General features: G+C 42.0%; 47 protein-coding genes and 1 pseudogene (2 of these 48 cut by a window edge). 26 read left to right on the plus strand and 22 right to left on the minus strand.

Annotated elements, in window-relative coordinates:
* Together hrpA and ACT3QR_RS07780 are read left to right on the plus strand one after the other, a co-directional pair.
* A protein-coding gene (gene hrpA, locus ACT3QR_RS07775) for an ATP-dependent RNA helicase HrpA (protein WP_444520776.1) crosses the window boundary here: on the plus strand, nt 1-8 show its end. 4225 nt of this gene lie to the left of the window's left edge; 8 of the gene's 4233 nt are visible here — the last part of the coding sequence; the start codon falls outside the window, past its left edge; it ends in the stop codon at nt 6-8.
* Nucleotides 9-133: 125 nt separating this feature from the next.
* Entirely contained in the window at nt 134-739 is a 606-nt protein-coding gene (locus ACT3QR_RS07780; protein ID WP_444520777.1) for a class I SAM-dependent methyltransferase, read from the plus strand.
* Between the two features lie 127 nt (nt 740-866).
* On the opposite strand, the gene ACT3QR_RS07785 is transcribed toward ACT3QR_RS07780, so the two are convergent.
* Complete coding sequence (locus ACT3QR_RS07785) at nt 867-1196, minus strand: hypothetical protein (protein WP_444520778.1); 330 nt, start codon at nt 1194-1196, stop codon at nt 867-869.
* A gap of 249 nt (nt 1197-1445) precedes the next feature.
* On the minus strand, nt 1446-2300 hold the full coding sequence (locus ACT3QR_RS07790; RefSeq protein ID WP_444520779.1) for an AraC family transcriptional regulator N-terminal domain-containing protein: 855 nt from the start codon (nt 2298-2300) through the stop codon (nt 1446-1448).
* Nucleotides 2301-2463: 163 nt separating this feature from the next.
* On the opposite strand from ACT3QR_RS07790, the gene ACT3QR_RS07795 reads away from it, so the two are divergent.
* Nucleotides 2464-2877: an organic hydroperoxide resistance protein gene (locus ACT3QR_RS07795; protein ID WP_444520780.1), complete on the plus strand. Its 414-nt coding sequence runs from the start codon at nt 2464-2466 to the stop codon at nt 2875-2877.
* 451 nt (nt 2878-3328) lie between these two features.
* On the opposite strand, the gene ACT3QR_RS07800 is transcribed toward ACT3QR_RS07795, so the two are convergent.
* A complete protein-coding gene (locus ACT3QR_RS07800) occupies nt 3329-4246 on the minus strand; it encodes a DMT family transporter (protein WP_444520781.1) in 918 nt (305 codons plus the stop codon).
* Nucleotides 4247-4568: 322 nt separating this feature from the next.
* Between ACT3QR_RS07800 and ACT3QR_RS07805 the strand changes: the two genes are divergently transcribed.
* Nucleotides 4569-5252, plus strand: coding sequence for a DUF421 domain-containing protein (locus ACT3QR_RS07805; protein WP_444520782.1), 684 nt, complete (start codon nt 4569-4571; stop codon nt 5250-5252).
* Nucleotides 5253-5400: 148 nt separating this feature from the next.
* Here ACT3QR_RS07805 and creD read toward each other — a convergent pair whose 3' ends face one another.
* From creD to pnuC, 4 genes are all read right to left on the minus strand, one after another.
* Nucleotides 5401-7023 carry a cell envelope integrity protein CreD gene (gene creD, locus ACT3QR_RS07810; RefSeq protein WP_444520783.1) on the minus strand — a complete coding sequence of 541 codons (1623 nt, stop codon included), beginning with the start codon at nt 7021-7023 and terminating at the stop codon, nt 5401-5403.
* A gap of 160 nt (nt 7024-7183) precedes the next feature.
* Nucleotides 7184-7708, minus strand: a complete 525-nt coding sequence (locus ACT3QR_RS07815) for a TIGR00645 family protein (RefSeq protein ID WP_444520784.1) — start codon at nt 7706-7708, stop codon at nt 7184-7186.
* An 87-nt stretch (nt 7709-7795) separates the two neighbouring features.
* Nucleotides 7796-8383 (minus strand): AAA family ATPase, encoded by a 588-nt coding sequence (locus tag ACT3QR_RS07820; RefSeq protein WP_444520785.1) that lies wholly within the window; start codon nt 8381-8383, stop codon nt 7796-7798.
* Entirely contained in the window at nt 8355-9068 is a 714-nt protein-coding gene (gene pnuC, locus ACT3QR_RS07825; RefSeq protein WP_444520786.1) for a nicotinamide riboside transporter PnuC, read from the minus strand. The genes ACT3QR_RS07820 and pnuC overlap by 29 nt, the downstream gene beginning before the upstream one ends.
* A 318-nt stretch (nt 9069-9386) precedes the next feature.
* Here pnuC and ACT3QR_RS07830 point away from each other — a divergent pair, with 318 nt between their 5' ends.
* The 7 genes from ACT3QR_RS07830 to ACT3QR_RS07860 all read left to right on the plus strand — a co-directional run bounded on the left by ACT3QR_RS07830 (nt 9387) and on the right by ACT3QR_RS07860 (nt 18551).
* A complete protein-coding gene (locus ACT3QR_RS07830) occupies nt 9387-10532 on the plus strand; it encodes a beta-ketoacyl-ACP synthase III (protein WP_444520787.1) in 1146 nt (381 codons plus the stop codon).
* Nucleotides 10533-10770: 238 nt separating this feature from the next.
* A complete protein-coding gene (gene prfA / locus ACT3QR_RS07835) occupies nt 10771-11859 on the plus strand; it encodes a peptide chain release factor 1 (protein WP_444520788.1) in 1089 nt (362 codons plus the stop codon).
* A 158-nt stretch (nt 11860-12017) separates the two neighbouring features.
* Nucleotides 12018-12410 carry a hypothetical protein gene (locus tag ACT3QR_RS07840; RefSeq protein ID WP_444520789.1) on the plus strand — a complete coding sequence of 131 codons (393 nt, stop codon included), beginning with the start codon at nt 12018-12020 and terminating at the stop codon, nt 12408-12410.
* A gap of 97 nt (nt 12411-12507) precedes the next feature.
* Complete coding sequence (gene lysS / locus ACT3QR_RS07845) at nt 12508-14046, plus strand: lysine--tRNA ligase (protein WP_444520790.1); 1539 nt, start codon at nt 12508-12510, stop codon at nt 14044-14046.
* Between the two features lie 115 nt (nt 14047-14161).
* A complete protein-coding gene (locus ACT3QR_RS07850) occupies nt 14162-15424 on the plus strand; it encodes a hypothetical protein (protein ID WP_444520791.1) in 1263 nt (420 codons plus the stop codon).
* Nucleotides 15425-15493: 69 nt separating this feature from the next.
* On the plus strand, nt 15494-17419 hold the full coding sequence (dnaX, locus tag ACT3QR_RS07855; protein ID WP_444520792.1) for a DNA polymerase III subunit gamma/tau: 1926 nt from the start codon (nt 15494-15496) through the stop codon (nt 17417-17419).
* A gap of 232 nt (nt 17420-17651) precedes the next feature.
* Complete coding sequence (locus tag ACT3QR_RS07860; protein ID WP_444520793.1) at nt 17652-18551, plus strand: LysR family transcriptional regulator; 900 nt, start codon at nt 17652-17654, stop codon at nt 18549-18551.
* Nucleotides 18552-18822: 271 nt separating this feature from the next.
* On the opposite strand, the gene ACT3QR_RS07865 is transcribed toward ACT3QR_RS07860, so the two are convergent.
* A complete protein-coding gene (locus ACT3QR_RS07865) occupies nt 18823-19041 on the minus strand; it encodes a hypothetical protein (RefSeq protein ID WP_444520794.1) in 219 nt (72 codons plus the stop codon).
* Between the two features lie 113 nt (nt 19042-19154).
* Nucleotides 19155-19232, minus strand: a pseudogene (locus tag ACT3QR_RS07870) (phosphoribosyl-AMP cyclohydrolase); the annotation flags it as partial.
* A gap of 385 nt (nt 19233-19617) precedes the next feature.
* Between ACT3QR_RS07870 and zigA the strand changes: the two are divergent.
* Both zigA and ACT3QR_RS07880 read left to right on the plus strand, forming a co-directional pair.
* Nucleotides 19618-20838 (plus strand): zinc metallochaperone GTPase ZigA, encoded by a 1221-nt coding sequence (gene zigA / locus ACT3QR_RS07875; protein ID WP_444520795.1) that lies wholly within the window; start codon nt 19618-19620, stop codon nt 20836-20838.
* Nucleotides 20839-21032: 194 nt separating this feature from the next.
* Nucleotides 21033-22184, plus strand: coding sequence for an iron-containing alcohol dehydrogenase (locus tag ACT3QR_RS07880; protein WP_444520796.1), 1152 nt, complete (start codon nt 21033-21035; stop codon nt 22182-22184).
* 116 nt (nt 22185-22300) lie between these two features.
* On the opposite strand, the gene ACT3QR_RS07885 is transcribed toward ACT3QR_RS07880, so the two are convergent.
* Together ACT3QR_RS07885 and ACT3QR_RS07890 are read right to left on the minus strand one after the other, a co-directional pair.
* A complete protein-coding gene (locus tag ACT3QR_RS07885) occupies nt 22301-23482 on the minus strand; it encodes an aspartate aminotransferase family protein (RefSeq protein ID WP_444520797.1) in 1182 nt (393 codons plus the stop codon).
* Between the two features lie 39 nt (nt 23483-23521).
* Complete coding sequence (locus ACT3QR_RS07890; protein WP_444520798.1) at nt 23522-23713, minus strand: DNA gyrase inhibitor YacG; 192 nt, start codon at nt 23711-23713, stop codon at nt 23522-23524.
* Nucleotides 23714-23901: 188 nt separating this feature from the next.
* Here ACT3QR_RS07890 and ACT3QR_RS07895 point away from each other — a divergent pair, with 188 nt between their 5' ends.
* Nucleotides 23902-24576 carry an SAM-dependent methyltransferase gene (locus ACT3QR_RS07895; RefSeq protein ID WP_444520799.1) on the plus strand — a complete coding sequence of 225 codons (675 nt, stop codon included), beginning with the start codon at nt 23902-23904 and terminating at the stop codon, nt 24574-24576.
* Nucleotides 24577-24711: 135 nt separating this feature from the next.
* Here the strand turns inward: ACT3QR_RS07895 and ACT3QR_RS07900 are convergent, their stop codons facing one another.
* Both ACT3QR_RS07900 and purD read right to left on the minus strand, forming a co-directional pair.
* Nucleotides 24712-26106, minus strand: coding sequence for an ABC1 kinase family protein (locus ACT3QR_RS07900; RefSeq protein WP_444520800.1), 1395 nt, complete (start codon nt 26104-26106; stop codon nt 24712-24714).
* Nucleotides 26107-26553: 447 nt separating this feature from the next.
* A complete protein-coding gene (gene purD, locus ACT3QR_RS07905) occupies nt 26554-27870 on the minus strand; it encodes a phosphoribosylamine--glycine ligase (RefSeq protein ID WP_444520840.1) in 1317 nt (438 codons plus the stop codon).
* 459 nt (nt 27871-28329) lie between these two features.
* Here purD and ACT3QR_RS07910 point away from each other — a divergent pair, with 459 nt between their 5' ends.
* Nucleotides 28330-33177: an NAD-glutamate dehydrogenase gene (locus ACT3QR_RS07910; RefSeq protein WP_444520801.1), complete on the plus strand. Its 4848-nt coding sequence runs from the start codon at nt 28330-28332 to the stop codon at nt 33175-33177.
* A 133-nt stretch (nt 33178-33310) separates the two neighbouring features.
* Here ACT3QR_RS07910 and ACT3QR_RS07915 read toward each other — a convergent pair whose 3' ends face one another.
* The 3 genes from ACT3QR_RS07915 to cysG all read right to left on the minus strand — a co-directional run bounded on the left by ACT3QR_RS07915 (nt 33311) and on the right by cysG (nt 40806).
* Nucleotides 33311-37237 carry an AAA family ATPase gene (locus ACT3QR_RS07915; protein ID WP_444520802.1) on the minus strand — a complete coding sequence of 1309 codons (3927 nt, stop codon included), beginning with the start codon at nt 37235-37237 and terminating at the stop codon, nt 33311-33313.
* 79 nt (nt 37238-37316) lie between these two features.
* The gene (locus tag ACT3QR_RS07920) at nt 37317-38999 is read right to left on the minus strand and encodes an exonuclease SbcCD subunit D C-terminal domain-containing protein (protein ID WP_444520803.1); all 1683 of its coding nucleotides are present in this window, start codon (nt 38997-38999) and stop codon (nt 37317-37319) included.
* Between the two features lie 166 nt (nt 39000-39165).
* Nucleotides 39166-40806, minus strand: a complete 1641-nt coding sequence (gene cysG / locus ACT3QR_RS07925; RefSeq protein ID WP_444520804.1) for a siroheme synthase CysG — start codon at nt 40804-40806, stop codon at nt 39166-39168.
* A gap of 293 nt (nt 40807-41099) precedes the next feature.
* On the opposite strand from cysG, the gene ACT3QR_RS07930 reads away from it, so the two are divergent.
* Entirely contained in the window at nt 41100-41840 is a 741-nt protein-coding gene (locus ACT3QR_RS07930; RefSeq protein ID WP_444520805.1) for an SDR family NAD(P)-dependent oxidoreductase, read from the plus strand.
* A 131-nt stretch (nt 41841-41971) separates the two neighbouring features.
* Here the strand turns inward: ACT3QR_RS07930 and ACT3QR_RS07935 are convergent, their stop codons facing one another.
* The 3 genes from ACT3QR_RS07935 to ACT3QR_RS07945 form a co-directional block, all read right to left on the minus strand.
* Nucleotides 41972-42610 (minus strand): phosphoadenosine phosphosulfate reductase domain-containing protein, encoded by a 639-nt coding sequence (locus ACT3QR_RS07935; protein ID WP_444520806.1) that lies wholly within the window; start codon nt 42608-42610, stop codon nt 41972-41974.
* A gap of 84 nt (nt 42611-42694) precedes the next feature.
* Nucleotides 42695-43315 (minus strand): DUF934 domain-containing protein, encoded by a 621-nt coding sequence (locus ACT3QR_RS07940; RefSeq protein WP_444520807.1) that lies wholly within the window; start codon nt 43313-43315, stop codon nt 42695-42697.
* Nucleotides 43308-44999 (minus strand): nitrite/sulfite reductase, encoded by a 1692-nt coding sequence (locus ACT3QR_RS07945; protein ID WP_444520808.1) that lies wholly within the window; start codon nt 44997-44999, stop codon nt 43308-43310. The genes ACT3QR_RS07940 and ACT3QR_RS07945 overlap by 8 nt, the downstream gene beginning before the upstream one ends.
* A gap of 341 nt (nt 45000-45340) precedes the next feature.
* Here ACT3QR_RS07945 and sat point away from each other — a divergent pair, with 341 nt between their 5' ends.
* Nucleotides 45341-46597, plus strand: a complete 1257-nt coding sequence (sat, locus tag ACT3QR_RS07950; RefSeq protein ID WP_444520809.1) for a sulfate adenylyltransferase — start codon at nt 45341-45343, stop codon at nt 46595-46597.
* A gap of 136 nt (nt 46598-46733) precedes the next feature.
* Here sat and ACT3QR_RS07955 read toward each other — a convergent pair whose 3' ends face one another.
* Entirely contained in the window at nt 46734-47261 is a 528-nt protein-coding gene (locus tag ACT3QR_RS07955; protein ID WP_444520810.1) for a hypothetical protein, read from the minus strand.
* A gap of 529 nt (nt 47262-47790) precedes the next feature.
* On the opposite strand from ACT3QR_RS07955, the gene ACT3QR_RS07960 reads away from it, so the two are divergent.
* From ACT3QR_RS07960 to ACT3QR_RS07980, 5 genes are all read left to right on the plus strand, one after another.
* Nucleotides 47791-48828 carry a sulfate ABC transporter substrate-binding protein gene (locus ACT3QR_RS07960; RefSeq protein ID WP_444520841.1) on the plus strand — a complete coding sequence of 346 codons (1038 nt, stop codon included), beginning with the start codon at nt 47791-47793 and terminating at the stop codon, nt 48826-48828.
* A gap of 279 nt (nt 48829-49107) precedes the next feature.
* Nucleotides 49108-50199, plus strand: a complete 1092-nt coding sequence (locus ACT3QR_RS07965; RefSeq protein ID WP_444520811.1) for a sulfate ABC transporter substrate-binding protein — start codon at nt 49108-49110, stop codon at nt 50197-50199.
* Between the two features lie 213 nt (nt 50200-50412).
* A complete protein-coding gene (gene cysT / locus ACT3QR_RS07970) occupies nt 50413-51297 on the plus strand; it encodes a sulfate ABC transporter permease subunit CysT (protein ID WP_101205902.1) in 885 nt (294 codons plus the stop codon).
* A 1-nt stretch (nt 51298) separates the two neighbouring features.
* Nucleotides 51299-52249, plus strand: coding sequence for a sulfate ABC transporter permease subunit CysW (cysW, locus tag ACT3QR_RS07975; protein WP_444520812.1), 951 nt, complete (start codon nt 51299-51301; stop codon nt 52247-52249).
* A 97-nt stretch (nt 52250-52346) separates the two neighbouring features.
* Nucleotides 52347-53069, plus strand: coding sequence for a sulfate/molybdate ABC transporter ATP-binding protein (locus ACT3QR_RS07980; RefSeq protein ID WP_444520813.1), 723 nt, complete (start codon nt 52347-52349; stop codon nt 53067-53069).
* Nucleotides 53070-53226: 157 nt separating this feature from the next.
* On the opposite strand, the gene ACT3QR_RS07985 is transcribed toward ACT3QR_RS07980, so the two are convergent.
* Entirely contained in the window at nt 53227-53556 is a 330-nt protein-coding gene (locus ACT3QR_RS07985) for an ArsR/SmtB family transcription factor (protein WP_444520814.1), read from the minus strand.
* Between the two features lie 388 nt (nt 53557-53944).
* Here ACT3QR_RS07985 and ACT3QR_RS07990 point away from each other — a divergent pair, with 388 nt between their 5' ends.
* From ACT3QR_RS07990 to bfr (ACT3QR_RS08000), 3 genes are all read left to right on the plus strand, one after another.
* Complete coding sequence (locus ACT3QR_RS07990; RefSeq protein ID WP_444520815.1) at nt 53945-54136, plus strand: (2Fe-2S)-binding protein; 192 nt, start codon at nt 53945-53947, stop codon at nt 54134-54136.
* Nucleotides 54137-54517: 381 nt separating this feature from the next.
* Complete coding sequence (gene bfr, locus ACT3QR_RS07995) at nt 54518-55006, plus strand: bacterioferritin (RefSeq protein ID WP_444520816.1); 489 nt, start codon at nt 54518-54520, stop codon at nt 55004-55006.
* Nucleotides 55007-55074: 68 nt separating this feature from the next.
* Nucleotides 55075-55554: a bacterioferritin gene (gene bfr, locus ACT3QR_RS08000; RefSeq protein ID WP_444520817.1), complete on the plus strand. Its 480-nt coding sequence runs from the start codon at nt 55075-55077 to the stop codon at nt 55552-55554.
* A gap of 153 nt (nt 55555-55707) precedes the next feature.
* Here bfr (ACT3QR_RS08000) and ACT3QR_RS08005 read toward each other — a convergent pair whose 3' ends face one another.
* Nucleotides 55708-57084: a DHA2 family efflux MFS transporter permease subunit gene (locus tag ACT3QR_RS08005; protein WP_444520818.1), complete on the minus strand. Its 1377-nt coding sequence runs from the start codon at nt 57082-57084 to the stop codon at nt 55708-55710.
* Nucleotides 57085-57412: 328 nt separating this feature from the next.
* Between ACT3QR_RS08005 and yghU the strand changes: the two genes are divergently transcribed.
* Nucleotides 57413-57671 carry the beginning of a glutathione-dependent disulfide-bond oxidoreductase gene (gene yghU, locus ACT3QR_RS08010; RefSeq protein WP_444520819.1) on the plus strand. 563 nt of this gene lie beyond the right edge of the window, so the window shows 259 of its 822 coding nt (coding positions 1-259); the start codon lies at nt 57413-57415; the stop codon falls past the right edge of the window.

The raw sequence follows: 57671 nt of genomic DNA on the forward strand, positions 1-57671 counted from the left end.
TGAGTTAGGCTAAGTTTTAGTTTCGTATGGTACGTTATGTTCGTGAGCACACATTAGTTTTATGATGTGTGCTTTATAGGCCATATACTAGCTACTTGATTAGATATCAATCTCAAATAAAAGGATGATTAAAATGTGGGATGAACGCTACAGCGGCCCAGAGTTCGCATTTGGCACCGAACCGAATGATTTTTTGAGAGAGACGTTTGAGCAGATACCTGTAGGTGGACACGTACTATGTCTAGCAGAAGGCGAGGGTAGAAATGCAGTATTTCTAGCTGAGCAAGGCTTCAATGTGACTGCGATGGATATGTCCGAAGTAGGTCTAAACAAAGCGGAAAGGCTGGCCAAAGACAGAGAGGTAGCTATTACCACCCAAGTAGCTGATTTAGCAAACTACGATTTTGGTCAGGATAAATGGGATGCCATAGTTTCTATCTGGGCACACGTGCCTAAAACGGTCCGTCAACATATACATGCACAAGTTGTCACTGCTCTTAAGCCAAATGGAGTATTTATCGTTGAGGCCTATACAGAACAACAGCTTGAAACAGAGGCAGTCGGTGGACCACCGGCCAGTCAAAGGGAGCGTTTTGGCTCTTTGCAGAACTTTCAAAATGAGCTTGTGGGACTGAAGGAAGTTATTGGTGTAGAGAAGTTGCGTGTGGTATCAGAAGGAAAGCGACATCAAGGGCTCAGTGCAGTCGTACAGTTCATTGGCAAGCAAACTATCAACTAAAGATGATAAGTTAAAGCTATTATTGGTTATATACTTAGATAGAGAAGATAGCTTGTAAACCATCTTCTCTATGAGCTATTGAGACTTAATGTCTAATAATTAGTGACTGGTATCTAATAGCTGTTATCTAATGACCAATCTTTTCTGTCAGTACACCCATGCTATAAAGCACATAAGCGATCACTGTTATTGCGACGATAAATGGGGTGAATATCCAAATCACAATATTAGTTAAAAGTGATGGCAGTAATCCATTAAATAACTCAATATCTGGTGCGAAAAAATCAGTGATGACATCGACTGCACGCTTAGAAATAGGGAGTAGCAAGGTGCTAAAAGCTAACATATAAATGTACTTGCTAAAGCCAGGGTCGCTCATGACTACCATGAAGTAAAACACTGTAAAAAAAGTGATGCCAAGCGCCCAGCATTTGAGAGTGTAGCTTAGACGAATCATGTTATCTCCTCCCTAAGCTTTTTATTGATCGACAACAGCGTAACGCTGCCCCTATATATTTATTATTTTGAATATATTGTATATGTTATAATACGAATATATATGCAGGTCAACCAGTTTTTCTATTTATTTAACATATTCCATGAATCATTTAATTTAAAAATGATGTTTCCCTAAGGAAGAGTTTGATAGGTATAATAAAAAATAGCCTAAGCAAAGTAAATTATTTTACCAAAACTAAAACTACGACTAGAAATCGTTACTCGGACTCACACCAAACAATCGCTTATATTCTCGGCTAAACTGACTAGGACTTTCATAGCCTACTTGCATTGCTATTTGTGATATTTGCACTCCGTGCATTTTTATTAAGCGTCTAGCCTCCATCAACCGTAAGCTTTTTTGATACTGTAGCGGGCTTAACTGGGTTATTTCTTTAAAATGCTGATGAAACCCTGAGGTACTCATACCGCATCTACTAGCTAAGCTTTCAACCGTAATGGGTTCATTTAAGTTCAACCTTATCCAGTCAGTCGCTTGAGCAATGCGATGGATATGGCTACCGCTAACTACCAATTGTTTAAGTTTATTACCTTGCTCAGCTAAGAGTAGGCGATAATATATTTCTTGTTTAATTAAAGAAGATAGAAAACTAATATCATTTGGATAATCAAGCAAGCGGATCAGTCGCTCAAACGCGTCCATAATGGTGTCATCTAAGTGCCACTTTATGCCTAGATGACTACCTGCCACTGGTTGTGTGATCGGTATCTGCGCTAAGACGTCTCTAATCATAGCTAAATCTAATTTCATTGATAAAACAATGACAGGGTTTTTTATCGAAGCGTGCTTAATATGCATACTTAGCGGTATATTAACTGGACAGAACATCAAGTTACTATTGTCAAACCTTTGACAGTCAGCACCCAAGTAAATCTCTCGTTCACCTTGCAGTACAATACAAATACTTGGCTCTTGTATATAGCTCACGGCTTTGCTTGGTTTGTCCGCGCAGTAAAAGAATAAACCTGAAACAGCAGATTCGATGGTTTTGTTTCTAGGGAGCACTGCTAAAAGTTGATCAATAATCGTTTGATTCATCATGACTACTTGTTTTATAAGATTGCCTGATATTATAAAAATTTGTAGGATTAGGCAAGAGTTTTAGAGGTTTGTTCTAACGTATAGATATCGAGGGTTCTATAATAAACTCATCGCAACAGCGTAAGTAAGACCTCTAATAATATGAAACAAGGAATAATTATTCATGAAAATATTTTATAAAACACGCGCAACAGCTACTGGTGGACGTTCTGGTCACACTGGATTAGATGACGGTTCGTTAGGATTTGACTTGGTGTCTTTTCAAGAGCAAGACAAAGAAGGTGTCAACCCAGAACAGCTTTTCGCTATGGGTTATGCGGCTTGTTTTGATAGCGCTTTGAGCATGACTGCACAGCATATGAAGTTACCTGTTACTTCTTCAAAAACCTCTGCGCAAGTAGGTATCGGTATGAAAGCTGACGGTAGCTATAATTTAGAGGTAGCATTATCTGTAGAAGTGTCAGGTATTGATGAAGCACAGGCACAGCAGTTGATTGAAGCCACGCATCAAGTATGTCCATACTCTAACGCCACTCGCGGTAATGTCGAGACTCGCCTAGAAGTGACCGTTATCTAAGACTGTTGTTTAAAGGCTATTATTTTAAGACTAGTGACCATAGGCTAGCAATATTAAAATAATAACTCGAATACAAAGACGCCCCGACTTTGATAAATCGGGGCGTCTTATATTGTCTAGTAACGTAATTAGCTTGAACCTTTTCTGAGCAGCTTAGCTAATGATAAATCATTAGGGCGTGTTGAGCATTCAAATGTGGTGCTGGCAGTGACTATTTTTTAGACAATATGCAGTGAAATTTTTGATGCCTAGTCATTCTAGGTTAAACAATTTCGCCATGTATTGGCAAAAAAGAGTACTGCCCTGAAAGGCTGATGCTAAAATCACCCAAACGTCGTTACAAGCCTAGTTAAGGTCTCGACATTATCGTCGGCTTGCGCATAGTTTGGTGCAATTTTAGCGATCAGCAGCCCTAATATTTGAATGTTCAATACGCCCTCATAATCTTAATTTATGCCGGTACCTTTTTATTTAGGGTAAACACCAAGACCGCGCCCAAAATGACTGTGCTTGCAATTATAAATGGCATGGTTAACTGCTCAGATAAAAATATCACACCTAGCAACGCAGCAATCACAGGAACACATAGCTGAACGATAGCCGCTTGTGTGTTCTTCAACAATGGCATCGCTGTATACCAGATACTGTAGCCCATGCCAGAGGCGATCGCTCCTGATGCACAGGCGAGTAGTGCACCTTCTATTGTGATGCTATTCAAATTGATATTTTCAAAACCCAAATTATCTAGATATGTCATACCTACCAGTAAAAGTATAGGCACAGCGACTAAGCTACGCACAAAGTTGAACCCTGTCGCTCGTAGCGGTGAGACGCATGATTTACCGCGTATACTATATACTCCCCAAGCTACGCCACTAATAGCCATTAACGATGCAGCCAATGGTGACGGTATGGCAGCTGATGGCAACATCAGATATACAAACCCTGCCACTGCAACGACAAACGCTAACCACTGTAGCGCGCTGAGCTGTTCTTTTTTATAGATACCCCAACCAATCATCGTAAGCTGAACCGCTGAAAACAAAATCAATGCACCAGTACCAGTATCGAGCTCTACATACGCAATTGAAAAGCACAGCGCATAAATTACTAAACTGACGCTACTTAACCAACTGCCCTTATCATTCAATATAGCATGAACGGTAGGGTTGTCATGGTTGGGCGCTTGATGTCGCAGTCTGTAAGCCTGTATAGCCATAATTATGCCTAGGCAGGCCGTAGCACTAACCAGCCTGATAATGGTAAAGCTCCAAGCGTCGATATAGCCTTCTGCCAATGCCATTCGACAAAACAAAGAATTCGCAGCAAAGGCGATGAGCGCAATGATGGTATAAATAGTGGCTTTCAAAAGTAGTTCCTACAATGAATAAGTAGCACAACACAGGTAAGCATAGGATTTTAGTGTTGGATCATGAGATACGCTGTTATAACAATCGCTTGTTTTTAGTAAAAATAATAAATTGAGAATTTAACAGTCTGATTTGTAGCTGTCTCACAAGACAGGATATTTTGTCGTACTTATGCCAAAAAGTCTGTTTTAAATCAGAATAACGATAGTTGTATTGACGATAAGGTCTGAAAATAGCGATGATGTGCTTGGCATCAAACGAACTATTAGAATAGCTTTCACTAAACATAATAAATCAGATAAACGGATAGGAAAAGAAAGTATGGATTGGGCAAGTATTTTTATTCATGACACAACTTGGTTGTTTGCCGTAGAAATTTTAATACGTGTCACTGTCATGTTTGTATTAATTATCTCATTCTTGCGATTTACTGGTAAGCGCGGCGTCCGTCAGCTCTCTATTTTTGAGCTGACTATCATTTTATCGCTGGGCTCTATTGCAGGTGATCCCATGTTCACCGAAGATCTGCCCATTATCCAAGCGGTACTTATCATGGGTACTGTTATTTTGCTCTACAGGCTCTGCACCTGGGTAATGATGAAGTTCCAGCCTTTTGAAGATCTCCTAGAAGGCCGCGCAATATATATTGTAGAAAATGGCATGCTGGTACTTGATAAGATAAAAAAAGGTGAGATGTCACATGATGAATTTTTTGCTGAAATGCGTCAACAAAGCGTGGAGCATCTAGGTCAAGTGCGTACGGGGTTGCTAGAAGCTGACGGTAATTTTAGTATTTTATTGCACACATCTGAAAAAACGGACTATGGTATGCCGCTTTTTCCTAAGCAGTATCAAGCAGTCGAAGAAATAGAGACAGATACTTACTATGCCTGTATGTACTGCGGTTATGTCAACAAGATACCTGACCCTGATCATTGTTGCCCGCGCTGCGAAGATAATTGCAATAACTGGGCTAAAGCGTTAAACAATCATATAGTCAAATAATATTACTACTTGGCTGCCTTAGCTTAGTTGGTAAGCGTAAGGTAGCCAAGTACTTTATTCTTTCAATTTGTCATTTCAAAATATGCTATTTACTGCCAGTTTGTCTGACTCGTTTTATACAGCGTGAGATTTAGATAGCTTGCATCGTCTATGTGACTTTATACCAGTCAAGTTTGCGAGTCATAACCATCACGCAGGCAAGTATTACAAAGCAGAATATCGCACCTAGTAATAGGTTTAGATCCTCTGTACTTAAAATACCAAAAAATGCAGCATATAGTCCAGCAAGCGTAGCGGTAAAGATTAAAGCTCGTTTAAAACTGTCAAATACATAGTAGCTATACCAGCCAATAAGCCCGACACAGGCACTGGCCGCCACCATATATGCTTGCCAAAATGCGATTTGTTCTGCAAGCGGTAGTAATAAGACATAAAATACAAATAGTGCACAGCCGACTAGCAGATATTGAATAGGGTGGATGCGACTTGATTTGAGCACCTCAAATAAAAAGAAAGTACCAAACGACACTAAGATTAAGAGCAAGGCATATTTCATGGCTCGTTCAGTTTGTAGGTAGACATCATTAGGACTCGCAAAACTAACCCCAAAACTGTTCAATTGAATATTTCTATGATTAGTAGTTGAGCTGTCATTTGATGCTGTGACCACACCTTCTGAAACTGTAGAAAAACTATCGGTATTGAGCGATGATTCACTCATGATAGTACAGTGATGGTTAGGTGTGCTGATACACTGAGAAAGGTATTGGTTATTGGCAACAGTCAGGTACTGATTTTGCCAACTGGCATCGAATCCTTCAGCAGTAATGCTCTTGGTATTTGGTAATGCTTTACCGATGAAGTTAGGCGTCTGCCAATCACTGTGCATGGATAGAGTGAAAGTCTGCCCCGTTGGTACAGTCGTTAAATTGCTAATACCTGCTAAAGGCAAGTCGATCACAATATTGAGCGCTTGATTGTCTTTAGGGTTAGGCGGTTGATTATTGTCCTCCGATTTATCTAGATTTTTATTCGTTGAAACTGTGGCAACACGGCTATCTTTGTTCTGCTGGCTAGTAGGACTGGTCAATTGATCCAATATATCTTTAGGAATATCTACTTCCACATAGGTTAAATTCTCTAGCATTGGTGTCTGCGGATAGTTTGCTACAATTGATTTTTGATTGATTGTGACGGTAGGTAGGGTGGCGACGCCGCGCAAATCAGACACAGGAATGATAAGTTTTGCTTGATTCCAGTGGGTAATGGTTTTGGCTGGTTGTGTCTTATCTGCATTAGGAGATGTATCGACTGAACCTGAATCATTGTTGGTTATAGTTGCAGCCTGATCTACTTTGTCTAAAGCCTCTGCAAACGTATAGCTCTGATCGAAGGTAATCTGACCATCATAGCTAGTGGCGTTATAGATACCGCGTTTATAAGTGTCTGTATTTACTTTTAGCTCTTGTGCAGCCTGCGTCTGATTAGCAAATAGCGTCTCAATTTTAGAGTATGATGGATCGCATTTGCTCTTTGTTTTTGGTGTATCAGATGTATCTAACTGACATGCGGGTGTGACTGTTGTAGGAATAGCGATAAACGGGTTAATAACTTCTTGTGGATTGACATGCTGCTTGGTGATTTCTTTTATTACTGACTCTGCGTAGTATTGCCTTTCATATATGATATCGCTAATCATAGTGAGTCCGATCGAAAAAATGATACAAAGTCCTACAATGATGGATAGTTTGGTCAATAATGTTTTTTGCATATTGTCGCCTCCTAAATGTCTTCAATACACAGCTGCCGAGATAACAGACTGTGGTTTTAAAAGACATCATAGGAAAAACATGAAGATAAACTGTGCAGGAAGTATGGAAAAACTGTGAAAGGGTAAGAATTGATAGTTTTGAATAATTATTTTTTGAGTGTTAATGCTTTTTTGTATCGCCAACCACTTTATCCATGATAGCGAATAGCAAGCCAGACAATACAAAGGTCATGTGAATAATAACCTTCCACATGAGCTTATCAGCATCAAGCTCACTTATTCCACTAGAAATATCCATAAAAGATTTTAGAAGGTCAATTGCTGAGATAGCGACGATCGCTCCGATAACTTTTAGTTTCAGACCCGAAAAGTCTACTTTACCCATCCAGCTAGGGCGATCATCATGATTGCCAGTATCGATTTTTGAAACGAAAATTTCATAGCCACTGAATATAATGATAAGCAATAAACTGGCAACTAGAGAGATATCAACCAATACCAATATATCTACAATCACACTAGCTTCAGAGGCCGTGAGAATGTCAGCAAACATATGCCATAGTTTTTGGACAAACTTAATAAATAATAAAATAATGCCTAATACCAACCCTAGATAAAAAGGCGCCAGTATCCAACGACTATTAAATATGGTTTTTTCTAAATAAAGCTCAAACTTTTTTAGCATGGGTATCTCTTCAGTTTCAAACACAAAAAAGTCTTAAAGACAAAAAATTATAAATAAATGATAATTATAGGCATAGTTTTTTATGCTTTAGTCGTACAATGTTTTGTCTATATTAGCGAGCTGCGCTACTACTTGCTGGACACGCTCGTCCCTATCGCCACTAATGCGCTGGAATGGTTTTTGATGCTTGTTTAATTGACTGGCGAAATAAGCGCTTATCTCATCACGCTGGTGTGGACTGTCTCGCAGGTCATCAGCTACCCAAGGGATATCAACATCAGTCAATAGTATCAAATCGTAATGATGCGCTAATGCTGCTTGCTCTAGAGCAATAGGGCAATTGCCATAGTACCAGTAAGAATAAACCATTAGCTCAAACAGACTGGTATCGCAAAATAAATAATGACTGGTATTAGCTGTCTGAGTGACCTGTTTGGCTAAGGTATTCTCTAGTGTAATCTGCCCCTGTGCGATGGGCAGTAGATCTTCCCATGTACAAGTCAGGTTTTCATTATCCCATTTTGCTTGCAAATAAATACGCATATACTCTGACACCCAAGAAGTATCAAAATACGCTGCCAAATCACGACATAAGGTTGTTTTCCCCGTGCTTTCTGCCCCTAAGACCGCAACGTTAATGACGGATTTAGGCGTATGCTGCTCGAGGTTGTACACGGTAGCGTCGTTGCCATTCATAGTATGCCCAGATTGCGATAAGAGTGAAGACTACATATTGTAGCGCAGTAAAAGTAAAACCTTTATAAAAGTATAGCGGTACCGATATCGCATCAGCGATGATCCAGAGTATCCAATGCTCGATTTTGCGCCGTGCCATGAGCCACATCGCCATCAAAAACAAAGCCGTAGTGAGCATGTCAGTATAGTCGACCCAAGTAAATAGGTGTAGTCCAAATACCGCACCATCGAAACTAAAGCCATTGTTAATCACTGGACGGAAATAATAAACCAGCCCTACAAAAGATACCGTGCCCGCTGCTAAAATAGAGAGTATAGGGATATCACCTGTATGCAAATGCTCAATACGGACGTTATTGTCGTCGTTTGTTTGTTTGTGCTCGACAGACTGATGTCTCTTATTCTTTGACCAGTTAATCCAGCCATACAAGCTCATCACGGTATAGTAAGCATTGATGAACATATCGCCAAACAGTTGCCATTTCCACAGTAAATAGACAAATATCGCCGTACTCACCAGCCCGATAGGAAAGGCGAGTACATTGGTTTTGCTGGCAAGTAAGACACTTGCTACGCCAAAGACTACAGCAATCAGTTCCAGAATGATGAATATCGTAGAGTAGTCAGCGTATTGACCAAATAACCAGTTGAGAAGTTCTGCCATTAGCATTCCTAAATATGAGCGTGTATCAGGGTTTTGAATAACGCGTGTTAATGTTCTACATAATTGAGTCAGTTTGACGAATGGTGCAGAACGAAATCACGGCAATTATAACGTAGCTATCGAAAATGGACGGCAGTCTTTGCTCATTTATGGCAAGAAACAGATTATTTGTAACAAAGTATTAGAAAAATTATAATATTCAGGCATAATAAACACACTGATTTTAAGTTTACAGTTATTCACTGAATTTGAATGGCTATTATTTTTCCACTTTTATGCTTATTCCAAGCACCACAGTAGTAGACAAGGAAGCTTATCATGACGACTTGTATCACAGGCACTGGTCTTTATATCCCACCTTATAGCATTAGTAACGAAGAGCTAGTTGAGTCATTTAACCAGTATGTTGAAAACTATAATACCGAACATGCCGAAGAGATAGCTGCAGAGACAGTAACAGCACTTGAGCCTTCTTCAGCTGCTTTTATTGAAAAAGTATCTGGTATCAAATCACGTTATGTGATGGAAAAAGAAGGTATTTTAAATACTGAAATCATGGCACCAGTTATCCCTTACCGTAACTTGGGCGAAGAGCTGTCGGTAATGGCAGAGATGGGTGCAGCAGCACTAAAAGACGCACTCGCTGATGCTGGACTTGAGGCCAACGATTTAGATGGTATCATCCTTGCTTGCTCAAACTTTCAGCGCACTTACCCTGCGGTTGCTATCGAGATCCAAAACGAAATTGGTATGGTTGGCGGCTTTGCTTATGATATGAACGTTGCGTGTAGTGCAGCGACTTTTGGTCTATCACAAGCACATGGCTCTATCATCTCTGGCTTGGCCAAGCGCATTGCTGTAGTCAACGTTGAGATCACCTCAGCGCATCTAAACTGGCGCAACCGTGACAGCCACTTTATCTTTGGTGACGTGGCAACAGCTTCTATCGTTGAAGAGTTGGATACGCCAAAAGGTTATGAGATTCTAAACTCTAAGCTATTTACTCAGTTTTCGACCAACATCAAAAACGAATATGGCTTCATGGATCGTTCAGAGTATCTAGCAGCGCAGACTGAAATGTATCCAGATATTAAAGCGCCGGTTACTGATAAGCTGTTCTTGCAAAATGGCCGTAAAGTATTCCGTGAAGTCTGTCCAAAAGTTTCAGAGATTATCACTGAGCACTTGCAAGAAAACGACATCCCAACATCTGATGTTAAAATGATGTGGTTGCATCAAGCCAATGCCAATATGTTAGATTTGATTCTACGTACCGTGATCGGCAAAGATGCTGATAAAGCGATTGCGCCAAGTGTTATTGCTGAATTTGCCAATACCAGCTCAGCAAGCCCTATGATCGTATTCCATCGACATAAGGATGATTTAGCGTCAGGTGATTTGGGTGTTATTTGCTCATTTGGTGCAGGTTATTCTATTGGTTCGGTGTTGGTTCGTAAAGTTTAGTACTTTAACTACATCTCCCGTATAGATAAAAATAGCTAAGAATATTCTTGGCTATTTTTTTGTCTTTCTTTTCATTATTGAAATTGAGTCGTGAGATCTAAATATAAACAGAGATGTTTGAAAAGATAACGTCAAAATTACTCAGAATATCGACAAGAATGATTAGAGGTTTTAATTTACCCCGAAAAATTTGCTATAATCACGGGCTTATTCCTCTTATCCAATTAAAAGTCCTTTTATGAAAGAATCCTTACGCCTGCGTTTAGACCAGATGGTAGACCGTTATGAAGAGGTCACCGCTTTATTATCAGATCCTAGCGTCATTAGTGATAATAATAAGTTCCGTGAATTGTCTGTCGAGCACAGCGACTTGATGGAAATCACGACGCTGTGGCAAAACTATGTGGGTGCAGAGACGGATCAGGCTGACGCAGAAGCGATGCTAGCCGATGCAACAGATCCTGACATGAAAGAGATGATGGTTGATGAGATCGACAGTGCACGTGATACCATAGTTGAGATGGAAGAAGCGCTCAATGTCATGATGCTACCAAAAGATCCTAATGATAAAGTGCCAGCATTTTTGGAGATTCGTGCAGGGACAGGCGGTGATGAAGCAGCAATTTTCTCTGGTGACTTGTTCCGTATGTACCAAAAATACGCGCAGAACCAAGGCTGGACAGTGGAAGTGCTGTCAGCCAACGAAGGTGAACATGGCGGCTATAAAGAGATCATCACTCGCGTATCTGGTAATAGTGTATATGGTCGCTTAAAGTTCGAATCGGGTGCGCACCGTGTACAGCGTGTCCCTGAAACTGAGAGCCAAGGCCGTGTGCACACGTCAGCTTGTACAGTTGCGGTCATGCCAGAAGTTGAGATTGATGATAGCGTTGATATCAATCCTGCTGATTTAAAAATGGATACTTTCCGCTCAAGCGGCGCTGGTGGTCAGCACGTTAACACTACTGATTCTGCAGTGCGTTTGACACACATTCCAACGGGTACCGTGGTAGAGTGTCAGCAAGAGCGTAGTCAGCATAAAAACCGTGCGCATGCTATGAAGATGCTGGTCTCTAAAATCCAACAAGCCAAAGTACAAGCACAGGTTGACGTGGCGGACTCTATACGCCGTGACTTGGTCGGTAGTGGTGATCGCTCAGAGCGTATCCGCACCTATAATTTTCCACAAGGCCGTATGACCGACCATCGTATCAACCTTACCTTATACAAGCTTGACTCTATTATGGAAGGCGACTTGGATGAGATTCTTGATGCGCTATTACGTGAGCATCAAGCTGATCTAATGGCCAGTATCGGCGGCGAATAAGACAGTTACAGAATTATCAGTACTACAGACATAAGCACGAACGAAGAGATAGCCAGTTGTTTTTGATACCCGATATAGAATAAGCCAAGGTAATAATCGTGATAATTGACAGGCCTAGTTTAAGACTATTTTCTAATCGTGTTTTATGGAGTACGTTTATGGCGATTGGGTTGTCTGCTTGTAGTGTCATACCATCTACATCAGCAGAGCAGTCCTTCAATAGCCTATCGGAAAATGTGCCAGCCGATCCATTTGCTTATCAAGCTTGCGTTTATCCGCCCAGTGAGATGGTCGCGGCTTGTCACTCACAAAATGGGCGGTTTGTTCAGCAAGGTAGGCGTGGTTGCTATCAGTGTGTGTTATCTTATAGCGATGCTGGTAAAGCTTGTAAAGACAGTGCCGACTGTGAAGGACAATGTAAGAGCGCCAGCGGATTTGCTAAACCAAATGCTAAGAATCAAACTGGACAATGCGCCAGCGATAGCAGTTTGTTTGGATGCTATCAAATCATTAAGAAAGGTGTGGCACAGCCTGCTATTTGTGTCGATTAATTGTCGTGTTTGTTAGGACGTGTTTTATCTGAACGTCTTATTTTAAGTTTATAGTTTTTATTTCTTCCTCTAATCACCTAATAATTTTGAGAGTGTTATGTCAAAGCCCAATAATCAAAATCAGAATCAAGAGCAAGCTCCAGAAGATGCTAACGAGCTGATTGCACAACTGCAAGCTAAACTAGATGATATCAGTGCTTCGGGCAAGCAGCCGTATCCAAATACGTTTAAACGCACTGATTATGCGCAAGACTTACAGACGGCTTTCGATGGTGTCTCAAAGCAGGAAATTGAAGAAAAAGCAGCGAATGGTGAAAAAACGCAAGTAAACGTGGCAGGTCGAGTCATGCTTAACCGTGGTTCGTTCATCGTAATCCAAGACATGACAGGTCGTATTCAGTTATATGTCGCACGTAAAGAGCTTGATGACGAGACGCGTGCGAGCATTAAGTCGCTAGATTTGGGTGACATTGTTGGTGTATCAGGCTATATCGGTCGCTCAGGTAAAGGTGATTTGTATGTACATATTGAAGAAATTACTTTACTGACCAAATCATTACGTCCAATGCCAAACAAATTCCATGGCTTGGCTGATGTCGAAGCGCGCTATCGCAACCGTCATCTTGATTTGATGACCAACGAGACGACTCGTAACACCTTTATGCTTCGCAGTCAGATCGTTAGTGGTATTCGTCAATTTATGCTCAACGAGCGTTTTATGGAAGTTGAGACGCCAATGATGCATCCGATTCCAGGCGGCGCAGTAGCCCGTCCGTTTGAGACGCATCATAACGCTTTGGATATGCCTTTATATCTACGTATCGCACCTGAACTTTACCTCAAGCGTCTGGTCGTTGGCGGGTTTGAGAAAGTATTTGAGATTAACCGCAGCTTCCGTAACGAAGGGGTTTCAACTCGTCATAACCCTGAGTTCACTATGATTGAGTTCTATCAAGCATACGCTGATTATCATGATTTGATGGATTTGACTGAGCGTCTGTTCAATCAGTTAGCAGTAGATGTGTTGGGTACGACAGAGCTGACTTATCAAGAAGAAGCCATTAGCCTAAAAGCACCATTTGCTCGTCTATCAATGTCTGATGCGATTGCAAAATATGCTGAAAACTTCGATATGGCACGTATTAATGATCGTGAATACTTAGCAGAATATGCATCAACGACACTTAAGCAACAAGTCAAAGATGTGTTTGGTGTGGGCAAACTACAAACGATTATCTTTGAAGAGACGGCTGAGCATCAGCTGCGTCAGCCAACATTCATTACTGAGTATCCTGCTGAAACATCACCATTAGCGCGCCGTAGTGATGACAATCCTGAGATTACCGATCGCTTTGAGCTGTTTGTTGGTGGTCGCGAGTTGGCCAATGGCTTTAGTGAGCTTAATGATCCAGCCGACCAAGCTGAGCGCTTCCGTGGTCAGGTTGCTGAAAAAGACGCTGGCGATGATGAAGCCATGCATTTTGATGAAGAATATATCGAAGCATTGTCTTATGGCCTGCCACCGACAGCCGGCGAGGGTATTGGTATTGATCGCCTAGTGATGCTATTTACCGACTCGGCTAGTATCCGTGATGTGATCTTGTTCCCGCACATGCGCCGCAAACAAGACAGCTAAGATGGGTTTGCTTGCTATACATCCAAACTGATACTTAACTCAACACAAAAAGCTTTTGCTCATTTTCATAGAATGAGCATAAGCTTTTTTGTGAAATATCGTTTATAGAGGTATTATGGATACTCAGCAAGCATCACATACGCTATGGCAAAAAATGATTCAACAATGTTATTTATCATTGTATGAGTTGCCTAATGACAAAATCACTGACTCTGATCATTTTCAGGGTTATGATTTTGTTTTTGAGTTTTCTGGCGCTACTATTTATCTGCTGGTCAATACGGTTGTCATGCAAGCGAATAAGCAAGAAGTAGATAACGCTAAAGTTCGCGAGTGGAGAAAAGAAGTTGTTAACCAACTTATCAAGCGCAATGCTCAGATTTATCAAAAAAACGATAACCTAATTGTAGATAGGAACGGCTCGATAATTGATAAAGCGGTTTATTTTATTGGTCTAACATCGTTGTCTATCAATCATCAGGACGATCAGTCAGGCTATTCATCTTATGCGGTTGGCTATGAATATGGCAGTCGATTTTTTGCAGAGGACTGTGTTCTAGATTTAGATGATGAGCAAAGTATTTTACAAGTTTTTAGTCATCAAAACTTTGTTGATATCCTCAATCAGTTGGTGACGCCAAGTGATTTAACGACCTTTTTAGATTTTTATCGTCGTCAACTGTCCAGCTTTGCATCATTCCAAAACGAATCAACATTGCTTAAACAGTTTCTACAATCACCTGATTTTCACCAGCGAGCCATTCGTGTTCAAGAGCAACTGCTTGATAATGGGTTAATTGAGCAAATTGAATCACGTTTACTTAAGGCCGCAGAACCTAATCAAGAAGTGTTTGCCAATGCGTTGATGGTTGAGATTCAAAAAAATACTCGGATGTGGTTCAAGCTATTTAACAGTATGGTTGAGCGTTATTATGAAGCGGGTACACCTTTACCAAATGAGCAGGTTGATATTTTGGTAGATGAGTCAATATATACCTATGCGTGTCTAGTAGAAAAAATCTTAGCTTATAGAACCATGGATCAAGACTCACGCTGGAATGGTTATGTCCGTCATGAGCATTCTTATCATGTATTTGGACGTCATTATCTCATGGTGTTTTATGCACAAGACGATAGCAGTTCGCTAAGCGCAGAAAATGTTAGGCTCTCTTATAAAGACTTATTATCAGACATCAATGTCCAATTACAAGAGCCAGTAATGGACGATTTGTTTTTACTTGGTGTAGAGTTTAGACCTTGCGAAGACAGTGTAAATACTGAGGTTTATCTAGATGTTTTTCATCAAGCAGGCTCATTGATTGATGAAAGTACTCAGCGCTTATATGACCGGCTGGCTCAACTTCAAGCTCAGTTATAACCTAAACATAGTATGACTCATTAGCTCGACGCTTCCTTTATATTTGTATTATTTACATTGGCATTTACTATGACGCAGCAATATCAAGTTTTAGCTCGCAAATACCGACCAAAAAACTTTCACGAGTTGATTGGGCAGACGCATGTGTCTCAAGCGTTGATTAATGCGATTGATTATAATCGTCTGCATCATGCCTATCTGTTTACAGGTACACGCGGTGTGGGTAAGACGACGATTGCGCGTATTTTATCTAAATGCTTGAATTGCGATACAGGTATTACCAGTACCCCTTGCGGCGTGTGTGATAACTGTGTTGCTATTGATCAAGGGCGTTTCATTGATCTTATCGAGATTGATGCCGCTTCTCGCACCAAAGTCGAAGACACGCGTGAGCTATTAGACAATGTGCCTTATGCGCCAAGCCAAGGGCGTTATAAGGTTTACCTGATTGATGAAGTACATATGCTGTCTACACACAGCTTTAATGCGCTACTTAAAACGTTAGAAGAGCCACCTGAACATGTGAAGTTTTTATTAGCGACGACTGATCCACAAAAGCTACCGATTACCATTATTTCACGCTGCTTACAGTTTGTACTACGCCCGCTACCTCAAACGTTGCTTAGCGAGCACTTGGCGAATATTTTGGCTAAAGAGCAGGTTGACTATACTCAGCCAGCTATCTGGCAATTAGCAAGTGCAGCTAAAGGTTCTGTACGTGATGCTTTATCATTGACTGATCAAGCCATTGCCTTTGGTCAAGGCGCATTAGATGATGTCACTGTCAATGCTATGCTTGGACTCATTGATGCCGCTGACTTAGTACGTCTAATCACAGATATTTATAATCATGATAAGTCTGCAGTTGCTGATCATATTGAGCAAATGCGCGCGCAAATGGTCGATGCGACTAGTATGTTTGATGGGCTTGCTGAGCTATTGCATCAATTGGCATTGACTCAGCTATTGCCTGAGGTAGTTCTCAACGTCAATGAGGCACAAGCAAAAGATATTCATAAGCTAGCTCAACATATTAGCCCCGATGTTTTGCAACTGTATTATGAAATTGTTGTACAAGCGCGTGAAGGTGTCAAGCTTGCAAGTACACCGATGCAAGCGCTTGAGATGTGTATTCTGAGGTTACTGGCGTTCCGTCCGCTACCAGTCGATGAGGTTTTGAACAATACCTATGATAGTGATGGGTCTGCTACGGAAGCACCAGCTATAGAGTCAGCTTCTTCTAGCTCAGCTCCAGACGCTATTACACATGAAGCGTCAGCACCGCCGCCAGAGCTTTATAATGTTGATTATCAAGCACCAAGTCACGATGACCTGCAAAGTGGTATTTATGATAACGAGGAATTAGTACAGTCAGTTTATAGTGCTAAGCCTGAACCAGTTGTTGAGCCTGAACCAGTTGTTGAGCCTGAACCAGTTGTTGAGCCTGAACCAGTTGTTGAGCCTGAACCAGTTGTTGAGCCTGAACCAGTTGTTGAGCCTGAACCAGTTGTTGAGCCTGGCGTAAATGATTCTCAGTTAATGACCCACTCTGACGAAGATCCACGCACTTTACTACGCTGTTCACCTCAAGAGTTGACAGGTGAGTGGAATCCGGAAAAATGGGATTACTGGTTACAAACTGCTCGCGAAGGAGAGATTTTGGCACAAGATGAGCTAGCACTAGCCCGACAAGGTACAATGACTGGTCAGTGCAATGGTAAAGCCATATTTTTGACTAGTGTTGATAGTAAGCATCTGCAGGCTACTTTTCAGCAATTAGCTGCCAAGTTACAACAGGAATTTATGCAAGCTGACATTGACTTAAAAATTGATAGTAGTATCATGCAGGCCGAAGATAAAACCCCAGAGCGTCGACAGAAAAAACGTTTAGAGCAGGCGAAAACCATTGCTGAAACAAAATTACTAAACACACCAGTTATGCAGTATTTAACTGAACGCGGTGAGGGGAAAATGGGTAAAGTACAGCTATATTAAGACTTAGAGCAGTGATTGCTTCGAATATCTAAAAGTATATTTATATATTGAACGTGGTTTTATATTAAATATCAAGGTGATAAGAATATATCGCCTTGATATTTTTGTTTTTATTACGAGTCAAAATATATTTATCAAACAAGAGAGAACCATTTGATAACGATAAGATAAATACAAAGTCGTTATAATGGTTAAGTTATATTAAAAACAGAAATGACGTTTAGGTGAGAATATGTTGGATAATTTGCGCGGTATGGCTGTGTTCGCCAGTGTGGTCGGACATGGCTCTTTTAGTGGCTCAGCACGTGAGCTAGGTATTACGACAAGTGCAGTAAGTCAGCAAATTCGTTCGTTAGAGAATGATCTTGGCGTAGTATTATTACATCGCTCAACTCGTAAGCTAAGCTTAACAGAAGCTGGCGAAAGCTTTTATGAAGCTGCAAAAGATGTGGTCAGTGCAGCTGAACAAGGGCGTATCAAAGTTAATCAATTGCGTGATGAGCTGGCAGGTAGTTTGCGTGTATCGACTACTCCTGAGCTTGGTGTCAACCATATACTTCCAGCACTCTCTACGTGGATGGCGGCACACGATGATTTAAGTGTCACCTATCTAGCTGACAATCATTATATTGATATGATTGATGAACGTATTGATATTGCTATTCGCATGAGTCCATCTATTAACGACTCTAGCTTAAGCAGCCATCCATTAACGGATGTACGCCAATTATTGGTTGCCTCACCTCAGTACTTGCGTCAACATGACAAGCTAAATACGCCTAAAGATTTAACTGAGCACCAATTGATCTGTATTGAAATTATGAAAGATGCCAATCAGATTGACATGATTCAGACTGAAACTGGCAAAAAAACGCGAGTCAAAATGAACTCTCGTATTTATACTAACAATGTATTTATGGCGACAACATTGGCCAAAGAAGGTCACGGGTTGGTCAGAATGTTAGAAATGGATGTCAAGAAAGAGCTTGAAAGCGGAGAATTGGTAGAAGTGTTGACCGGCTATCAGTTACCAAGTTTTGTATTGTATGCGGTAACATTGAACCGTGACCAACAACCAGCCAAAATTATTCGTTGCCTAGAAGTGCTGAAAAAGTATTTCCATGCAAATTAAGGCATGTTTGAAATAAGGACATGTTCTTAGAGAGGAACGATAAACCGCATCTTTACTCAGTTTGAGTCATAATATTTTCTTCAATATCGCTCATAGCAATTTCCGCTATTTGACTAGTCATCACTTATTTAAAAAGCATTTCTAATTCATCTATCGGCAGTAATCCTAAGTCCGTACCTTTACTGGTACGGACTCTAACGCTTAAACGCTTTAGAAATTGTTTGGCATATTGCTATGTTATATTCAGTGTCTTCAAACCCAGTGTCGCAGGCTATGTATTGGGCGTGTCCGTGTAGCTTGTGATACCACCAACAGCCGCTGTTATCGATTCTGTTTTTACAGTGTCTTCGACATCGATGTTTTTTGCATCGGACACACCTGTAATACTGCATTGTATTTTTTCGATGCAGCTATTTTCTATCAGTACATCATTCGTTTTTTGAATGCTTCCATTTACGACCACAGCATTACGGATTAGTTTCCATTTCACCTTGTGTATCTATTTCATCAGCACGGATAGAAGCATAAAGCCCAGTGAAAACATTGGCGTGAATAATCACTTTGCCATAAATAATAGCCGTTTGGTCGATTTCGCCATAAGGTTGGCCTGGCCCGCGACCAATAGCATATCTTTTTAGTGGTTAAGGTCTCTATGAGTGCTTCGGAATCGACCCAAACCACTTATGTAGCTTGGGCAAAGTGTGTTCTTGATATAAAGGGGTAGAGCTATATGTTCCATGCCGACTCAGTCTAAACAAGTAGAATTGGGTGGTGCTTTTAGGTTCGCAGATATATCAGGAAGATCATTAATATGCAGAACTCAGTTGAATTACCGAATGTTATGTTATAACATTGCCAATATGCTTAATAAATATAGCGATTCTTGCTGTACCTCATTTTTCACCTTATACGCCTTTTGAGAGCTAGTACTTATCAGTCTGTTGAAAGTCAGCACGTACTGACAGTCACACCAAACGGTCATTCAAACTGTAACCATATTTAATAACCAATATTTTTTGAGCATATTTAATAACAAGCATACAAATTGATAGAGAAGAGACAGCCAATGAGTAATTCTTTAGCCATCGAAAAAAAACTACCTGTGACCGTGTTGTCTGGGTTTTTGGGTGCAGGTAAAACCACGCTACTCAATCATATTTTGAATAATCGTGAGGGTAGACGCATTGCGGTTATTGTGAATGATATGTCTGAAGTAAATATTGATGCAGCATTGGTCAGAGACGGCGGGGCTGAGCTGTCCCGAACCGATGAAAAGCTGGTCGAGATGAGCAATGGTTGTATTTGTTGCACCTTGCGAGAAGATTTATTGATAGAAGTACGACGTCTAGCAGAAGACAATCGCTTTGATCAACTGGTCATCGAATCAACAGGCATTTCTGAACCATTACCTGTGGCAGAAACTTTTACTTTCGAAGATGACGATGGTTCCTGCCTAAATGAATTTGCTCGTCTAGATACCATGGTCACTGTCGTTGATGCTTTTAACTTTTTAAAGGATTACAGTTCTTACGACAGCATACAATCTCGAGGTGAGTCATTAAGTGAGGAAGATGAACGTACCGTGGTTGATTTACTTATTGATCAAATTGAATTTTGTGATGTCATTGTCTTGAATAAAGTTGATTTAATTTCAGATGACGAGAAAGAAAGACTACTAGCGATTATTCATTCCTTAAATCCACGAGCTAAAATTGAGGTTTCTCAGTTTGGTCAAGTCAATCTAGATAAGCTACTGAACACCGATCTATTTGATTTTGAAGCAGCCTCTGAAGCACCAGGCTGGTTAAAAGAGCTTAGGGGAGAGCATACGCCAGAGACACAGGAGTATGGCATCAGTAGTTTTGTTTATCGAGCCCGTCGTCCCTTTCATCCGCAGCGTTTTTACGATTTTATTAATACAGAATGGAAAGGTGTGGTGCGCTCAAAAGGCTTCTTTTGGCTTGCGTCTAATCCTAAGCTGGCAGGTTCTTGGTCACAAGCTGGTGCGATGGCCAGACATGGTCTGGCTGGGTACTGGTGGGCAACAGTTCCTGAAGAAGAATGGCCAGAAGATCAGCAGAATCGTGACATTATAGAAAGTAATTGGGATGAGAGTAAAGGTGATGCCCGTCAGGAGATTGTGTTGATTGGGATAGAAATGGATGAGTCAAATCTTATCGATAAATTCAATGATTGTTTGCTTAACGATGACGAGATGGCCCAAGGCCCTGCACAGTGGCAGTTGATGAGTAACCCGTTTTCAGAATGGGTTGACTTGATTGCTTAGCGCATTGTCTTTTTGTGTTCTTACTATGAGTAACAAGCTGCATACGGCTCTTATAAATAGAAGCAATGTGAAAAGTATAGTTATTTTCTTAAATTATGATGTGATGACCTTGGAAATATAAGGGAATTAAGCATCATTACTCTGCTTAGCTATATGCTAAGTTTTAATTAGGTAAAATTAACAAGGATGTTATTATGGCTTTATCACAATTTTTCATACCTTCCAACAACTTAGTCGGTGAAGGTGCTTTAGCAAAAGGTATTGAGCAGTTAGACAAACTAAACTGCAAAAAAGTATTTATCGTTACTGACAGTATTCTTGAAAAGATTGGTGTTGTAGATCAAGTTAAAAAGCCACTCGAATCAAAAAATATAAAAGTCAAAATTTTTACTGAAGTTCAGCCTAATCCGACAGTTGGTAATGTCAATGCAGGACTTGCAGAACTAAAATCGTTTGATGCAGATTTGATGATATCGCTTGGTGGCGGGTCGGTTCATGACTGTGCTAAAGCAATTGCGTTGGTTGCAACCAATGGTGGCAAGATTGAAGACTATGAAGGCCTTGACCAATCAAAAAAACCTCAACTGCCGTTAGTATCTATCAATACCACCGCAGGTACTGCCTCTGAAATGACCCGTTTCTGTATTATTACAGATGAAAATACCCATGTTAAAATGGCGATAGTGGACACTAATGTTACGCCTATTTTGTCGATCAACGATTCTGGTATCATGTCTAATATGCCTGCTGGTTTGACGGCGGCGACTGGTATGGATGCATTGACCCATGCGGTAGAAGCTTATGTTTCTACAGGTGCTAGCCCAATTACAGATGCCTGTGCTGTCAAAGCTATTGAGCTCATAGCAACTTCTCTACCGACTGCCGTTAAAGAACCGAAAAACATGGTCGCTCGAGAAAACATGGCCTATGCTCAATTCTTAGCAGGAATGGCATTTAACAATGCATCACTTGGTTATGTTCATGCAATGGCTCATCAGTTAGGTGGCATGTATGATTTACCTCATGGCGTATGTAATGCGTTGCTATTACCACATGTCGAAGCATTCAACGAATCAGCGGCTACAGAAAGGTTGAATACCGTTGGCAAAATCTTAAATGACAACAATAGCGACTTAGCAGGTTTAAATACGATTGACGCGATTAAAAAACTGGCAGATATTGTCAATATTCCGAAGTCATTAAAAGAGCTTGGTGTTAAACGTGAAGATTTTGATGAGCTAGCAACAAATGCACTCAAAGATGTGTGTGGTTTAACTAATCCCATCCAAGCAAGTCATGAACAAATCGTTGGTATCTTTGAGGATGCGTTTGAAGCCCGCTCGTAATTCTTCTTATTAACCCATAAAAAAGACATAAGCCTTATCGGTTTATGTCTTTTTTATATTTAACTATTGATAAAATATGATTGCATACTGTATCAACGTGCTTCAAAAATCTTGTTTTAAAAGGAAGGTGTTAATAAGTTAATCAAGCGTTCAGCCACTTGTGTGCTTTCATCACGATTCATATTAAGCGGTGGTAATAAGCGTATTACATGACCACCAGTGACATTGATGATTAGATTCTGTTCATCACGAGCACAATTTACGAGCTGGCTACAGTCCATGTCTTCAGGTAATACAATACCGATCATCATACCGGCACCGCGACTGCTGATGTCATGCTGTCCTAGTGTATCGACTATCGTCTCACGAATGAACAACCCTTCGGTGACCGCGTTATTCATAATATCGCTGTTGGCTAATACGTCATACACACTATGAACCACGCGACTGGCTAATGGCGTGCCACCATAAGTTGAGCCATGGCTACCAGCACCAAATAAGCCATTCGCACGGCCACGCACCATACACGCACCGACTGGGAAGCCATTCCCCAGTCCTTTAGCTGTCGTCAGTACATCAGGGCGAGCGTTACTATGCTGATAGGCAAAATATTTGCCAGTACGACCATTACCTGTTTGCACTTCATCCAGCATAAATAGCCAATTATGAGCTTCACATTCTGCTTGTAAGTCTTCAAGATAAGCAAAGCCATTGGCCGCTGTATTGAGACCACCTTCACCTTGTATTGGCTCTACAAAAATAGCGCAAATCTCATCGTGATCTTGTGCCGCCTGTTGGATGGCAGCAATGTCACCAAATGGCACACGAATAAAATCTTCATCTAATGTATAGAACCCTTCACGTGCCTTTGGATTGGCAGTAGCTGATAAAGATAATAGCGTACGACCATGGAATGATTGTTCCATGACGATAACTTTTGGACGTTTGAATCCTTGTTTATGTGCATATAATCGTGCCATTTTTAATGCTGCTTCGTTTGCTTCGGCGCCGCTATTGGCAAAAAAGACACTGTCCATTTGGGCAGCGGTACACAGTATCTCTCCAGCACGCTCTTGCCAATCAATACCGAACAGATTGCTGGTGTGAACTAACGTACCTGCTTGCTGCTGAATAGCGTCAGTGACTTGTGGGTGGCAGTGTCCCAGGCCACATACTGCGATACCAGTTAAGGCATCTAAGTAAGGTGTGTCATCTTTGGTATAGAGCCAGCTGCCTGCACCGCGCGTAAAGTTGATTGGTTGACGATTATAAGTGGGCATCAGGTAAGTAGCAGACATGTCAAACATCCTTGGTATAAAATTGAGTAAAAGTGTGGGTTATAGCTCATCAGAGAAAGGCGTAGTTTCTGCAGGTAAAGTGTAATCTTCGTTTGCCCAAGCACCTAAGTCGATCAGTTTGCAGCGACTGCTACAAAACGGCTTATATTTATTGTCTTGCCAGGCCGTCTGAGTACCGCAACGTGGGCAAGGGTAGGTCTTTGGGTGCGTATTTGCAGTAGAGTCGGTCATAAGAAAAGAGCAATGTCCTAAATGTTATTAGTATCGGTTGCATAGGGTAAAGCGTAAGACGAATTCGTTATCTAAATTACGACAAAATAAAGCGTACTTGCTGTTGCTGTATTACTATTCAATTAGATTGGTTATATAATAGCATGGGGCCGAATAATGACAAAAGACAAATGCTTTAAGGATAGTAGATGACCGACAATATTGATCTCACGCATCAGCAAGAGCGTGCCTTTCAACCACAAAAACTGTCAGCACCGCGTGACTTTATTATTCCAAGTATTATCAGTGACAATAAAGATGAAAAACCGTTGATGCTAGAAATTGGGACAGGGAAGGGTAAGCATGCACTTAGCTTTGCCGCACAAAATCCTGATAAGCATCTGATAGCCATTGAACGCACGCGTAATAAATTTGAAGCATTCTCAAAATTAGCCACTCTACAAAATCTATCAAACCTAGATGCGATTCATGCGGATGCGATTGCATGGACAGTGCACGCCATCAAACCAAACAGCTTGGCTAAAATATTCATTCTTTATCCCAATCCTGAGCAGCACAATCCAAATCAGCAGTGGCTGAATATGCCTTTTTTTGAGTTTTTATTATCACGCTTGCAGGTGGGCGGAGAAATAATATTGGTGACTAATATCGAATCCTATATGGACAATGCAGAGCACCAAGCAACTAAAGTATGGTGCCTACCATCGACACGTACTCGAGTACCAGCGACTAGTCAGCGCACGCATTTCGAAGTGAAATACCTTGCACGACAAGAGGTATGTTGGGAGCTGAGTATTCGTAAGCCGAAGTGGTACAAGACTAGGTTTGATAATTGGCAGGTAAGTACTATGAACGAAAAATAATAGCCTAAGTAAAAATATGCAGTTTATATTGGTGATATACAGTAGACCTAACAGTATTAGATATAAAATAGCCTAAGCAAATAAAATCTAAAGCCAAAAAACCGTCACTAAAAGACGGTTCAAAATTTACACAGTTTATAAATAAGGTTTTACAAGGCTATTAGAGTTGGTATGAGCATTTAGAACAGTCAAGAAAGTATATGCACCGATAAACTTACGGCTGATAAACATAAATTCTTTCGGTGGTAAGTTAAATTCAAAAGACTGCATTGCGCGTGTAGCAGTAGCAGATAAACGTGAATGTAACTTACTATTCGCCCAAATGTAGCGGTTCTGGTTGTCCAAACATTCACTAGGGATGTTAGTGTTTTTATCAGGATCACTAAAAGGCTCTGTAGCCAGTAAAAATAACGAAGCAATATCTGACCGTACCTTGCTACTCATACTATCGAAAAAATCATATCCCGTCATAGCCAAGTTCATTGCTTGTTGGTCATGGCGATATCCTGCACGTAGTAAACCACGGGCAATCGTTAATAAATTGCCATCAAACTGACGAATTGCCCCAAAATCTAGTAAAACTAATCTATCGATATCTTCTTCGCTTTCGCTCACACGCACTAAATAATTACCAAAGTTAGGATCTGTCTGCATTTCACCCCATACAAAAATTTCTTGCATCATGATTTCGATAGCCGCTTGACCAATGGCATTTCGGCGTTCATGAGGTAACAGTTGTAATGCTTCTGAGACTACCGTAATACCTGGCTCATACGACATACATAGCAAACGTTTTTTAGAGTAAGTACGATTAATCTTAGGAACGATATAGCGTGGATCGTCGATTAAACGCTCGTAAAAACGTTCTGTCGTAGCCGCTTCCGCATCATAATCAACTTCGTGGTGGAGTAGGTCACGTATTTCCTCAAACCAAGCATCAAGTGAGCGTGTTTGAGGAACGATATTACTTACTTTTAACAACTGCTTGAACAAAGCAAGATCAGAGTTGATAGCATCTGCCACACCCGGATATTGAATTTTCAAAACGACTTGTTCGCCAGTGGCGACTACGGTCGCACGATGAACTTGAGCAAGAGAAGCAGTTCCAATTGGGACAGGGTCAACGTTCAGCTCATTTAGTTTGTTACCCAATAACTGACGCAAGGTTTGCTCAATCGTTGGCCAAGTTAGTGTCGCTGTATCATCATTAAGGGTTTGCAGAGCCCGCGTGATCTCTGGCGGTAGTATGTGCTCACCATAAATCGCTAGCATCTGACCAATTTTGACGACTGAACCTTTCAACTTGCCTAGCTCAGATGCCAGATAATTTGCCTGAGTTTCCATAAACGCCTGATTACGTGCAGTACGTGCTTCTTTATTTAAGAACATACCAGACACGCTATTACCCGCCCAACGACGACCAATATTCAAAGAAGTTTTTGCAATCGACATACGACGATCAAAACCTGAGGTTTTTAGGCTATCGATTGATTGCTTGTTACTAAAAGGTTTAGACGTATCATTTGCCATAAGTATAATCATTCATCCAATTGGTATTGATTTGCGGGTTCGAAACCTACAATACAAGGGAGACGTGATGCACAGGTACAAAATTGTATCATATAAAGTGTGCTGGTTTTATGAGCCTGAGCTGGCCATTGATAGTTACTTTGTAAGCCAATATCTATTGATAACTATTGATAAATAGGTACTTACTAATTTGAGTATGATTAATAAGTAGTTAGAATTTTCTAGAAAATTCACTGATCATTTAAATTTAGAAAAATCTATTTATAGCCGATGGGTAAGTATCAAAAAGATACTAAAAATAAGACCTAGCATGATGCTAGGTCAAATAGTGATATAGAGCTATAAATATAGAAATACTATTAAGCAAACATATTAGACGAAACCTTCGCATTATCTAAAATATTGCCCAAGACGTTACTCAATATGTCTTTTAGTATGCTTTAGCTGCTAAGCATTTTCACGAGTGATGGCGTGGTGACCAATATCACGGCGATACTGCGCACCATCGAAGCTAATAGCAGCGGTGACTGCTAATGCTGCTTGCTGAGCATCAGAAATGCTATCTGCTAGGGCGGTTACACATAAGACTCGTCCGCCATTTGTAACGACCTCTTTATCATTATCGTTAGAAAATGCTGTGCCAGCATGAAAAACTTTAACAGCGTTATCGTTGTTGGGATCTAATTCTGGCAAGCCAGCAATCACATCACCTTTCGACGAAGTTTCAGGGTAGCCTTTTGATGCAACAACGATACCTAGAGCAGGGCGAGCATCCCATTTTGCTTCACTAGGTAGCTGACCGGCTAAGCCTTGTGCGACTAAATCTACCATTGATGACTGCAAACGCATTAAGATAGGCTGTGTTTCTGGATCACCAAAACGGCAGTTAAACTCGATGACATAAGGGTCGCCTGCTTTATCAATCATAAGTCCAGCGTATAGGAAGCCAGTATAAGGATGGCCTGCATTTTTCATAGCATCAACCACTGGTTGAATCACTTTCTGCATGACTTTGTTGTGAACATCGCTCGTAACAACGGGAGCAGGAGAGTATGCACCCATGCCACCCGTGTTCGGACCGGTATCGCCTTCAAAAGCACGTTTGTGATCTTGGCTGGTTGCCATTGGCAGGATATTGTCACCATCAATCATACAGATAAAGCTGGCTTCTTCGCCTTGCAAAAATTGCTCGATAACCACGCGGCTGCCGGCATCACCAAACTTGTTATCTGCTAGCATATCATCGATAGCTTCATGCGCTTGTTCGATCGTTTCAGCAACGATAACGCCTTTACCTGCAGCAAGCCCATCTGCTTTGATAACGATAGGCGCGCCTTGCTCATCGACATAAGCTTTAGCAGCGACTGCATCGGTAAACCCTTGATAAGCAGCCGTTGGGATGTTGTTTTGCTCCATGAACTCTTTGGCAAAAGTTTTTGAGCCTTCTAACTGTGCACAGTACGCTGTTGGTCCCCATGCGTTAATTCCTGCTTCACGACAAGCATCAACAATACCCGTAACCAACGGCGCTTCTGGACCAACAATCACCATATCGATATCGTTATTTTGACAAAACGCGATAACAGCACTATGCTCGCCTGCTTCAGCATCGGTAGACTCTAGTGTAACGTTTTGACATTTAGGCTCAAGGGCGGTGCCAGCATTACCAGGAGCGATGTAAATATTTTTTACATTGTCATCTTTTGCACATTGCCATGCCAATGCGTGTTCGCGACCACCTGAGCCAACCACCAAAATATTCATCATACCTTTTGCCCTTAGCATTGAAAGTTAATAGTGAGCGAGTCGTACGCTCTTAAATATGTTGGCATATTCTAACAAAAAAACGTCTCCAATTACCATGAGTATCCGCCTGCCAGCACTGAATCATCAATATCAATGTTTAAAATCGTATTATCTCATTAGTAAAGGTTATCGACGCGTTGTTGATTCATGAAATGATGTTGTACACTTTAGCTCGCGCCTTATGTGCGTTACACTTCACTATATTGGTGGTGTTAAATTCTGATGACTATATATTGATAAAAAATAAGAGTAAAAAAGGAGAAGAATTCTAGTCGTTATAAAAATAAAATAAGTCGCGTGAATGGATATACTGCACCGTTGCACCAATGATGAATAGGTAGCAATAGTAGTCAATATAAATCGATAATCTTAAATAAATAAGTGTTAAACCAAATCTATAAAAAAAGGACATAAGAAATGCCAAACTCTCTCAGTATCGCAAAAGAGCGCATTAGCCAGATAAGCGATATTGCTACCAGTTATGTACAAAAAGACAAATCGCTATTTGATCATTTTATTCATAGCTATTATCAGCCGTTGCATCAAGAAACTGCAGAGGCGATTAGTAATGCTGACTTGGCGGGCATGGCGCTACACCACTTTACACTACTCAAAGCTTACAATGGCAGCAAGCCGCAGCTGACAGTACTAAACCCAGCAGCAGAAGAGCAGCACTTTCACAGCTCACATACGGTCATTCAAATTGCAGCTTATGATAGACCATTCTTAGTTGATACGATTTTGATGAGCCTTGAAGCTGAAGGTATCGATGTTCATCGTACTTATAACATCATTATCAATGTTGAACGTGATGATAATGGTGATATTACGCATATCGAAGGCGCACATGAAAGTGCTACTTCACATATGTCATTGATTCATTGTGAAATTGCTTATCAAGACGATGCAGACTTAGAAGCGTTACAACAGATGCTCATGTCAAAAATTGACACGCTTGATACCGTCGTTGGCGATTGGAAACAGATGCGTGCACAGTTAAATGACATTAAAACTGAGCTTTCGACTAAGCCGCTACCAGAAGTATTCTACTCACAGCAAGAAATCCAAGCATTTTTGGATTGGATCTTAGACGATCACTTTATATTCTTAGGATATCGTGAATACCGCTTAGAAGGCGGACAGTCTATCGAAGTGACTGCTGAACCAACCGATCTGGATTTATTTGCGATTGGTAATAGTGGCCTTGGTCTATTACGTGGCTCTGAAAAAGACAAACTATCAGAAAGCTTCAGCCAATTGCCTAGAGAGTTAAAGCAATTGTTGACTGAACCACGTGTGTTGATGCTCTCTAAATCCAGCCGTGTATCACCTGTGCATCGTTCAGTATATATGGACTTTTTGGGTATTCATAAGTTCGATGACAATGGTAAACTAATTGGTGAATACCGCTTTGTTGGCTTGCTCACGTCACAAGCTTATCAGCTGACAGTACAGCAAATACCACTATTGCGCGAAAAAGCCAACAAGATTATGGCAATGGCAGACTTGCCACGTGACGGTCATGCTCACCATAAGATGATGCATGTGATTAACACGTTACCACGTGATGATTTATTCCAAGCCAGCGTCGAAGAACTATACCCAATTGTTTCGGGTATTACTCAGCTACAAGATAAGAAAAGCTTACGTCTGTTTAGCCGTATCGACCATTATCAGCGTTTTGTTTCGTGCTTGGTCTATATCCCACGTGACAAGTTCAACACTGAGCTACGTATCAAGGTACAAAACGTCCTAAAAGACGCCTACAACGGTATGTCTTCAGGGTTTACCACTGAGTTCAACGAGTCTGCACATGCTCGTGTGCATGTCCACGTACGTACCGTGCCTGGTCAAGTAAATGACGTCAATATCGCCACACTTGAAGCCAAATTGTCGGCACTCATGCAATCGTGGGATGACAATTATCAAAAAATGCTACTCGACAACGTGGGTGAGCAACAAGCCAACGCTTTAAACCGTCGCTTCTTAAACTATATTCCTGCTGCCTACCAAGAGCGTTTTGATGCTCGTACTGCAGTCGAAGATACAAAGCGCTTGGCTGGATTGACCGCAGAGAACCCAATGCTTTGGCACTTGTATCGTTCAACGGGTGACGCAAACAACCAATTACATCTAAAATTGTACGGTCGTGAACAACCGGTTATCTTGTCAAAAGTATTACCAATACTTGAAAACTTTGGTGTGTCAGTTATCTCTGCGCAGACCTATGAGTTTGATCTACCAGAACAACCTATCTGGATGCAAGAATATGAGCTAACGCTAGAGCATGTCGATACTGTCAATATGCAAGTAGTGCGTGGTCAGTTCGAAGACAGCCTTAAACAAATTTGGGCAGGTCGTATTGAAAGTGATTCATTCAACGAACTGGTACTAACGACTAAGCTCGATACCTATGATGTCGTTGTATTACGTGCATTGTCTCGCTATATGCTGCAAGCTCGTGCGCCATTTTCTGGTGCTTATATTCAGCAAACGGTGGTCAAAAACAGTGATATCAGTGTAGCGTTAGGTAGCTTGTTTGACGCGCGCATGAATCCTAAGTATAGCGAAGCGGAGCGCCAAGAAAAGGCTGCTACGATTCAAGAGCAAATCACAACTGCGTTAGCAGATGTTGATAGCTTAGACGAAGATCGTATCTTGCGCTGGTACTTAGATTTGATCAATGCAATGGTGCGTACCAACTTCTATCAAACAGATGAAAGCGGTCAACGTAAAGATCGTTTGTCGTTTAAATTCTTGGCAGCAGACATTCCAAACTTGCCTAAACCAAAGCCAATGTTTGAAATATTTGTGTATTCACCACGCGTTGAAGCGGTACATTTACGTGGTGGAAAAGTCGCGCGTGGCGGTCTGCGTTGGTCAGATCGTATGGAAGATTTCCGTACTGAAGTACTTGGTCTTGTTAAAGCACAGATGGTCAAAAACGCAGTCATCGTTCCTGTGGGATCTAAAGGCGGCTTTATTGTAAAGACCAAAAGTATGGCTGATGGTCGTGAAGCATTTCAGGCTGAAGGTATCGCTTGCTATCAGACATTCTTACGCGGCATGCTTGATGTCACAGACAATATTATAGATGGCAATATTGTCCCGCCAGCCAATACGGTACGTCATGATGAAGACGACCCATACTTGGTTGTCGCAGCAGACAAAGGCACAGCCACGTTCTCTGATATCGCCAATGCACTAGCAGCAGAGTACAACTTCTGGCTAGATGATGCCTTTGCATCAGGTGGCTCAGTAGGTTATGACCACAAAGCAATGGGTATCACAGCTCGCGGTGGATGGGAATCGGTTAAACGTCACTTCCGTATGCGTGGTATGGACATCCAAAACCGTGATGACTTTACCGTGGTCGGTATCGGTGACATGAGCGGTGATGTATTCGGTAATGGTATGCTGCTATCGACGCATACTAAGTTAGTTGCTGCCTTTAACCATCTACATATCTTTATTGATCCTAATCCAGACACCGCCGCCTCATACGCTGAGCGTGCACGCTTGTTTGAATTACCACGCTCATCATGGGCAGATTATGAAGTATCGTTAATCAGTCAAGGTGGTGGTATCTTCTCACGCCAAGACAAAACCATCGCTATCAGTCCTGAGATGAAATCGCTCTTTGATATTAGTGAAGACAGCCTTGCACCGAATGACTTGATTAGTGCGTTACTACGCGCTCCTGTCGATCTTATTTGGAATGGTGGTATCGGTACTTATGTCAAAAGTGCGAACGAAACGCATGCTGACGTTGGTGACCGTGCGAATGATTCACTACGTATTGATGGTAATGAGCTACGTGCAGCCGTCGTTGGTGAAGGTGGTAACTTGGGTCTAACTCAGCAAGGTCGTATCGAATACGCTCAAACCGGTGGACGTATCTATACAGATGCAATCGACAACTCAGGCGGTGTTAACTGCTCGGATCATGAAGTCAATATCAAAATCCTACTCGGCAAGGTAGTTGAGCAAGGCGATATGACAATTAAGCAACGTAATGAGCTGCTTGAGAGTATGACCGACACCGTAGCGGAATTGGTACTGCGTCAGAACTACTTGCAACCACAAGCGATCGAGCTGAGTCAACTTCGTGCAGCAGCTAATCTGAGTGATCATCAACGCTTTATTCAGATGTTAGAAGGTGAAGGGCGTTTGGATCGTGCGATTGAGTACCTACCATCAGATGAAGAGATTGCCAAACGTCAAAAAGCAGATACTGGTCTGACCAATCCTGAGCTAGCAGTGGTCTTAGCCTACGGAAAAATGTGGATTTATGACAACTTATTATTGTCTGATTTGCCAGATGATCCGTACTTTATCAATGAGCTACGCAAGTACTTCCCAGATGAGCTTGCTTCACGCTTCTTTGATGAGATGACTGAGCACCGTTTGCATCGTGAGATTATCAGTACTTATTTGACCAATAGTGTGGTGAACCGTTTAGGTATTGAAGCGCTGTTCCGTCTCTTTGAGGAAACCGATCAATCACTAGCAACTATTGTACGTGGCTATGCGATTAGCCGTGACGTATTCAATATATCGCGCGCTTGGAAAGCACTAGAGGCGCTAGACAATCAAGTTGAGGCGACATTGTTGTTAAACCTTGAGCTACGTTTACGTGATTCTCTTGAGCGCGGTGTGGTCTGGTTCATCAATGCCTTCGGTCAAAACTTGCAAGTCGCTGATATGATTAGCCGCTTTAGTGAAAGTGTTGAAAAACTGACTAAGCCAAGTGGTTTTATCGAGCAGCAGTTTGCGCAATATCTACAAGAAGATACTAAGCGCTTGATGCAAAAAGATCTGTCTGATAATGATGCTACGCTATTTGCGATGCTACCGTATCATGTCGATGCACTTGATGCTGCATTGCTTGCTGAGCAATATGAACGTCCTGTCGATGAGATTGCAACCTTATACTTTGAAGCTTACCAAGTGTTGCAGTTAGATTGGATGATGGAAAATATTGCGAGCTTACCACAGCAAGATTATTGGGATCGCCGTGCCCGCCATGCGTTAGTGAACGAGCTGTCGCGTAGCTTGCGCCTACTAATGGATGTGGTACTCTCAAAACCAGATGCCAAGCAAGCATTTAGTGAATGGAGAGCAAGACACGTTGATCAGCTTGCAGCAGTTACAACAGAGATGAATAAGTTAGATGAGCTGCATAGCAACGATGAAGAAGGTCAAATCGGTCTATCAACGTTGTCGGTATTGATGAGTGAGCTTAGTGGCTTAGTCACTAAATAGTGGAATAATATCAATCCCAAACTGCCTTATAAAAAAACCACCGTTCTTAATGTCCGGTGGTTTTTTATTGTCTATCTAAAAATTGTTTAATCAAAAATAGAGTAGAAAGCCGTCAACTGTCTGGCTTAATTTATTATGACGCTTTTTCACTAATGACTTTACGACAGCCTTGTCCGCTAATCTGACTAAACCCACCAGAGATTTTTTCGACTTTGATTTGCGTCAAGATACGCTCTTTTAACGCTTGAACGTGAGAGATAATACCGATAATTTTGCCTTCTTGTTGTAGGCTGGTTAGGGTATCAAGCGCGATATCGAGTGACTCTTCATCAAGTGTACCAAACCCTTCATCCAAAAATAACGAGTCCACTCGTATATTTTGACTGGCCATTTGTGACAATCCTAGTGCTAATGCTAGGCTAATGATGAAACCTTCACCGCCTGATAGGTTTTTGGTGCTGCGGATATCACCGCCCTGATAATCATCAACCACGTTAAGCTCTAATGCGTTGTCTGCATCATGAATGAGTAAGTAGCGATTGCTCATTTTTGATAGCTGTTTATTGGCATGGTCAATCATCACCTGAAAGGTTAAGCCCTGCGCAAAGGTACGGTATTTTTTGCCATCTGCGGAGCCAATCAAATCATACAACTGTTGCCAGACTTGCATGGTCTCTTTTTGTGCAGCGATAGCAGTGTGCTGCTCGCTCTGTACGGTTTTTTGCTGCTCATTGGTTGTGAGCTGTTGTTCGATAGCGCCCAATGCACCAAAACGATTATCTATCTCTATCTGTAGCTGGTTCTGCTTGTCAGTGAGTGCGTCTCTTGGCTCATCAGTCAAAGGATTGGCAAGCTGTTCATCCAATGATTGCTGTGTGGCTTGCAATTGCGCTTTGGTCTGGTTTAATGTTTGCTCAATACCGAACTGGCGGTTTTTTAGATCATCACGCGTCTCTTTTGGCAGTCGTGCCTGCTCAAAATCCGCCTCGCTTGTAAACTGCGATTGTGCCAATAACGCGGTAAAATTCGTTTGCTGCTCATTAAGTGTGGTCATAGCAATATCAATATCGTTTGCCAATTGCTGCGCGCGCGATTGTGATTGCTCCAGCAACTGTGCCGCATTATCTGCCTGCCGTTGTACGATAGCTGTCTTGTTTTTTGCCTCATCTAGCGCTGTGTGTAGTCGATTGCTCTCGTGATCAGGGTTTTTATCTGCAAATAGCGCCTCTCTTTCTGCCTGTAAGTGCTGATGCGTTTTAGTATGCTCGCTAATTAAAGTGTCTAATTGCTGAAGTGCGGCTTCTTCACTTGCCAGCTGATGTTGCTTGGTATCAATTTGTGCGGTGATACTGCTTAGACTATTATTCAGCTGATGCTGCTGGTCGACTTGCTCATTAAAGGTTTGTTTTAATTCCTTCAGCGCACTGCTTTTCTGGCGTAGTTGATCGATGTGAGTGTCACATTCAGTCTTACTTAATACTGCCTGCGTTTGAATACTATGATGCAGTTGCGAGAGTGCCGCCTGAATGTCTGCGCTGTTCGGTGCTGTATTCAAATATGCTTTGTATTTATCAATGGGGTATTTATCTACTTGCGCGCAGACCACCGTAATAATAGGCGCCAATTCAGCAAAATTAACATTAATATGGTTTTCTATACCTTCAATTTTTTGTGATATCAATTTTATATCAGTCGTTATGCTGTTGACCTCATCAATCAGCGCCTGTTGCTGTTTTTCATCGGTCTCAATCGTTCTGTTAAGCGCTATAATCTGTTCTGCCTGAGCATCATATTCAGTTAGTATGGTGTGAGTCGACTGCTTTTGTTGATTGAGCTTCTGCTTGGTGTTGTTTAATATCGCGGTAAAATGCTTAATATGAGCCATATCAAAGACATTGGCACTTTTATAAAAGTCACTCATCTCAGTCAGTGGCTGGATAATCTCAGCAAGCGCTTGGGTATATGTATTTTGATTAGGCAGTATTGAGACCAAAACAGACTGCATATCACTGGCTAGAGTTGTGGATCGTGTCTGCAGGTATGCCAATTGCTGCTGTTCGCTATTGATGGCTGATTGTTTTGTCGCATGTTTAATATTATCGTTAGATAGGGTCTGCTCGATATTTTCGATCAACGTATCTAGATCATCTATTTGCTGCTGGGTTTGTTGCATTCGCGACTGAGATTTATCGCCGTCTGTATGCTTATCTAATAATGGATGATCCTTACCATAAGGATGTTCATGCGCGCCGCAAAGCGGGCAGGGCGTACCGTCTTCTAGCTCTATGATGTAATCTTCAAGCTTGGCGACTTTCTGTAGTAGTCTTAGATGCTCCTGTTTTTCTTGCTGCTTGGATTTGGCCCCTTGTAAGTTTGACCGACGTTGGACAATCGAGTCTGCTAACGTAGCCAGCTCTTTATTTAGTGCTGGCAGTGTCAGGTCAATCTGACTGATTTGGTCAGATAATTCAGATAAATGCTGTAGCTTAAAACGGACTTGCTCAATATGAGCGCTTATTTGACCAATCTGTTCTTGCTCGCTGCGCATACTCGCAACCGATTGGTCTTTCACAAGAGCGTCTTGCTGCTGTTGTAAGCTGGCAAGTTGCGTGTGTTGCTGCGAGATTGATGACTTATCTGTCTCTAGTTTTTTTGATAATGTATCCGCATTGTCTTGTTGCTCACGCATTTTCTGATGCTGTGTGGCTTTGTCTGCTGTTAGGCTGATATTACTCGTTAAAAGCGTTTTTAATCGAATACAGTTGTCATTAAAAGTGGGTATGTCGCTATCTAAATTATTGAGCTCTGGGTAGTCGCTAAAGTATTTTTTTATGTGGTTAAGCTGACGTTTAATATCACTTTCGGTTTGTTGGTGTGTGTCTATCTGTTGACGTAAGTTCTGCATGCTAGTAGCAAGCATGTTTTTGCGTTGCGTGTCGTCTGCTAACAATCGGGTTTGCTGATTAACTTTGTTATCTAGATCCCGCACTTTTGTGATAACTGGCAGGGTATCATTCAGTGCTGTTGTCGCTTGCGCCTCTATGGTGGTAGCAGTGTGCAACTCATTATTAGCTTTTAGCACAGAAGCCTGTTGCGTTGGTAGTTCCTGAGTGATGGTGGTGTTTTCTATCTGTAGGTCTTGCACTTTTTTTCGGCTATAAGTCAATTCTCGAAACGGACTGTCAAGCTCTAATGCTTTATTGGCAGCATCCAAACGCATGGCTTCTGACACAAAGTCTTGCTGCGCTTGCAATGCGTCTGCCATTAATCCTTGGTGCTTGGTCAGATTTTGCTGTAATTCTGTGACTTTATCCAACCATTGTAGTTGGTCGCTCACTTCCTTAAAGGCTTTGCGCTGTACGGCTTGCTCCTGCTTGAGAGTGGTTAATTCCACGTGCAGCTGCGCCTCATCTTCATCACTTAATAAGGGTAAGCTGTCGATGCCGGCTTGTAGTTTGGCCAGTTGGTTTTCTTCGTGTCGTTTTTTTTCAAACACGTTTTTAGATATCTCGGCATAAATGGCTGTACCAGTGATTTTTTCTAGAATGGCCGCTCTGTCAGCGACATCGGACTTTAAAAAAGCGGCAAAGCTACCCTGTGCCAGCATGATGGAACGGGTAAACTGATTAAAATCCATGCCAATTAAGTCTTGGATATAGACGGCTGTTTTAGATTTTTTTTCTTCTAATACCTTTGCGCTTTTGACATCACTGATTTCATGCTTGATGGGCAGCAAATTACCTTTGGCTTTTTTGCGCGCTCGATGCTGATACCATGAGCAGCAATAATGCTTATCACCGATCTCTATCACTACCTCGGCTGAGCACTCGCCTGTACCTTGGGTCATCATCTCATTGGCTGAGCCCGTAATGTCACCCAATCTAGGAGTTCGGCTATATAGTGCCAAACAAATCGCATCTAAAATGGTGGTCTTGCCAGCGCCCGTTTGCCCTGTGATGGCAAATATACCTTCATTAATAAAAGCGGCATTCGTAAAGTCGATGTGCCATTCACCTTTTAGCGAGTTTAGGTTTTTTAGTCGTAGTTCAATTAGGCGCATGGTTGGGTCTTATCATTATTGGAACAGTTGTTATTTTAAAATAGGGTTAATGCTTCAAAGCATGATACTTAAGGTTTGGTTATTCAGCCTGTGTATCGTTATGATGAATGTTATGAATAATCTGTGCGTAAGCATCACGTAAGGTCAGCTTTTGCGCATCTGTCACCTCATTAGCACTCAAACAACGCTCAAATACTTGCATCTCATTTAAGTCTTGCAAGGTCTCAGAAGCCGCCTCTTGATTCAACACTTTGTTATAAGTACGAGGGTTTTTTATTTTCAACACCTCACAGGGCAAGCTATCGACCATAACTTGAATCTGCTCACGCAAGTCACTGACAATATCGTCACCGGTATAAATGAGCTCAAGCCAAACCGATTCGCTCGGTGCTAAAGACTGAATGGTGCTGTCGATTGTCTGTTGAATAGTCTGCAAATCGCCAGATATTTGTGCCAACTTTTGGAATTTTGGAATAGGTAAGGATAACACTTGCATCTGACGTTCAGCATCATGGTGGAGTAGTTGATCAGCGAACGCAGAGGTTGAAGGCGTTGACTCTGAAATGCCGATGATACTCTGAGCTATATCGGTTTTGGTGGCCTTTTCTTCGATATTATTGTCTTCATTACTATTCTCTGCTTCAATACCGATGTCTTCTTGAGCGCTGTTGTTAATCTTTTCGCTTGATACCAACTCGTCTGTTATTGCGTCATCAAAACCAAATAAGTCATCGATAAAGTCGGTTTGACTGGCTGCCTTTTTGGTCGTGGGTTTTTCTACTGACATCTTAGGCTTGGTAGATGTATTACTAAGCTGAGCCATATCAGAGGTTAGGTTCGCCGCTGGAGCTTCACTTATACTTTCATGATGGCTTTTGTTATCAATACTCTCTTTAATATCGTCTAATGCTGCACCGAATTGTATCAGTAAAGCCTGCTTTTGCTGCTTGGCTTCACCAAACCCCATAGCAATAGGTGAACCTGAATAGCGAATATGCTCGCGCCCGCCCACACGCTGCGGTACGTGCAAATGCCCCAGTGCGACGTAATCAAAGCACTCGTCGAACATTTCGGCAGAGATTTTACCTAAGTTGCCAATATATAAGTCACGCACGCCATCATCGGCAGTGGTGCTACCACCTGAGGCAAATAAATGACCAGTAGCAATAATAGGAATATGACGACTGTGTGTTTTGACAATGGTCTGTTGGTGCGATTTGGCAATGGCTGCTACGGCATCATAATGCGCACAAATACCATTAATCACGCTGGCGTCTTTACTGTCCATAGACTCACCAGCACCGCTACTACGAACATCGCGGTCGCGCAGATAAGGTACTGCTGCGACAATACAGATGGGCACGCCTTGAGCGTTATTTAACAACAGCACTTCATCGTTGACATCATCGCAAGCCGTACCGATCACATGCACGTTTAAAAACTTTAGGACCTGACTGGGTGCGTCTAAAAATGTCGGGGAGTCATGATTGCCTGCCACGATAATGATATGTTGGCAGCAAGATTTTGATACCTTACCCAAAAATTCATAGTACAGTGCTTGGGCTCTATTGCTTGGGGTCATGGTGTCGAAGATATCACCAGCGACGATTAATACATCGACTTTTTGCGTACGGATGGTCTCTTCAAGCCAGCTTAAAAAAGCTTCAAATTCGCTATAGCGCATATGTCCATAAAGCCGTCGTCCTAAGTGCCAATCGGATGTGTGCAAAATGGTTAATGGTAAGGCAGCGAGTACGGGCATAGGGGCACTTAATATAATTGGCTAAATGAGGAAGGGAATGCAGTGATTATTTTAGCAAGAATTGTCGACATTTGCGCTGTTGCCAAAACAAAACCCTACCAATAATATACTGATAGGGTTTTGTTCTTATTTACGACTCAGCATTTTGCAGCTTAGGAAGGAAGCGCTAGTCCACAATCAATTGCTCCAGACCGTCTCCTTGATGTGTTGCAAGATTTTCGACCATAGAAAGTGCATGGGCTTGTTGGTCTATTGGTTGTTTTACGGCTTTACCTCTCGAGCCTTCACGCAACCAGTTGTTAGCTATGTCATCACTGTTTTGACTGTGCTGCTGGTTTTGCAAATTATACCAAGCCAAATCATGATGCAAGCTGACTACATCACCCATAATAAGTAGAGCAGGTGTTGGCAATTGTGCTTGCTCTTGTTTGGCAACAATCGTTGCAAGCGTACCGGTTAATACCTGTTGATTGGGCATACTCGCATTAGAAACGATAGCAATCGGCGTCTCGCGACTACGACCAGCGTCAACCAAGCCTTCAGTCAAACGTGCCAGCGAGTGCAGACCCATATAAAATACGACCGTTTCATCAGTATTTAAGAAGCTCTTAAAGTTACTGTTGGGTGCACCAGCTTTTAAAAATCCTGTCACAAAACGCACTGATTGTGAATGGTCACGGTGAGTTAAAGGAATTCCTGCATAGCTAGCAGCAGCATTGGCAGCAGTGATACCTGGAACTACTTGGTATGGCACATTGTTTGCTCGTAAGCTTTCGATCTCTTCGCCGCCACGTCCAAAGATAAATGGATCTCCACCTTTTAAGCGTACGACACGGCGACCTTGTTTGGCATGATTAACAAGTAGCTCATTGATGCCTAATTGCGCAACTGTATGGTTGCTACGTTTCTTACCGACAAATACTTTGTCAGCGTCACGGCGACATAAGTCCAAGACCTGCGGTGAAACCAGCGCATCATAAAATACTACATCGGCTTGCTGCATCAAACGCAGTGCTTTAAATGTCAAAAGTTCTGGATCACCAGGGCCTGCACCAACGATATAGACTTCGCCGACTGCTGTGCCTTCTTTTTCTGACTCATGTGCTAGCGCAGGCGCATTCGTATCAGGTTCTTTCACCGAGTTTTTATCTTCGCTGTTTTGGTGAATGGCAGCGGCAGTACGGTCCAAGTCCGCTTGCAGTTGGGCAGTGGCTTCAGTCTCATTACCTGCAAACATCAGCTGGCTGACTTGACCTTCAAATGCGCGCTCCCAAAATTGACGACGGCCAGTAAGCGTTGGTATCTTAGCTTTTACCTCATTGCGGAAGTCACCGGCCAGCTTGGCTAATTTACCATAGCCTTGCGGGATTAGGGTCTCAAGACGTGCCCGTAGTAGACGTGCCAATACTGGCGCTTTACCATTTGATGAGATCCCAATCACGATAGGATTGCGATCGATAATGGCTGGAAAGATAAAATCACATAAATGCGGGGTGTCGACCACATTGACTGGAATGTTTAGCTCAGTCGCATCTGCATGAATTTGGTGATTCAGCGTCTCGTCGTCAGTCGCGGCAATGATTACCCGTGCGCCTGACATATAAGCTTTATTATAATTCTCATAGATAAATTCATGCTTATCTTCAGTGAGTAAAGCTTGTAGCTCGTGGCTGATATCGGGCGCGAGAATCGTGATACAGGCACCTGCACGGCTGAGCAAGTCCGCTTTACGCAGTGCTACTTCGCCGCCGCCCACGATGAGCACTTTACGGCCTTCTAATTTAAAAAATAGCGGGAAGGTGTTCATAGTGTCACCATATATTTAATTGTTTATTATGAAAGGTAGAGAAGGTATAAGGGATGCCGCCATTATGAGGTATCACAGGCATACTCTCACGTAGTGAATTGGCATTAGTATATTCGTTTTTGAAATATTAATTGATATTTTTCTTGCTAATAGGAATAGATGAACTTACTTGCTCAAATGAATAAGTAATCTAACACACGCTAACACCTCCCAAAATTAAGTTGTGCTAGCATGTCTTAAGACAATTAATCGTATATCAATAATTAACAATAATTCAAAAGAGTAAGCATACTATGAAATTACAAGACAGAGTCGCGATTCTATTTGGTGGCACATCAGGGTTAGGTGAGGCGACGGCCAAAGCGTTTGCTAATGAAGGCGCTAAAATAGTCGTTACAGGACGCGATGAGGAAGACGGCAATCGAATCGTCAAAGACATTAGAGATAATAATCAAGACGCCATTTTTGTCAAAGCTGATGTGACGGAAAAGAACGACATTCAAGCCGTTGTTGACCAAGCATTAAGGACGTATGGTCATATTGACATTTTGTACAACGGTGCTGGTATTCATGATACTTATGACAATGCTGTTGAGCTAGAAGAGGATTTCTACGATGAATTGATGGCGATTAATGTCAAAGCGCCTTATCTGGCTTCCAAAATGGTGATTCCGCATTTTATTAAGCAAGGCGGCGGCACCATTATTAATGTTGGTTCGCAAGCGACACAAATGGCAGGACCGGGTGGGTCAGCATATGTGACATCCAAACACGCTATTTTGGGGTTCTCGAAACAATTGGCTTTCGATTTTGGTAGTCAGGATATTAAAGTTAATACATTGTCGCCAGGTTTTATAAAAACACCAATGACTGAGGGTATTGACGATGAACGTCTAGAGCGTATTCCTGCCGAACGTGCTGGCAAGCCTGAAGAGATTGCTGCACTTGCTGTGTTTTTGGCATCTGATGATTCTAATTATATGCAAGGCGCTAACGTTTTGATGGATGGCGGTTGGGTGCTAGGTCGCAAATAACTTTAATAGTTGCCAACATAGTCGTCAACAATAACGAACGGTACTTACGTATCTTCCCAACAATAAAAAAGCCCTCTCATTTTGAGAGGGCTTTTTTATTGTTGCAGAGTGCTGTGAGCGGTTATCAAAGATTATAGCTGAGTATGCAAGCCACACTCACGGCTTTCTTCTACTTTCGTTGGATCAAAGTAGTCATGCTCGTTTGGTAAATTGTTTTCCTCTAAATATACATCCAAATCAGCATCAGTTTTTTCAAACAATGGCGCTACTTTTAGTACACCGTCTTTTGATAAGCTAAGTACATCAAGACCTTGGCGAAACTCAGTTTGGTCTTTACGAATAGCATTGAACCACACATCTGGTTTTAGCTCATCTAATGCACGGCGGAACGGCTCAAGTTTAACTTGCTCAGTGAACTCATCATGCTGTGGGTTGTCGATACCTGGAATGCCATTCATCGTCGCGTCACGGTGTGCAGCTGTTTGTTTAGGAATATAAGTAACAACGTTTAGGTTCAAGTCATGGATAAGCTTGTTGGCAAACTGATAAGTAGCGTCAGTGTTGTAGCCTGAGTCTACCCACAATACCGTGATATCAGGGCGCTGTTTAGCAACCAAATGCAAAATCGCTGATTCATACGGACGGAAGTTGGTCGTGATGATTGGGTTTTTCGCTTGAGTCAATGCCCACTCGACGATTTGCTCAGGTGACTTACCTTGCAGGTCTTGGTTGGCTTGATCAAGATCTAGGTTTGGGTGTAGTTGGCTCATAGTACGTTCCTTAATTATTGTTAGTGTAAAAGTGTTGATTGAAAATATCGGGTATTACTATAAAAATTATGGTCCATGCAACAGCTAGGCAACTGAAGGCTCTGATGACTGCGCAAACATCGGTAAATCTGAGGCACTTCGACCATCATAACTACTAGCAAGGGCAGTAAAGGCTTGCTCAATACCGAATTTAGAGTCAGCTTCTAGATCATGCTCGCTCAATACAAAGCTATTAACGCCTGTACGTAGCATATAAGCAATTTGATCACGGCCAAAATCGCCAGCTACTCGAATCTCACCTGTATAGCCGACTTGGCGCAGCGTACGTGTAAAACTAAAGTGACGACCATCAGCGAATTTCGGCACATCAATCACGATAAGCGCGTGCGTTGATAAGAACTCACTAAGATTTTCTAGTGCATCAGCGTCAGTATCCGCAGTAACCCACAATCCAAGGCGGCTACTGTGCTGTACGATTAGCTCATAGACTTCTTTGATCAGGCCACCATTCTGTGCGCCTGATTCGTCCAATAAATCAGCGAGCGGCACGATGACGTCAGGTTTTTCTTGTTTTTGTAATAGCTCAAGTAACGTAATATTGGGCAATACAATGCTCTCAGGTAGTGCATCAGTAGTAAGTACATGCCACGTATCTTGACTGCCAATATCGACGCCATGACTGTCCAAAATATGGTGATTAGCCATAGACCTTCTCCTTAAATGGATCAATACCAACGCGCTCAACTAATTGACCAAAGCTTTCTACATCATTGTCAGTGCTGGCACGTAAGTCTACGTAGACATCAACGATCTGCTGTATGGTATTGGCAACCTCAAGAGCAGGCACGGATTTTCCTAAGATTTTGCCAAGTTTGGCATCATCGCTAGAGTTGCCGCCAAGGCTAATCTGATACCAATGTTCGCCTTTTTTATCGACACCCAAGATACCAATATCGCCTGTATGATGGTGCGCGCAAGCATTGATGCAACCAGACATGTTTAGACGAATCTCACCCAAATCATATAGATAGTCTAGGTCATCAAACTGCTTCTCAATTTGTTCAGCGATGTTATGCGTGGTTGCATTGGCAAGCGAGCAGTAATCCCAACCTGGGCAAACAATCATATCCGTTAAGGTATTGATGTTTGCGCGCGCTAAATGCAACTCTGATAGGTGCTGCCATAATTCATACAGCTTGTTGGTCTCTACATCAGCGAATACTAGGTTTTGCTGATAAGTACCACGTAGCTCACCAAAGCTGTATTTGTCAGAAAGATCAGCCAATGCATCCATCTGTGATTCACTGACGTCACCGGATGGTACATATTTGCCATCGACTAAGCCTGCTTTGAGAGAAACAACCACAGCACGATAGCCAGCTATTTTGTGCGCTACGGTGTTTTGGTTGTACCAATTGGCAAAATCTTTATCAGCGTTTAGTTGCTGTTGTAGCTCGGACTGTACTTGTAATGCGTCAAACGATACATAGTCAGGCTCGCTAAAGAAGCTGTTTGCTGTTGCAAAGTTCTCATCAGTCAAGGTAAGTGGGCCATCTTTGGTATGAGCTTCCCACTCAGCATTGACCAATTTGGCGAACGCTGGACCGCCCATACTTTCGACCAAAATTTTGATACGTGATCTGTACTTGCTGCCTTTGTCACGGCGACCATGCAAATTATAGACACGCAAAATAGCGTCTAAATAACTCAGTAGATGCTGACGTGGTAAGAATTTATTGATGACTTTACCAAGGACGGGGATACGTCCAAGACCGCCGCCAACCAATACTTCAAAACCAATCTCACCTTCATCGTTGGTCTTTACGTGTAGACCGACATCATGTACTTGGGTTGCCGCACGGTCATCATTGGTGCCGATAACGGCAATCTTAAATTTACGTGGCAAAAAAGCAAACTCAGGGTGGAAAGTTGACCACTGACGAATGATTTCACAATAGGGACGTGGGTCAGCGATTTCTTCTTTATGAATACCAGCATACGGATCGGTCGTGGTATTACGAATACAGTTGCCTGAGGTTTGGATGGCATGCATTTGTACTGATGCTAATTCAGCCAAAATATCTGGCACATCTTCTAGCTTTGGCCAGTTCAGCTGAATATTGGTACGGGTCGTAAAATGCCCATAGCCTTTATCATACTTGCGAGTAATCTCAGCCAATTTGCGCAACTGGTAGCTGGCAAGCAAACCATAAGGAATGGCGATACGCAACATCGGAGCATAACGCTGGATATACAAGCCGTTTTGCAACCGCAATGGCAAAAACTGCTCTTCTGGCAACTCACCTGCCAAAAACCGCTCGGTTTGGTCGCGAAATTGAGCAACTCGTTCCTCTACCAAAGTCTGGTCAGCGTAATTATATTGATACATGACGTAATCTCAGTTTTGTTTTTAATCTTAAAATCAACGACGAAAATGATTTGCGTGTGTAATAGGTTTTATTGCCGTTTGCAATGTAAATAATTCAGCTATACATCATATAAGCTTGTAGTCATAAACATAAATTCCTTTCAGACATATCCATATCCAAACACAGCATAAATTTTCATAACGAAAGTTAGGTAGCCTATGCGTATCAATTTTAATGCCCAATCGTTAGCACGCTATTCATTATCTATCGATGGCTTTCTTCTTAGTTTTGTACGTTTAATCGCTCTTACATTTTTGCTCATTTCTCAATTATTCTTTTTATAAGAGGTTTTAATAACTATATGTCCCAGACCCAGGTTCAGAATCCAGGCCAATCAAAACTTGTTCCTCCACATGGTAGTGCAGAGCTTAAGCCACTACTATTAAATGGTGAAGCACGCGATCAAGCATTAGAGCTTGCCAGTACCTTGCCAACCATCACCTTAAGCTCACGTGAGCGCGGTGATTTAATCATGTTCGGTATTGGCGGTTTTACTCCGCTAAATGGTTTTATGAATCAGGCGGACTGGCAGGGTGTGGTTGATAATATGCGTCTGCAGAGCGGCGAAAACGCAGGGTTGTTTTGGCCAATTCCTATTACGTTGTCTGCGCCAAAAACGACTGCAGATAGTTTGAGTCAAGGCGACAAAGTCGCATTGGTCGCTCAAGATGGCGAAGTCATGGGTATCTTGACGGTAGAAGAGACTTACATCATCGATAAAGAACACGAGTGTCAGCAAGTATTTACGACCACAGATTCAGAGCATCCAGGCGTACAGCAAGTACTGAACCAAGAAGATGTCAATATTGCCGGTAGTGTTGAAGTGCTTAGTGAAGGCGAGTTCCCAACTTTATATCCAGAAATCTACAAAACGCCAGCAGAAACGCGCGCAATCTTAGATGCCAAAGGCTGGAAAACAGTGGCTGCATTCCAAACGCGTAATCCAATGCACCGTTCACACGAATATCTGGCTAAGATTGCAATTGAGATTTGCGACGGTGTGTTGATTCATTCACTATTAGGTGCATTGAAACCTGGCGATATTCCAGCAGAAGTCCGTCAAGAAGCCATTAAAACATTGATTGATAACTACTTTAGACAAGATACCGTTATCCAAGCGGGCTATCCGTTGGATATGCGCTATGCTGGTCCACGTGAAGCGTTGCTGCATGCGCTATTCCGTCAAAACTATGGCTGTAGCCATCTGATTGTCGGTCGTGACCATGCTGGTGTTGGTGATTATTATGGTGCGTTCGATGCACAAACGATTTTTGAGCACGTTGGTAAAGATGACCTTATCACCCAACCGCTTAAAATTGGCTGGACGTTCTGGTGTAATGCTTGTAATGCGATGGCCTCTGACAAGACTTGCCCGCATGATGCCTCTGAGCACGTTAAAGTGTCAGGCACCAAGCTGCGTAAAGCGCTATCAGAAGACGAAGATGTACCAGATAACTTTAGTCGTCCAGAAGTATTACAGATTTTGCGTGATTACTATGCTGGCATCGCAAAAGAAGAGCGTGCTGAGGTTAAGTTAACAGGTGCATCTGCAGTATAGAAACAGATTGCTGGTATAAATAACCTCGTACTAAGCCAGTTGTAAAAAAGGTGCCAGACAATAAGTCTGGCACCTTTTTTGTTTTTATTATTATTTTAAAATAAAAATACGCTCTAATACATGCGAGCGCTGACTATCAAACCTCTAAGTCTTTTGCTAATTTCTTATATTTACCAGCAAACGAGCCACCACCTGAGCAAAAATAGTTCAATGCATACTTGTCTGGGCTGTCGATGATGAGGGTGTCATCTTTAAATTGGAAAAAGGCGATGCTGTCATTTACCTTTGCCTGAAAAATTGTACCGTGAGCGGTATCTTGGCCTACTAATGTCGCTTTACCATCGAAATGACAAGTAGGTTTTTTAATATCACTGCGTGAACGAACCTTTATGTCAATTTGGCGATCACTCTCTGCTCGTACCATCAAGCCCACCCAATCATAGCCTTGCGCACGCTTGTCGTAGCCTGCAGTAGCATAATCTGCTGAAACTTTGTCTATTGAAACCGTATCTACTAAAACATTGTCACTCAAGACATTACTTTGATTAGCTGGCAAGTCAGATGCTGTAGTGGAAACTGATTCGACCATGCTGTGATGAGCGCTATTAATAGCGGGTGATACGCTATTACAGCCTGTTAAAGCAGCTAGGGTAGAGGTCATCATTATTAGCCCTATAACAGGACGAAATTGACGGTATGAAAGAGTCATATATGGGCCTTTGGTCAAGTAGGAGGGTAAGGTTTGCATAGTAGCGAGATGATACTTTTATCATTTTACTACTATGCAAACCTTATGACGTACAAATAATGGTACAGCCTACCCAAATCATAGTCTACTTAATAAACCTACCAGCAGTTATTCAACCCGTTTTATTCTTGATGGTGCAAAACGATGGCTAGTATCACTTATGCCAACATGACTATTCGATAAGCGAATTCGTCACTAAGCGTTTGTAATTTATGCTGCTAGCATGATTTTCATCATCCCGACAACTGGAATCAAAAAAGTTGACGCGAAACTTACTAAGTGTAGAAGATTATCGGCCTTGTGATACTAGTCAAGGTTTCGACAAAACGCTTATATTATTTTTATCGAGAGCATCATGCAGAAAAAATTCCAACAAGTAAGCATTGCTAGCATCCAGTTAACAAACCCTAAGCAGTTGACAGCGCGTGTACTTGCCACAAGCAGTATGCTCGCAGCAGCGATTATACTGACAGGCTGTAGCCCAACAGAAGCAACACAAGATAACATAGCAAATAGTATCAGTGGCGAGAGCCAAGATATCAAACTACTTAACGTCTCTTATGATGTGTCCCGCGATTTTTATCGAGACTATAACGAACTGTTTGGCACCGAGTATCTCAAAACTCATCCAAACAGCGAGGTAAAGGTTAACCAATCGCATGGTGGCTCAAGTAAGCAAGCATTGTCTGTGGCCAATGGTTTGCAGGCTGACGTGGTTACTTTCAATCAAGAAACTGACATGAATTTATTGGTTGAAAAAGGCTTAGTAGGCACTGATTGGCAACAAGCGTTACCCAATGGGGCTATACCTTATACCAGTACCATGGTGCTACTGGTTCGTACGGGTAATCCAAAAAATATCAAAGATTGGTCAGACTTGGCACGCAATGATGTCGAGGTCGTCATCCCTAATCCCAAGACTAGTGGTACAGCACGTTATGCCTTCTTAGGCGCCTATGGCTACGGGCTACATCAGTTTAAAGAAAATAGTAGTGAAAACCCGACTAAAACCAATGGCCTTATTAAGAAACTGCTAGCAAACGTGGTCACTTATGACAATGGGGCACGTGCTGCAACGACCAGCTTCACTCAGCGAGGTCTAGGTGATGTATTGATTACCACTGAAAATGAAGCGCATTTGACGGCCAAACAGTTTGCAAAAGGTAAAGTTGATATTGTCTACCCAAGCTACTCTATTACGATTGCAAACCCAGTAGCAGTTGTCACGGCAGTGACTGAAAAATCTGGCAAGACGAAAGCAGCAAATGCTTATCTGAAGGGCTTGTGGGACAAACCTGCACAAGAACTCTTAGCAGAAATGTACATGCGTCCAAATGACGAGCAAGTCTTAGCTGCTCACAAAGACACCTTACCTGACATCGAGACGTTTGATCCTGTGACGGTCTTTGGCTCATGGAACCAAATCATGGATGAATTTTTTGTCGATGGTGGCCGCTTTGATCAGCTAGCGAGCACTAAATAGCTATTAGTTTCTAGTATATAGAACTATCTATCTTGGCGACATTCAGTGAAGCGCGAACAAGATAGGTAGATAGGTAGATAGAGCGCATACCAATATTAAAACCATTAGTAAGTAAACAGCCAGTTATACATATAAAATATTTAACAACTTATTGATATGTCTCGCTTTGTTTTTTGGTTATTCCCTTTTGGCAATAACATACGCATATTCATCATTAAACATAATAAGATGGCGCTGTTAGCATACTTGAATTACATAACAGACATCTTTGAGGTATTTATGACAGACGTAGCTCGTTATCAACAAAAAAGTAAAACTCTTAGTGCTTTAAGTATTGCTGGTGTTGCTTTAACACTTGGTTTGGCTGGCTGTAGCAATAGTGAGACCACTGATACCGCAGCTGACGGCTCAGCGACGACAGAAGGGCAAGATATCGAGCTACTCAATGTCTCATACGATGTGGCACGTGATTTCTATAAAGACTACAACCCATTGTTTGTTGAGCACTATAAAGCTGAAAATCCAGACAGCAATATCCTAATCAAACAGTCACATGGCGGCTCAAGTAAGCAAGCATTGTCTGTTGCTAACGGTCTGCAAGCGGATGTTGCCACCATGAACCAAGGCTCTGATATTGAACTGCTTGAGAAAAAAGGTTTGGTTGAATCAGATTGGGAGAGTAAATTCCCAGACAACGCGGTGCCATTCACTAGTACGATCGTATTTTTGGTACGTAAAGACAATCCAAAAAATATCAAAGACTGGGAAGATTTGACCAAAGACGGTATTGAGACTGTCATGGCCAATCCAAAAGTGACGGGTAACGGGCGTTATGCGTTCTTAGGAGCCTACGGCTATGGTCTACATGCTTTTAATCAAGATGAAACAAAAGCTAAAGGCTACGTAAGAGACATGCTAAGCAATGTCAAAGTCTATGAAAACGGCGGACGTGCCGCAACGACAACTTTCGTACAGCGCGGTATTGGTGATGTCTTAGTCACTTTTGAAAACGAAGCCAACCTTGCCGCGACTGATTTTGGTGCTGGTCAAGTAGATATCGTTTATCCACAATATTCGATCAAATCAGAAAGTCCTGTGGCTGTTGTGAAGACGGTAACGGACAAAAAAGGCACCACAGACGCTGCCAAAGCATATCTTGATTACTTATGGAGTGAGCCTGCTCAGCAGCTAGCAGCTGACCTATACTTGCGTCCTAGTGTCCAAAGTGTACTTGAGAAGAACGGTGATAAACTGCCACCTGTTGAGACTTTCCGTCCGAACGATGCCTTTGGCACATGGGACGAGATCATGAGCACTTACTTCAGTGATGGCGGTGTATTTGACCAGTTAGCAATCAATGCGCCTCAGTAATCGCTTGCTGAGTTGTTAGAACAACTACTGCGCTAATAAAACGGATTAATGTTTGGCGCAGTCAGTCATGAAGCACCCATAAAGGACATGGTCGTACGCACTATGTCCTTTATATCATAAGCCAACCAATAATAATTTTGATAACAATGGTAATAATGGTCTTACAGTGAGTACCCTCGCTAAGTACCATCAGTTAGGCAATAGGACATCACTATGAGTGCAACATCTTCTTCTGCCAGTAAACCCAGCAACAAAAAAGGTTGGCTGACCCGTTTGCGTCAGCGCAATGTGCTACCTGGTTTTGGTCTGAGCATGGGCATCACTGTCTTTAGCTTGTCATTACTGGTAGTCCTACCGTTTGCCATGATGGCCTATACCACGACACAGATGGGATGGACTGGGTTTTGGGAAACCATTACTCAACCACAAGTCACTGCTGCTATCAAGCTTAGCTTATGGATGTCGTTTTTGGCAATGCTGACCAATATGGTATTTGGCACATTGGTCGCATGGGTGCTGGTTCGCTATGAGTTTTGGGGAAAGTCACTTATCAATGCCTTGGTCGATCTACCATTTGCACTACCAACGGCGGTGACAGGTATCTCGCTTGCGACTCTATATGCACCTAATGGTTTGATTGGCCAATGGTTTGCCAAGTTTGATATTCAGGTCGCCTTTACGCCAATAGGTATTTGGCTAGCATTGGTTGTCGTCAGCTTTCCCTTTATTGTCCGCGCAGTGCAACCAGTACTCGCTGAGCTATCAGTTGAATTTGAGGAAGCGGCTGCGGTATTGGGTGCCAATCGTTTGACGACTTTTCGTAAAGTGATTTTGCCAGAGTTATTGCCTGCTTTATTAATGGGGGCGGGTATGATGTTTGCCCGTGCCACTGGTGAGTATGGATCGGTTATCTTTATCGCAGGTAATATCCCGATGCAGTCGGAAATTTTGCCGCTAATCATTATCAGTAAGCTTGAGCAATTTGATATCCAAGGTGCTTCTGCAGTCGCATTATTTATGCTGCTCATATCATTTGTCATTTTGTTGACCATTAACATCATGCAGTGGAAACTGTCGCGCCGTGTAGGAGCTCGCTAATATGCAAATATCTAATAGCTACGACTACCAAAAAAACGCGGCGACTAAAGATACCCCGTGGATACGCCGCACCTTTATTGTTATTGCTGTACTGTTTATGGTCTTGATGCTGGTGGTGCCATTGCTGGCTGTGTTCTATGAAGCCTTTAAAAACGGCTGGCAGTTATATCTTGCCTCATTGGTCGATCCTGAAGCACTACAAGCCATTAAGCTTACGTTGATTACCGCAGCCATTGTTTTGCCGATTAATATGGTAATGGGTATTGCGATTGCATGGTTGGTCACGCGCTATCAGTTTAAAGGTAAGCAGCTAGTCACCACTTTGCTTGATTTACCATTTTCGGTATCGCCAGTGGTTGCCGGCTTGATGTTTGTGCTGCTGTTTGGACTGAACTCTACAATCGGCGGCTGGCTTGAGAGTATAGGCTTCCAAGTAATTTATGCGGTGCCTGGTATCATTTTAGCGACGTTGTTTGTGACCTTTCCGTTTGTTGCACGTGAGTTGATTCCATTGATGCAGACTCAAGGCGACTCTGAGGAGCAAGCAGCATTAACCTTAGGTGCGTCTGGTTGGCAGACCTTTTGGCATGTGACACTACCTAATATTAAATGGGCACTGCTATATGGTTTGATTTTGACCAATGCACGTGCGATGGGTGAGTTTGGCGCTGTCAGTGTGGTATCTGGTCACATTCGCGGCGAGACTAATACTATGCCGCTACTGGTTGAGATTGCCTATAACGATTATAACTTTACCGCCGCGTTTGCCTTATCGAGCATATTAGCTGCACTCGCCTTAGTAACGCTACTCATTCAACAAGTCATGACCAAGATGCAAGAGCGTAAATTTGCTAAGTCTGATCGGCTTGCTAGTGCACCTGAACTACCCGTGAGTGCTAATGCAACGGCCGAAACTGACTCGGCGAGTGCTGAAAATACTGGCAAGGTATAACTGCCATTAACTAAATAAATGATGTTAATACTATTGACGCAGTTGCTACCAAGCTACTTGCCACGATACGACAAAAGATATAATAAGAGATACGATTATGAGTATTGAGATTCGCAACGTTAATAAAAAATTCGGTAGTTTTACCGCTTTAGACAATATCAATATCACTGTGCCCACTGGCAAGTTGACGACGCTATTAGGTCCATCAGGCTGCGGTAAGACTACTTTGCTACGTATTATTGCGGGTTTGGAATATGCCGACTCTGGGCAGGTATTGTTTGATGAGTTGGATGTCACCAATACACCAGTCCAAAAGCGGCATATTGGTTTTATGTTTCAGCACTATGCGCTATTTCGCCATAAGAACATCGCAGACAATGTCGCTTTTGGTCTGACACTGCTGCCAAAAAATGAGCGCCCTAGTAAAGCCGATATCAATAAACGTGTGGCAGAGCTACTAGATCTGGTACAGCTCCCACAAGTGGCCAATGCTTATCCACATCAGTTGTCAGGTGGTCAGCGTCAAAGGATTGCGCTGGCAAGAGCTCTGGCAGTCAAACCAAAGCTATTGCTGCTAGATGAACCTTTTGGGGCACTGGATGCCAAAGTACGTAAAGAGCTGCGTACATGGCTAAAAAACATCCATCACGAGCTTGGTATCACCAGCATCATGGTGACACATGATCAAGAAGAAGCACGTGCAGTATCAGATGAGATTGTTGTGATGAATCAGGGCCGAGTAGAGCAGGTAGGAACGTCAGAGGAATTGATACACCATCCTGCCAATACCTTTATCAGCGATTTCTTAGACCTTGTATAAGTATTTGACCCAGATCAATTTGGATCTAAGTATTAATGTTTAAACCAAAAAAAGACCTACTCGCGTAGGTCTTTTTTTGGTTTAGTGTTTTGCCGCAGATTTATTTTTTAAGCGCTTTTAATGAAATGCAGTCGAAGACATAAACGGATAACAGTATCTACGCAAGGTCTGATACGTCTCTATTAGTCGCCTTAGAAGAGATTTGCTCGTAGGTGATGTCTAAAATATCTTGACACCAATCTGGTAAATCATCAGCAACTTCATACCACATCCAGGTACCGTCACGCACACAGCTTAAGATACCCAATTTTTTCAAATGGTTTAGGTGTCGTGATATCGTTGGTTGTGGTTGATCAAGCGTATCTACCAAATCACCCACGCAACGTGCTTCTTTTTTAAAAAGAATTTGAAATATTTTTAGGCGTGTCGGATCAGATAGGACTTTAAATAAATCAATAGGTCGTATCGTAAGGTTATTATCAGACATAGGAGCATTCCAATGGGCTTCGTTAATAGGGGTTTAATATAACAGCAGTTATCTACAAAATCGATTAAAAAATAAGCAAATTTACAGTTCATCGTCAATTTACTACCTTTTATAATATTCGGTTACACGCACACTTATATCTATTTACACAAATAAAATGATTGTTATAAAAAGATACTGCCACGACTGATAAATATGTCGAATGTTATTGAAAATGATAATAATTATCGTTATTATACTGCAAGGGATAAACGTGATTCAAATTAATAATTTTTAATTGCTAGAAAATAGTAAATTATTCGTTTATTAACGGCACTTATTAGAAAGGTTTTTTATATAAGTGTCATATGTCGTTATTATCGAATAGTAGTATGCCGAGGAGCAGTCCATGTACGTATGTATCTGTAACAACGTAAAAGAAAAACAAATCAAAGCCGCTATCGCTACAGGTGTTGATACACTCGATGGTCTAAAAGATACCCTTGACGTAGCAACTTGTTGTGGCTGTTGTGAACCGATGGTCAACGACTACTTAGACGAACACCATGCAAAACTCGATAATCTAGCGTATGCCGTTTAAACACCGTTAATCACACGTTCTCACTATCTAGTATAGTAAAACCTAACACATAAATTAAATTCAGTATTTTGCATCCAATCTTATTTATTATGTATAAAGGGTAGGATGCAAGCGTCCGTGTAACCTCACTCCTGCACCAACATAACCTATGTTGAATAGTCCCCCGCCAGTTGTAGCTAATTATGATTCTCAATTAGCATCTTATTCTTAGTTCATAACGTTACACCCCATATTGCATCTGTATGCTACTATATTTACCTAAGATTATAAGTCGTTTTATTGATTTTGATTTTTACTGATCAGTTTACCAATTTTGCTATTCATATATAATAAATTGTGGATGTATAGTGATCTGTAAAAATAAATAGGGGAGTACGCGTTATGATAGGTAGCCAGAAAGTCATTGATTATTTGAATTTCTTACTAGGTGGTGAGCTTGCCGCTCGTGACCAATATTTTATCCATTCGGAGATGTACGCTGAGTGGCACTATGGCAAGTTATACGACCGTATCCATCATGAGATGGAAGACGAAACGCTACACGCACAGAATATCATTCGTCGTATTTTGATGCTGAGTGGCACGCCAAAAATGTCTGTCGATGCTATCCATATCGGTGCTACCGTCCCTGAGATGTTGCAGTTTGACTTGGATTTAGAGTACCAAGTACAAAAGCACCTAAAAGAAGGTATCGCGCTATGCGAAGCAGAACATGACTATGTCACGCGTGAGATGCTGGTTGAACAATTGAAAGATACAGAAGAAGATCATGCGCATTGGCTTGAGCAACAACTTCGTCTCATCGACATGATCGGTCTACCGAACTACCTACAAAGCCAAGTGGCTGAAGTTGCTCCTAATCTTGTTTGATATCATTCAACGTATGAATAGCATTCACAGTATTTAGCATAAATAATAAAGATTAAAGGAGAAAGGTAATGACAGGGGATAAAGAAGTCATTCGCGCGTTAAACAAAGTACTTGGACAGTCACTGATTGCCATCAATCAGTATTTTTTGCATGCACGTATTGCACGTCATTGGGGTCTGGAAGCGCTTAATGATTCATTATATAAGCAATCTATTGCTGAGATGAAATGGTCAGACGACTTAATCGCTCGTATCTTGCTACTAGGCGGTTTGCCAAACTTACAAGAGTTGGGGAAGGTATTGGTCGGCGAAGATGTACCAGAAATTATTGAGTGTAATCTACGTCTTGAAAGACAAAAGTTCGATATCATTACTGATGCTATCACATTGTGTGAGACTAAGTCTGATTACGTCTCTCGCCAGCTATTAGTCACGCTAAAAGATGGCAATGAAGAGTATGACGATTGGTTAGAGACGCAGCAAGACTTGATTGAGAGTATTGGTATAGAGCGCTATATCCAATCGCAAATGAGTGATGATGACGCATAGTCGTATTCACCATTAGTGTGAGTCATGATAAAAAAGCCAGTATACGATTGATAACCCAATCGCATACTGGCTTTTTTCTATCTATACAAAGTAGAGACGTGTCGTATGTAAAATCTCATTTAATAGAAAACTTGTCTCGATTAAAAGTACGTTCTAGTATAAACCGCGACCATCCTCAGGTTTTAAACGTAAGAAATACAGCCCCGAGAGAATGGTTAAAATACCCAATATCCAATAAGTGGTTTGGAACGCTACTAGCGTATCCATTTGCAGGCGCTCACGTAATAGGTTTAACACAGCAGCACCGAACGCAATACCAAAGCTAATCGCTAACTGTTGATTAACCGCCATCAAGCTATTACCACTACTGGTCTGTGTGCCTTGTAAATCGCCGATCGTAATCGTATTCATCGCACTGAACTGCATAGAGTTGCACGCACCCATAATAGTCAAGATAGGTATAAACCATAGCCATTGCGACGCATCGTTAAATTGCGCCAGTACAATGATAAGCGAACCCATAAACAAGGTATTGTAGACCAAAACCTTACGATAGCTGAAACGCTGGATAATCTTACTGACCCAAGGTTTAACCCCTATAGCACCAACCGCAATCGGGGCAAGCAACCAACCTGCCTGCGAAGGCGAGTATTCAAACACCACTTGTAGTAGTAACGGCAATAAAAATGGCACGGCACTGATACCAAGCCGCGTGAAAAAGTTGCCAGTAATCCCGATGCGAAAAGTGCGAATATCAAATAAGCTGAGTGGAAACAGGGGAGCTGCTCGTCGTTTGGCATGCCAGACATAGGCCCCGATCAATAGACTTGCGCCCAAACCGAGCAACAAGCCATAAATTCCGCGACCCGTCTGTGAACCAAACTCGACAGCCAGTGTGAATCCGCAAGCAGCTGCGGCAAACAATACAAACCCTGTCCAATCAAGGCGCTTGGTATCTTCAAATAGTGCTGGTACCAGTTTTTTGCCCATAATAAAACCTGCCACGCCCATCGGTATATTGATCAAAAATATCCAATGCCAGCTAGCATACTGCACGATATAGCCACCCAGTACTGGACCGACTAATGGCGCAACCAACGCAGGTATCACGGCAAAATTCATCACAGTGAGCAGCTTATTGCGCGGATAAGACTTGACCAATATCAAACGAGCGACAGGCGTCATCATGGCACCGCCAATACCCTGTACCACACGTGAGGCGACCAAAAAATCTAATGTTTGCGACGCAGCGCACAGTAATGAGCCAATACAAAAAATAATAACCGCGGACAAAAATACGCGACGCGTGCCATATTTATCTGCTAAAAAACCACTGATGGGGATAAAAATCGCCAAAGTTAATGCATAGCTGATGACGGCCCACTGCATTTTTAGTGGTGACTCACCTAGTGCTTGCGCCATTTGTGGCAATGAGGTGTTCAAAATAGTGGCATCTAAAATTTGCATAAATAGCGCTACCGCTAGTACGTAAGGTAGGTATTTATCTTGAGTCGGGGTGAGCGTTACCATGTGAGTCCCATTGAACGTCTCGTTATGAAGTAAGAAAATAGCGGATTTGCGAGCAGATCACTATGCAAGCTGAGTAGTATAAGAAAGCCTGACCTATAATAAAAGTGACTCAAGGTAATTAATCTAAGACAGCAATGCAAAGAGTAGCTAATAAAAATGCCAAGAGATGAAATTAGACAAAAAAGCTGTTGAGTGCTGATAACACACCTTCTTTTACTTTAGCAGTAGAAACACAACATTGATTACAAGAGAGGGCTTTAATATCGTCATGAGTTCTCGTTATAGTGAAACATTCACGACAGTGATAAATACAAATCGAGGAGATACTATGAGTCAGGATAATAATAAATACGTACCACCCAAAGTTTGGACGCAAGACAAAGATAGCGGTGGCAAGTTTGCCAGTATTAATAGTCCAACGTCTGGTGCTCGCTATGATAAAGAGCTGCCTGTTGGTGATGCTCCGTTACAGCTGTACTCATTAAACACGCCAAATGGCGTCAAGGTAAATATACTACTAGAAGAGCTGGCCGAGCTTGGTGTTGAGAGGGCAGCATATGATGCTTACAAAATCGATATTTCTGAAG

It is taken from the genome of Psychrobacter sp. AOP7-B1-25 (genome assembly GCF_052376195.1).
Lineage (GTDB): Bacteria > Pseudomonadota > Gammaproteobacteria > Pseudomonadales > Moraxellaceae > Psychrobacter.

What these genes read in the sequence shown, in the direction of transcription:
- ACT3QR_RS07780 (WP_444520777.1), top strand. Translation starts at nt 134, where the DNA reads ATGTGGGATGAACGCTACAGCGGCCCAGAGTTCGCATTTGGCACCGAA.
- ACT3QR_RS07785 (WP_444520778.1), bottom strand. Translation starts at nt 1,196, where the DNA reads ATGATTCGTCTAAGCTACACTCTCAAATGCTGGGCGCTTGGCATCACT.
- ACT3QR_RS07790 (WP_444520779.1), bottom strand. Translation starts at nt 2,300, where the DNA reads ATGATGAATCAAACGATTATTGATCAACTTTTAGCAGTGCTCCCTAGA.
- ACT3QR_RS07795 (WP_444520780.1), top strand. Translation starts at nt 2,464, where the DNA reads ATGAAAATATTTTATAAAACACGCGCAACAGCTACTGGTGGACGTTCT.
- ACT3QR_RS07805 (WP_444520782.1), top strand. Translation starts at nt 4,569, where the DNA reads ATGGATTGGGCAAGTATTTTTATTCATGACACAACTTGGTTGTTTGCC.
- creD (WP_444520783.1), bottom strand. Translation starts at nt 7,023, where the DNA reads ATGCAAAAAACATTATTGACCAAACTATCCATCATTGTAGGACTTTGT.
- ACT3QR_RS07815 (WP_444520784.1), bottom strand. Translation starts at nt 7,708, where the DNA reads ATGCTAAAAAAGTTTGAGCTTTATTTAGAAAAAACCATATTTAATAGT.
- pnuC (WP_444520786.1), bottom strand. Translation starts at nt 9,068, where the DNA reads ATGGCAGAACTTCTCAACTGGTTATTTGGTCAATACGCTGACTACTCT.
- ACT3QR_RS07830 (WP_444520787.1), top strand. Translation starts at nt 9,387, where the DNA reads ATGACGACTTGTATCACAGGCACTGGTCTTTATATCCCACCTTATAGC.
- prfA (WP_444520788.1), top strand. Translation starts at nt 10,771, where the DNA reads ATGAAAGAATCCTTACGCCTGCGTTTAGACCAGATGGTAGACCGTTAT.
- ACT3QR_RS07840 (WP_444520789.1), top strand. Translation starts at nt 12,018, where the DNA reads ATGGCGATTGGGTTGTCTGCTTGTAGTGTCATACCATCTACATCAGCA.
- lysS (WP_444520790.1), top strand. Translation starts at nt 12,508, where the DNA reads ATGTCAAAGCCCAATAATCAAAATCAGAATCAAGAGCAAGCTCCAGAA.
- ACT3QR_RS07850 (WP_444520791.1), top strand. Translation starts at nt 14,162, where the DNA reads ATGGATACTCAGCAAGCATCACATACGCTATGGCAAAAAATGATTCAA.
- dnaX (WP_444520792.1), top strand. Translation starts at nt 15,494, where the DNA reads ATGACGCAGCAATATCAAGTTTTAGCTCGCAAATACCGACCAAAAAAC.
- ACT3QR_RS07860 (WP_444520793.1), top strand. Translation starts at nt 17,652, where the DNA reads ATGTTGGATAATTTGCGCGGTATGGCTGTGTTCGCCAGTGTGGTCGGA.
- zigA (WP_444520795.1), top strand. Translation starts at nt 19,618, where the DNA reads ATGAGTAATTCTTTAGCCATCGAAAAAAAACTACCTGTGACCGTGTTG.
- ACT3QR_RS07880 (WP_444520796.1), top strand. Translation starts at nt 21,033, where the DNA reads ATGGCTTTATCACAATTTTTCATACCTTCCAACAACTTAGTCGGTGAA.
- ACT3QR_RS07885 (WP_444520797.1), bottom strand. Translation starts at nt 23,482, where the DNA reads ATGTCTGCTACTTACCTGATGCCCACTTATAATCGTCAACCAATCAAC.
- ACT3QR_RS07890 (WP_444520798.1), bottom strand. Translation starts at nt 23,713, where the DNA reads ATGACCGACTCTACTGCAAATACGCACCCAAAGACCTACCCTTGCCCA.
- ACT3QR_RS07895 (WP_444520799.1), top strand. Translation starts at nt 23,902, where the DNA reads ATGACCGACAATATTGATCTCACGCATCAGCAAGAGCGTGCCTTTCAA.
- ACT3QR_RS07900 (WP_444520800.1), bottom strand. Translation starts at nt 26,106, where the DNA reads ATGGCAAATGATACGTCTAAACCTTTTAGTAACAAGCAATCAATCGAT.
- purD (WP_444520840.1), bottom strand. Translation starts at nt 27,870, where the DNA reads ATGAATATTTTGGTGGTTGGCTCAGGTGGTCGCGAACACGCATTGGCA.
- ACT3QR_RS07910 (WP_444520801.1), top strand. Translation starts at nt 28,330, where the DNA reads ATGCCAAACTCTCTCAGTATCGCAAAAGAGCGCATTAGCCAGATAAGC.
- ACT3QR_RS07915 (WP_444520802.1), bottom strand. Translation starts at nt 37,237, where the DNA reads ATGCGCCTAATTGAACTACGACTAAAAAACCTAAACTCGCTAAAAGGT.
- ACT3QR_RS07920 (WP_444520803.1), bottom strand. Translation starts at nt 38,999, where the DNA reads ATGCCCGTACTCGCTGCCTTACCATTAACCATTTTGCACACATCCGAT.
- cysG (WP_444520804.1), bottom strand. Translation starts at nt 40,806, where the DNA reads ATGAACACCTTCCCGCTATTTTTTAAATTAGAAGGCCGTAAAGTGCTC.
- ACT3QR_RS07930 (WP_444520805.1), top strand. Translation starts at nt 41,100, where the DNA reads ATGAAATTACAAGACAGAGTCGCGATTCTATTTGGTGGCACATCAGGG.
- ACT3QR_RS07935 (WP_444520806.1), bottom strand. Translation starts at nt 42,610, where the DNA reads ATGAGCCAACTACACCCAAACCTAGATCTTGATCAAGCCAACCAAGAC.
- ACT3QR_RS07940 (WP_444520807.1), bottom strand. Translation starts at nt 43,315, where the DNA reads ATGGCTAATCACCATATTTTGGACAGTCATGGCGTCGATATTGGCAGT.
- ACT3QR_RS07945 (WP_444520808.1), bottom strand. Translation starts at nt 44,999, where the DNA reads ATGTATCAATATAATTACGCTGACCAGACTTTGGTAGAGGAACGAGTT.
- sat (WP_444520809.1), top strand. Translation starts at nt 45,341, where the DNA reads ATGTCCCAGACCCAGGTTCAGAATCCAGGCCAATCAAAACTTGTTCCT.
- ACT3QR_RS07955 (WP_444520810.1), bottom strand. Translation starts at nt 47,261, where the DNA reads ATGATGACCTCTACCCTAGCTGCTTTAACAGGCTGTAATAGCGTATCA.
- ACT3QR_RS07960 (WP_444520841.1), top strand. Translation starts at nt 47,791, where the DNA reads ATGCTCGCAGCAGCGATTATACTGACAGGCTGTAGCCCAACAGAAGCA.
- ACT3QR_RS07965 (WP_444520811.1), top strand. Translation starts at nt 49,108, where the DNA reads ATGACAGACGTAGCTCGTTATCAACAAAAAAGTAAAACTCTTAGTGCT.
- cysT (WP_101205902.1), top strand. Translation starts at nt 50,413, where the DNA reads ATGAGTGCAACATCTTCTTCTGCCAGTAAACCCAGCAACAAAAAAGGT.
- cysW (WP_444520812.1), top strand. Translation starts at nt 51,299, where the DNA reads ATGCAAATATCTAATAGCTACGACTACCAAAAAAACGCGGCGACTAAA.
- ACT3QR_RS07980 (WP_444520813.1), top strand. Translation starts at nt 52,347, where the DNA reads ATGAGTATTGAGATTCGCAACGTTAATAAAAAATTCGGTAGTTTTACC.
- ACT3QR_RS07985 (WP_444520814.1), bottom strand. Translation starts at nt 53,556, where the DNA reads ATGTCTGATAATAACCTTACGATACGACCTATTGATTTATTTAAAGTC.
- ACT3QR_RS07990 (WP_444520815.1), top strand. Translation starts at nt 53,945, where the DNA reads ATGTACGTATGTATCTGTAACAACGTAAAAGAAAAACAAATCAAAGCC.
- bfr (WP_444520816.1), top strand. Translation starts at nt 54,518, where the DNA reads ATGATAGGTAGCCAGAAAGTCATTGATTATTTGAATTTCTTACTAGGT.
- bfr (WP_444520817.1), top strand. Translation starts at nt 55,075, where the DNA reads ATGACAGGGGATAAAGAAGTCATTCGCGCGTTAAACAAAGTACTTGGA.
- ACT3QR_RS08005 (WP_444520818.1), bottom strand. Translation starts at nt 57,084, where the DNA reads ATGGTAACGCTCACCCCGACTCAAGATAAATACCTACCTTACGTACTA.